The 45,781-nt window shown below is 42.2% G+C and carries 41 protein-coding genes and 1 pseudogene; 22 read left to right on the top strand and 20 right to left on the bottom strand.

Features of this window, described 5'->3' with window-relative positions:
- Positions 1-74: 74 nt before the first annotated feature.
- A complete protein-coding gene (locus tag OQZ33_RS22995) occupies positions 75-398 on the bottom strand; it encodes a hypothetical protein (protein ID WP_265801857.1) in 324 nt (107 codons plus the stop codon).
- Between the two features lie 697 nt (positions 399-1,095).
- Here OQZ33_RS22995 and OQZ33_RS22990 point away from each other — a divergent pair.
- Positions 1,096-1,857, top strand: coding sequence for a carbonic anhydrase family protein (locus OQZ33_RS22990; RefSeq protein ID WP_265801856.1), 762 nt, complete (start codon positions 1,096-1,098; stop codon positions 1,855-1,857).
- A gap of 804 nt (positions 1,858-2,661) precedes the next feature.
- Here OQZ33_RS22990 and OQZ33_RS22985 read toward each other — a convergent pair.
- Positions 2,662-3,144 carry a DUF305 domain-containing protein gene (locus tag OQZ33_RS22985; RefSeq protein WP_265801855.1) on the bottom strand — a complete coding sequence of 161 codons (483 nt, stop codon included), beginning with the start codon at positions 3,142-3,144 and terminating at the stop codon, positions 2,662-2,664.
- A 256-nt stretch (positions 3,145-3,400) separates the two neighbouring features.
- Between OQZ33_RS22985 and OQZ33_RS22980 the strand changes: the two genes are divergently transcribed.
- The 6 genes from OQZ33_RS22980 to OQZ33_RS22955 all read left to right on the top strand — a co-directional run bounded on the left by OQZ33_RS22980 (position 3,401) and on the right by OQZ33_RS22955 (position 9,440).
- The gene (locus OQZ33_RS22980) at positions 3,401-3,865 is read left to right on the top strand and encodes a hypothetical protein (protein ID WP_265801854.1); all 465 of its coding nucleotides are present in this window, start codon (positions 3,401-3,403) and stop codon (positions 3,863-3,865) included.
- 455 nt (positions 3,866-4,320) lie between these two features.
- On the top strand, positions 4,321-4,707 hold the full coding sequence (locus OQZ33_RS22975) for a LytR/AlgR family response regulator transcription factor (RefSeq protein WP_265801853.1): 387 nt from the start codon (positions 4,321-4,323) through the stop codon (positions 4,705-4,707).
- 129 nt (positions 4,708-4,836) lie between these two features.
- Positions 4,837-5,409, top strand: coding sequence for a hypothetical protein (locus OQZ33_RS22970; protein ID WP_265801852.1), 573 nt, complete (start codon positions 4,837-4,839; stop codon positions 5,407-5,409).
- A 75-nt stretch (positions 5,410-5,484) separates the two neighbouring features.
- The gene (locus OQZ33_RS22965; protein WP_265801851.1) at positions 5,485-7,233 is read left to right on the top strand and encodes an APC family permease; all 1,749 of its coding nucleotides are present in this window, start codon (positions 5,485-5,487) and stop codon (positions 7,231-7,233) included.
- Between the two features lie 10 nt (positions 7,234-7,243).
- On the top strand, positions 7,244-8,146 hold the full coding sequence (locus OQZ33_RS22960; RefSeq protein WP_265801850.1) for a mechanosensitive ion channel family protein: 903 nt from the start codon (positions 7,244-7,246) through the stop codon (positions 8,144-8,146).
- 64 nt (positions 8,147-8,210) lie between these two features.
- Complete coding sequence (locus OQZ33_RS22955) at positions 8,211-9,440, top strand: cation:proton antiporter (protein ID WP_265801849.1); 1,230 nt, start codon at positions 8,211-8,213, stop codon at positions 9,438-9,440.
- 144 nt (positions 9,441-9,584) lie between these two features.
- On the opposite strand, the gene OQZ33_RS22950 is transcribed toward OQZ33_RS22955, so the two are convergent.
- Positions 9,585-10,826 carry a DUF2254 domain-containing protein gene (locus OQZ33_RS22950; RefSeq protein WP_265801848.1) on the bottom strand — a complete coding sequence of 414 codons (1,242 nt, stop codon included), beginning with the start codon at positions 10,824-10,826 and terminating at the stop codon, positions 9,585-9,587.
- Between the two features lie 589 nt (positions 10,827-11,415).
- Between OQZ33_RS22950 and OQZ33_RS22945 the strand changes: the two genes are divergently transcribed.
- Positions 11,416-11,754 carry a cation:proton antiporter gene (locus OQZ33_RS22945; protein ID WP_265801847.1) on the top strand — a complete coding sequence of 113 codons (339 nt, stop codon included), beginning with the start codon at positions 11,416-11,418 and terminating at the stop codon, positions 11,752-11,754.
- A 38-nt stretch (positions 11,755-11,792) separates the two neighbouring features.
- Positions 11,793-12,650, top strand: a complete 858-nt coding sequence (locus OQZ33_RS22940) for a cation:proton antiporter (RefSeq protein ID WP_265801846.1) — start codon at positions 11,793-11,795, stop codon at positions 12,648-12,650.
- Positions 12,651-13,253: 603 nt separating this feature from the next.
- Here the strand turns inward: OQZ33_RS22940 and OQZ33_RS22935 are convergent.
- From OQZ33_RS22935 to OQZ33_RS22920, 4 genes are all read right to left on the bottom strand, one after another.
- Complete coding sequence (locus OQZ33_RS22935) at positions 13,254-14,690, bottom strand: TolC family protein (RefSeq protein WP_265801845.1); 1,437 nt, start codon at positions 14,688-14,690, stop codon at positions 13,254-13,256.
- A 4-nt stretch (positions 14,691-14,694) separates the two neighbouring features.
- Complete coding sequence (locus OQZ33_RS22930; protein ID WP_265801844.1) at positions 14,695-17,835, bottom strand: efflux RND transporter permease subunit; 3,141 nt, start codon at positions 17,833-17,835, stop codon at positions 14,695-14,697.
- Positions 17,836-17,905: 70 nt separating this feature from the next.
- Entirely contained in the window at positions 17,906-19,024 is a 1,119-nt protein-coding gene (locus OQZ33_RS22925) for an efflux RND transporter periplasmic adaptor subunit (protein ID WP_265801843.1), read from the bottom strand.
- 107 nt (positions 19,025-19,131) lie between these two features.
- Positions 19,132-19,524: a hypothetical protein gene (locus OQZ33_RS22920; RefSeq protein WP_265801842.1), complete on the bottom strand. Its 393-nt coding sequence runs from the start codon at positions 19,522-19,524 to the stop codon at positions 19,132-19,134.
- Between the two features lie 305 nt (positions 19,525-19,829).
- Between OQZ33_RS22920 and OQZ33_RS24400 the strand changes: the two are divergent.
- The 4 genes and pseudogenes from OQZ33_RS24400 to OQZ33_RS22900 all read left to right on the top strand — a co-directional run.
- A pseudogene (locus OQZ33_RS24400) lies at positions 19,830-19,949 on the top strand (sigma factor-like helix-turn-helix DNA-binding protein); the annotation flags it as partial.
- A gap of 191 nt (positions 19,950-20,140) precedes the next feature.
- Positions 20,141-20,710 (top strand): Crp/Fnr family transcriptional regulator, encoded by a 570-nt coding sequence (locus OQZ33_RS22910; RefSeq protein ID WP_265801841.1) that lies wholly within the window; start codon positions 20,141-20,143, stop codon positions 20,708-20,710.
- Positions 20,711-20,787: 77 nt separating this feature from the next.
- Complete coding sequence (locus OQZ33_RS22905) at positions 20,788-21,717, top strand: alpha/beta fold hydrolase (protein WP_265801840.1); 930 nt, start codon at positions 20,788-20,790, stop codon at positions 21,715-21,717.
- Between the two features lie 12 nt (positions 21,718-21,729).
- On the top strand, positions 21,730-22,623 hold the full coding sequence (locus OQZ33_RS22900; RefSeq protein ID WP_265801839.1) for an NmrA family NAD(P)-binding protein: 894 nt from the start codon (positions 21,730-21,732) through the stop codon (positions 22,621-22,623).
- Between the two features lie 373 nt (positions 22,624-22,996).
- Here the strand turns inward: OQZ33_RS22900 and OQZ33_RS22895 are convergent, their stop codons facing one another.
- A complete protein-coding gene (locus OQZ33_RS22895; RefSeq protein WP_265801838.1) occupies positions 22,997-24,328 on the bottom strand; it encodes a Gfo/Idh/MocA family protein in 1,332 nt (443 codons plus the stop codon).
- Between the two features lie 511 nt (positions 24,329-24,839).
- Here OQZ33_RS22895 and OQZ33_RS24630 point away from each other — a divergent pair.
- Complete coding sequence (locus OQZ33_RS24630) at positions 24,840-24,938, top strand: integrase core domain-containing protein (RefSeq protein WP_416338776.1); 99 nt, start codon at positions 24,840-24,842, stop codon at positions 24,936-24,938.
- 903 nt (positions 24,939-25,841) lie between these two features.
- On the opposite strand, the gene OQZ33_RS22890 is transcribed toward OQZ33_RS24630, so the two are convergent.
- Together OQZ33_RS22890 and OQZ33_RS22885 are read right to left on the bottom strand one after the other, a co-directional pair.
- Positions 25,842-26,096, bottom strand: a complete 255-nt coding sequence (locus OQZ33_RS22890) for a hypothetical protein (protein ID WP_265801837.1) — start codon at positions 26,094-26,096, stop codon at positions 25,842-25,844.
- A 135-nt stretch (positions 26,097-26,231) separates the two neighbouring features.
- Positions 26,232-26,507 (bottom strand): helix-turn-helix transcriptional regulator, encoded by a 276-nt coding sequence (locus tag OQZ33_RS22885; protein WP_265801836.1) that lies wholly within the window; start codon positions 26,505-26,507, stop codon positions 26,232-26,234.
- 278 nt (positions 26,508-26,785) lie between these two features.
- Here OQZ33_RS22885 and OQZ33_RS22880 point away from each other — a divergent pair, with 278 nt between their 5' ends.
- Positions 26,786-27,931, top strand: coding sequence for a hypothetical protein (locus OQZ33_RS22880; RefSeq protein WP_265801835.1), 1,146 nt, complete (start codon positions 26,786-26,788; stop codon positions 27,929-27,931).
- Between the two features lies 1 nt (position 27,932).
- Here the strand turns inward: OQZ33_RS22880 and OQZ33_RS22875 are convergent, their stop codons facing one another.
- Positions 27,933-28,169 carry a hypothetical protein gene (locus OQZ33_RS22875; RefSeq protein WP_265801834.1) on the bottom strand — a complete coding sequence of 79 codons (237 nt, stop codon included), beginning with the start codon at positions 28,167-28,169 and terminating at the stop codon, positions 27,933-27,935.
- A gap of 327 nt (positions 28,170-28,496) precedes the next feature.
- Between OQZ33_RS22875 and OQZ33_RS22870 the strand changes: the two genes are divergently transcribed.
- A complete protein-coding gene (locus tag OQZ33_RS22870; protein ID WP_265801833.1) occupies positions 28,497-29,078 on the top strand; it encodes a Crp/Fnr family transcriptional regulator in 582 nt (193 codons plus the stop codon).
- Between the two features lie 99 nt (positions 29,079-29,177).
- Entirely contained in the window at positions 29,178-29,627 is a 450-nt protein-coding gene (locus OQZ33_RS22865; protein WP_265801832.1) for a MauE/DoxX family redox-associated membrane protein, read from the top strand.
- A gap of 254 nt (positions 29,628-29,881) precedes the next feature.
- Here OQZ33_RS22865 and OQZ33_RS24625 read toward each other — a convergent pair whose 3' ends face one another.
- From OQZ33_RS24625 to OQZ33_RS22845, 4 genes are all read right to left on the bottom strand, one after another.
- Positions 29,882-29,950, bottom strand: a complete 69-nt coding sequence (locus tag OQZ33_RS24625) for a hypothetical protein (protein WP_416338775.1) — start codon at positions 29,948-29,950, stop codon at positions 29,882-29,884.
- Positions 29,951-30,185: 235 nt separating this feature from the next.
- Positions 30,186-31,532 (bottom strand): RagB/SusD family nutrient uptake outer membrane protein, encoded by a 1,347-nt coding sequence (locus OQZ33_RS22855; protein ID WP_265801830.1) that lies wholly within the window; start codon positions 31,530-31,532, stop codon positions 30,186-30,188.
- A gap of 11 nt (positions 31,533-31,543) precedes the next feature.
- A complete protein-coding gene (locus tag OQZ33_RS22850) occupies positions 31,544-34,747 on the bottom strand; it encodes a SusC/RagA family TonB-linked outer membrane protein (RefSeq protein ID WP_265801828.1) in 3,204 nt (1,067 codons plus the stop codon).
- An 8-nt stretch (positions 34,748-34,755) separates the two neighbouring features.
- Positions 34,756-36,213, bottom strand: a complete 1,458-nt coding sequence (locus tag OQZ33_RS22845) for a TlpA family protein disulfide reductase (RefSeq protein WP_265801827.1) — start codon at positions 36,211-36,213, stop codon at positions 34,756-34,758.
- 998 nt (positions 36,214-37,211) lie between these two features.
- Between OQZ33_RS22845 and OQZ33_RS22840 the strand changes: the two genes are divergently transcribed.
- On the top strand, positions 37,212-37,757 hold the full coding sequence (locus OQZ33_RS22840; RefSeq protein ID WP_265801826.1) for a hypothetical protein: 546 nt from the start codon (positions 37,212-37,214) through the stop codon (positions 37,755-37,757).
- Positions 37,758-38,424: 667 nt separating this feature from the next.
- Positions 38,425-39,162, top strand: a complete 738-nt coding sequence (locus tag OQZ33_RS22835) for a LytR/AlgR family response regulator transcription factor (protein WP_265801825.1) — start codon at positions 38,425-38,427, stop codon at positions 39,160-39,162.
- Here OQZ33_RS22835 and OQZ33_RS22830 read toward each other — a convergent pair.
- Positions 39,159-39,326 carry a hypothetical protein gene (locus tag OQZ33_RS22830; protein WP_265801824.1) on the bottom strand — a complete coding sequence of 56 codons (168 nt, stop codon included), beginning with the start codon at positions 39,324-39,326 and terminating at the stop codon, positions 39,159-39,161. The two genes, OQZ33_RS22835 and OQZ33_RS22830, sit on opposite strands and share 4 nt — an antisense overlap.
- 53 nt (positions 39,327-39,379) lie before the next feature.
- Here OQZ33_RS22830 and OQZ33_RS22825 point away from each other — a divergent pair, with 53 nt between their 5' ends.
- On the top strand, positions 39,380-40,525 hold the full coding sequence (locus tag OQZ33_RS22825) for a sensor histidine kinase (RefSeq protein ID WP_265801823.1): 1,146 nt from the start codon (positions 39,380-39,382) through the stop codon (positions 40,523-40,525).
- A 1,344-nt stretch (positions 40,526-41,869) separates the two neighbouring features.
- Here the strand turns inward: OQZ33_RS22825 and OQZ33_RS22820 are convergent.
- From OQZ33_RS22820 to OQZ33_RS22810, 3 genes are all read right to left on the bottom strand, one after another.
- Positions 41,870-42,826: a quinone oxidoreductase family protein gene (locus OQZ33_RS22820; protein WP_265801822.1), complete on the bottom strand. Its 957-nt coding sequence runs from the start codon at positions 42,824-42,826 to the stop codon at positions 41,870-41,872.
- 317 nt (positions 42,827-43,143) lie between these two features.
- A complete protein-coding gene (locus OQZ33_RS22815; RefSeq protein ID WP_265801821.1) occupies positions 43,144-43,506 on the bottom strand; it encodes a hypothetical protein in 363 nt (120 codons plus the stop codon).
- Complete coding sequence (locus OQZ33_RS22810; RefSeq protein WP_265801820.1) at positions 43,507-43,899, bottom strand: hypothetical protein; 393 nt, start codon at positions 43,897-43,899, stop codon at positions 43,507-43,509.
- A 492-nt stretch (positions 43,900-44,391) separates the two neighbouring features.
- On the opposite strand from OQZ33_RS22810, the gene OQZ33_RS22805 reads away from it, so the two are divergent.
- Both OQZ33_RS22805 and OQZ33_RS22800 read left to right on the top strand, forming a co-directional pair.
- The gene (locus tag OQZ33_RS22805) at positions 44,392-44,670 is read left to right on the top strand and encodes an alcohol dehydrogenase catalytic domain-containing protein (RefSeq protein ID WP_265801819.1); all 279 of its coding nucleotides are present in this window, start codon (positions 44,392-44,394) and stop codon (positions 44,668-44,670) included.
- Positions 44,624-45,400, top strand: coding sequence for a zinc-binding alcohol dehydrogenase family protein (locus OQZ33_RS22800; protein ID WP_265801818.1), 777 nt, complete (start codon positions 44,624-44,626; stop codon positions 45,398-45,400). Before OQZ33_RS22805 ends, OQZ33_RS22800 begins: the two co-directional genes overlap by 47 nt.
- Before the next feature lie 148 nt (positions 45,401-45,548).
- On the opposite strand, the gene OQZ33_RS22795 is transcribed toward OQZ33_RS22800, so the two are convergent.
- A partial coding sequence (locus OQZ33_RS22795; RefSeq protein ID WP_265801817.1) for a zinc-binding dehydrogenase occupies positions 45,549-45,781 on the bottom strand: 233 nt, incomplete at its 5' end.

Here is a 45,781-nt window from a genome sequence, read left to right as displayed (position 1 = left end):
GAATTATATCTAAGTATTTGGTTTTAAGACACTTAAATATAAGGTTTTTTCTTTTGATTGACTAATTTTTTACCTCATTTATTAATCGAACTCAGGTTATTAATATCCTGATGGTGTGTACTTCCATACGGATTACGATTTTGGAAATAGCCGATCCTGGTTTCAATGAGCAACCATAATTCTTTGAAAAAAACTTCTTCGGTAGCGTTATTGTCTTTCAGCGAATGGTTAAGGTGATAGTTATAATATTCCACATATTTTTCTTCTGGAATACTTTGAAGCTTTAGGATAAAATGATTATCAGCGTTCTTTTTCCAAGGGCCAAAAAGATTTCCGATCGTATAAGGGTGTGGGAAGAGTTCAAAGGGCTTACGTAGTTTAAAGAAATGAGCTTTCATTTTTAGGCAATTAGGTCTCCATAAAGCTATTAGATAAATTCTACCAGCAAAAATTACACCATACAAAATGATTCTACATATAGACATTGTGTTTTTCTATGTTAAAAATTGCCTCAACTCCGGAGGATGACTGAGGTACTTTAATATGAGTTTTAAATCAAACGAATAAGCAGATTACTGAATACCAAATTTAAATGATGCTAATATTTACCTAAGTCCATTATTATTCTAACAATCTCGAAGCTGATTAATAGTTTACAAATTTATTTTCCAAGAATGTATAAGATTTTACTTAACTTATAAAAATCACGAACTATCTAGAGGAAGAAACGTATTAATCCCATTTCGAAGCAAAAAACCAATCAATCCTGCGCACTGTGTACTTCCATATATATTTTAGGAGTAAAAGATTGCTTCCAGATTTATCATAATATATAGATAATGTATAATCTCATTTTCGGGTTTCGATTTCTTTCGAGATTAATTCCTTTGCATTTTAACTGTTATTATATATAACACCTCTTTATAACCGTAGGTACTGGAAAGCAACGTTCCCAACTTGAATGTGTAATAAATTTAAGTAACAAGATTAACTTATAACTTTAAAACGTACAATAATTTATAGGCTTTGCTTATTTTAGAGGAAGATCCAATGACCGCATCATGAACTAAATCTTTAAACTCTTATCTTCTTTTTATGAAAACTTTTAGAATTCCAGCAATTATTTTTATTGCAGTGTCGATAACATCCTGCCTTAGAAATCAACCAACTAACAACAGCAATCCAGTTGATCAATTGGAAACAATAGAGATCGAAAAACGAGATATTCTAGTTTCTGAACCGCTATCAAAAAAGGAACAAGCTGATTTAAAGCCAGATGAAGTTGTCAAAAGACTTATGAAAGGAAATAAGAATTTTGTCGAAGACAACCTGACTGTACGAAATACCACTGAACGGGTCAGAAAAGCTTCGATTGGTCAATATCCTAAAGCGGTAATTTTATCATGCCTAGATTCAAGAGTGCCTGTAGAGGATGTATTTCATAGTGGGATAGGCAATTTATTTGTAGCAAGGGTTGCTGGAAATATTGTTAACAATGATATTTTAGGAAGTATGGAATATGCTTGTAAAGTTTCTGGAGCAAAGGTAGTCTTCGTACTTGGACATGAATATTGTGGGGCAATAAAATCTGCTATAGATGGTGTAAAACTCGGAAACATTACTGGCTTACTCGATAAAATAAAACCGGCAGTATACAAAGCAGTCAAAAGTCATGAGTTTGGAAAAACTTCAAAGGATGCCGGCTTTGTTGAGGAAGTATGCGAAGAAAATGTGCAACAGGCGATTATTGAAATCCGGCAAGGCAGTCCCATTCTTAAAGAAATGGAAGATAGAAAGCAGATTTTAATAGTTGGTGGTGTATATAATATGAAAACCGGAAAGGTTTCAATGCTGTAACGCAAACGATAGACTCTCAACTAGCCCATTAACTAATAACTATCCAATAATTAATTAGAAATCACTATGAATGGCGTCTTTGGATAAGTAAAAGAAAATAAAGAATCATAATTTTAAATAAATTCATTGCCTTCTGAACTTTGAACAATCTTCCATCAGAAACGAAAAAGAGCTTATTGCAAGTCATTTATAAGAATAAATCTTAGAATACAATGTTAGCAGAGCAGCTACTCTTCTTTTAGTAATAAAATTCATTAAAAAGAAAATACAGGGTCAGCTATTAAATTTTGCTTAAAGGGAATCAAACGCTAAAGGCTAAACATTGGAATTATCATAGGCATTCATCGCCCGTTTTAAGAATATGATGAACTGGTGATCATTTACTAATCTTTGCAAAATGACAGAACTGTTTAAGAGTGTAAAGCCTAAAAGCTTTAACGCATGCCAAAAAATGATCAGTACTTTTTAAAGGCAAGCATATCAAAAACTAATATTGTTAATTGGCAGTTATTGTGATCACTTTTTTAGTTCCGAGACTTAAACCATGATAATTCCTGAATTTTCAGCTTTATACTGCCCTCACGACATTTACTCTCAATCTGATAGCCATGACTGGGTAGGGGGTTGGTTGCAGCAGGTAAACTGTAGAGGGCTTCTACAGCGCATAAACCAAGCGTATCGCTTCTCCGATTGATGCATAATCAATCATTGGAAGTATTTATAGTCGAATCTTACCTGTTTCCTTAGCAGCTCGCTTAAATAACAAGTGATGCCTCATTTCAAACCCTTCAATGGCATGAATAATTACTTATCTACTGGAACTTGCTCTTCGCTCTCATGTTGGAGCCTTTCAAGAATTGCTTTCATTTGTGCAATTTCTTTTTGCTGGGAGACGATAATATTTTGGGCAAGTTTTTTCGGCTCCGGATCATTTAAATCCACATTTTTGCTGGTCATAATGGCCGAAGAATGATGAGGGATCATGGCACGCATGTACTGGCTATCAGTCACCGGGATCTGTGTCCTGAGCATAACCAGGGCTACGATAAAAATAAGTATTGAACTACCCATAATCAAATAATTCCTTCGTTTTTGTGGATACATGCTCGGCATAACTAATAACATCAAAATTGCCATCGGAGCCACCATCAGCAAAGTCATGTAAGTTCTGGTCAGGCTGAGATAGATATGATCAACATCATCAACATTTAAGAACATTACTGTGTACATCAAAACAAACGATAAGGTTAAGCTCACACCTAAGGCGTTATAACTATTACTTTTCATATCTAAAATTTTGTTACCTATTAAATAACACATTACAAAGATGATTGTTTCTTAGCGAGGCTAGCTTAGTTGCTCTTCCAATATCCGACTCGATGCCTTGGCCAGATAAGCTTAAACTGCCTATATGGTTATCCTGCAGACGATAGACATGAAATTTTCTCTACTGTTGATCCTTAAAGTAGAGGATTATCTTTCAAAACCTTGCTCACCGTTATCAAAATAGAGCCAACGTTTCAGATTAATTAGTAGTGGCTTTATGTTACAAAACTTTTCCCTTAAAAATATATTTTTTGTAACTTGTCGCTTACCGGTAACAGGAATGAGAAAAAAGACAAAAGAGACAATTTTCAGGAAGAGTTTGCTGATTCTTATGCAAGCAGTATTTACCTGCGTCATTATTTTATCTTTTTCTGCTTTTAAACTTGTAATTTCTTCATCCACCGTATCGTGGAAAAAATCCGGATCTGAAAAAGCCCATCATCTGACTAAGCGCTTAACGGCTAATGAAAAGATATACTTCGCTCTTTCTAATGCGGAGCCGAGGCAAAAAAAGTACCGGAAGAAGTTTCAGATGGGAGGAGATTCCCATATTGATTTTATAGCACAGGAAACATTTATCTTCAACCTGGTAACGCAGTTCGCAGAGCTTCCAATTACCTATCATACACCTAATGTAACAAGCGCTTTAGTGCTATTCATTTACCGATTGGCTACCTTTTGATTTCTATAAATTAAGCACTTACTGTATGCACTACTTAGTGATTATCCCTGAGGTAAATCAGTTGTCGGGATTTGTCTATAGATTGATCAACAGCCTATCTTCTGGATTTTATTGACCGCAGGAAAAGCCTAAAACCTACAGCTTTTATTTTCGCCAGAATTTTGGTTTGATCATAGAATAAGAACTTAAATCCATTCTGCTATTTACTAAAAAGCGTAGATAAGATGTATTTACAATCAAAAAAAGCTAGCTGATCAATTAGATTAATAGAAGGATCCACAATGGAATAGCCTCCTATCAAAAACATTGTTGTCTGGAATTGGGCCGGAGCATATTTCTGGCCCTTTTTCTTTTTGATTTGAATAATCGATTACAATCAGATTAACCAGCAGAAACCAAACCATTTAAATCAAAAAAAAATTAATCAAAATGAAAATAAATATACTTACCTCATAATGAAATCAGCATCAGAGTATAAATGTGTAATCATTGATGATGATGACAATAGCACAGAGCTCTTAAAAGAATATCTTCAGTCAGTACCCAAACTATCCCTTCTTGAAAGCTTTTCAGATCCGACAGCGGCTGTTCGGGCAATTAAAAATAATGAACGGGTAACCTTTTTATTTCTGGATATTAACATGGAAATTTCCGGGCTTAATATCGCCAGAATCCTAAGGGATGATGTCCGCTTTATTGTATTTGTAACCGGACACCCCGAACATGCACTCAACGCTTTCTCGGTAAAAGCTGACCGATATCTGGTCAAACCGGTCAGCTTTCAAAAATTCGTAAAAACAGTTAATCAATTAGAATGTGAAATGACCAGAACAAACTGCTAACTTGTTTGTATTCATACAACCTTAGGCTTAAAAAGAGACCGATTATTTTCTGTTATTCTCCTCTGCTATAAGTTGGATTAAAAGAATCCGGAAACGTCTTGACCTTATACACATACAAAACATCAAACGATGCATAACACTAAGCCAATAAATAGTCAGCAATCAACCCAATTGGGTACGCCAGTGGTTTACCGAAAGACCTTTCTTATTACGATCCTGATTTTCTTTGCCCTTATTTCCGGTCTTTGGATCTGGAAAGCTGTAGAAAACAGGAGTATGCAATCTGAAAATGATAGGACCAACAGACTTCTGAGAAGAAAAGTTTCCATGCAAATGGATGCGAATTTAAAAGCACAGCTTATATTGTTAGCTAAACCACTCGCCTGGGCCATCCGGGATAAAATGATCTCGGGAAACCGGCAGGACATTAGTGTTTATATGAATCAGATGGTGAAAGAAAAAAACTTTGAGGAAATCTCTATTGTGGATCAACGCAATATTATTTTGCTCTCTACTGATAAAAAGGAAGAAGGAAAACCTTATTCAATTTTTTACAACAGCACTTTCTTACAAAGTGACAGTGCCAGGATTTATTCACAGCGAGGCAGGTCGCTGGTGCTTACAACGCCTATATTAGACCTGAATAGACGTCTTGGGACATTGTCAATTAGCTATCACATGCCAGCCTACACTGTCAATTAATTCATTGATCATTTACATTTCGAGACTGATAAGTAAAAGGGCAGTTTTAATCGATAATTCCTGAAACCGAAACAAATGGATAAATCACTACACAAACCCTCATTTAAGCTAAATGAGCTACAAGCAACAGCCATATGCGGCAACGACATCAGCTCTTCCTGCTTGTATGTTGCAGCACTTACCATTTCCTATGCTGGTCAATATGCATGGATTTCGCTGATCGTTGTGGGCCTTGTGCTCTATCTTTTTAGAAAAATATATGGTGAGGTGGTAGGTGCACTCCCCTTGAATGGCGGTGCTTACAATGTATTGCTCAATACCACTTCAAAATCTACCGCATCCTTTGCCGCATGCCTGACGATATTGTCCTATATGGCTACCGCTGTGATCTCGGCATACGAGGGCATGCATTATTTCCGCGATATTGTTCATGTGCTTCCTTTGATTCCAGCGACCATACTATTGCTATTGATTTTTATGATGATGGCCATCATAGGAATCGGTGAGTCCGCTGTCGTTGCGGTCATTATCTTTATCACACACATTGCTTCCCTCACATTGCTGATTCTGGCAGGGCGCTGGTTCGTCATCCATCATGGAGTAGCGATATTCGAGCAGAACTGGCAACTTCCTGTCCGGTCAGGTGGGATTATGGCAGCCCTTTTTTTTGGCTTTTCCGCTGCTATGCTCGGAATATCCGGTTTTGAAAGTTCTGCGAACTTCGTGGAAGAACAACGGCCAGGCGTTTTCCCAAAAACTTTAAGGAACATGTGGCGGGTGGTGAGCTTCTTTAATCCTGCCATTGCACTGCTGGCGCTGAGTATCATTCCCCTGGCCGGGATTGATGATCATAAGGAATCGCTTCTTTCCTTTATGGGAGAAACCGCGGGCGGCAAATGGCTGGCCTACCTGATCTCCATTGATGCGGTGTTGGTTCTCAGCGGAGCGGTTTTGACCTCATATGTTGGCGTAACAGGACTCGCTGAGCGTATCGCTCTGGACAGGATTCTGCCCAATTTTTTTCTGGTAAAAAACCGCAGAGGCGTTAATTACCGTATTGTCATCGGTTTTTTTATTTTATGTCTTTCTATACTATTAGTGACCGGGGGAAGTTTGGTGAACCTTGCCGGGGTCTATACCTTTTCCTTCCTGCTGGTCATGGCACTTTTTGGCATGGGAAATCTCATGCTGAAAATTAAACGGAACCGCCTGCCACGCCCTGAAAGGGCCACAATACTTTCCGTGATCGTTGCCATATCTTTTATTCTGGCCGCTTTCTTTGGTAACCTGCTGCTCAACGCCCATGCTTTTTACGTTTTCCTGCAATACCTGGTTCCGGCCATGCTTTTTATCATTGTGATGCTGAAAAGAGCGCAGATTATAAAGTGGACACTCTATTCAATGCGCCATCTGGACAAATCTTACAAACGGTTGGTGCTGGACAACATCCGGCCTCACCGGGCACTGATCAAAATCAATGCCCAGGAACTTGTCTTCTTCACCAGGGGGGACAACGTTGCGGTGCTGAACAGGGTGATGATTTACGTGGAGGAAAATGAGGCCACAAAAAAAATAAAGATTGTGCACATAGCAAACAGCGATAGCGATAATGCGAACCTTAAATCGGACATCCTGGTACTGGATCGGGCCTATCCCGACATTGATATTGATTTTGTGGAAATAGAGGGAGAATTCGGTCCCGAACTGATTGAACAATTATCTCAAGAGTGGAAAATCCCTAAAAATTTTATGTTTATCGGAGCGCCTGGAGATAAATTTCCCTACCATGTTTCCGAACTTGGTGGAGTTAGACTGATCATGTAAATTGAAAGATATGAATATAGAACACGCTTACAAATTAATTTTGGATAAACTCAGCATCTGGGCAAAAGAGTTTATCAGGATCCTGCCGAATATTGCCCTGGCAGCGCTTATCCTTGTGTTGGGTTTCTACCTTGCCAAACACATCCGCAATCTGTTGCGCAGGATACTGAAAAGATTTATTATAAACGAGGCACTGGACAATTTATTCAGTTCTGTGATCTACATCTTTTTGCTCGGCATCGTAGTCTTTATAGCCCTGAGCGTACTTCAGTTAGATAAAGCAGTGACCTCTATTCTTGCCGGAGCAGGAATCATTGGTCTGGCACTGGCGTTTGCATTTCAGGATATTGCCTCTAACTTTATTTCCGGCATATTTCTTTCGGTGAGGAAACCCTTGTATGTGGGAGATATTGTCAAAATAAAGGATTACATGGGAAAAGTGGAAGAAATTAATCTTCGTGATACCGTCATTAAGACCTATCAGGGACAAATGGTCATCATCCCCAACAAAGATGTTTTTCAAAACCCTATTGAAAATTATACTTTATTGGGTAAAAGGCGCTTAGATCTGAATGTAGGAGTCTCTTATGGTGAAGACCTGGAAAACGTTAAAACACTAACCATCCAGGCAGTAAAAGATATAGAAGGACTGGTCGAAGAAGAGGAAGTGACCATGTTTTATACCGATTTTGGGGATAGTTCGATTAATTATGTGATCCGGCTTTGGATAAATGTGCATGATAATGTCAATATCCTTGAAGTGCAGAGTCAATGTATCCTCAGGATCAAAAAAGTATATGATGAACATAATATTATGATCCCCTTTCCAATCCGAACACTTGACTTTGGAATCAAGGGAGGTGTGTCATTAAGCGAGGTGCGAGAAAGACATAGCAATGAATCGAAGTCATGATATTGGTTAGAAGCGTATCTTCAATGTCTAGAGCTAATGTTTATCTAAAAGTTTATAAACGAAAATGAGCCAATATCTTTTACTGATGCTGATTGCGGGACTTGCGAGCATCGGGATGGCATTTATTCCCAGCCTTACCCGCAAAGTGAGGATGTCCTACTCTATCGTTTATGTTGCTATAGGAGCACTCTTATACCTGATATGGCCGAAAATCCTTCCCTCACCCTTGCCGCAAAAAGACAATGCGCTGGTGGTTCACCTCACCGAGCTTATTGTCATCATTTCGCTGATGGGTACTGGAATTAAGATCGATCGAAGTTTTTCTTTCAGGAAATGGTCTACTCCACTCCGGCTGATCTTAATTGCTATGGTCTTATCGATCGTGATATCGGCATTGCTTGGATATTTTGTATTGGGGATGAGTGTTGCTGCTGCATTGCTATTGGCTGCAGTATTGGCGCCAACAGATCCGGTCCTCGCTGCTGATGTACAGGTTGGACCGCCAAACGAGCGTGGTAAGTCCGAAACCCGATTCGCACTCACTTCAGAAGCGGGACTCAACGATGGCCTGGCATTCCCATTTACCTGGCTGGCGATTGTTGTTTCATCTGAAGGCATCAGTACGGCTTCAATATGGCACTGGGGTTGGTTTTACCTTGTTTACAAGATTGCGGCAGGACTGATTATTGGGTGGCTTTGTGGCAAACTGGTGGGCTATCTCGTGTTCTCCATATCGGAAAAATACCGTTTATTAAAACCTACTGATGGGTTTCTGGCCATTTCGCTGACGCTTGTTACCTACGCAACAGCTGAAACACTTCATGCGTATGGATTTATTGCGGTTTTTATCGCCGGGTTAACCTTGAGGCATTATGAAAAGACCCATGATTACCATCGGCAGCTTCACGCTTTTACCGATCAGATGGAAAGGATGTTACTTGCTGTGCTCCTGATTTTTTTTGGCGGGGCACTGGTCGGTGGTATACTAGCTCCATTGACCTTTAGAATGGTGATGGTCTCGCTTGCATTTGTGATGCTGGTACGCCCTGTCACCGCCTATTTGTCCCTGTTGGGAAATCCAACCCCCCTGAAAGAAAAGCTCGCCATTAGTTTTTTCGGAATCCGCGGAATGGGATCTATATATTATCTGGCGTTTGCATTTGGTGAAGTCAAATTCGATCAGCAGGAAGAGCTCTGGGCAATCGTCGCCTTCACGATTCTGATTTCTATTGTGCTCCATGGCCTGAGTGCAACCCCTGTAATGGGAAAACTCAGCAGCAATCGGGATGAATAAAATCATATCCGATTTAGACCCCATTTTATGTACTCTTTTTTTTAAAACAAAATGGATCATGGTACACAGCAGCCTAAAAAATGTTTAAAGTGCTTCATTAACCTTTTGTAGTTTATTTTCCTTAAAAGTTCAGCTGTTACGCAGCTAGACACCTTGGTGCATTGGTGAGCGATTTACGGTATCAAGCATCTTTTCAAAAGCGGGTATATTCGTTTGCCCACAAAGCTGAAGCATGATATGGTGAAATTCCATGTTGACCAACCGGTCCTGCTTACCATAATCCCAGATGGGATAAACACATTCAGTGAAGATATCATCAACACTTCTTACCCTCACAATTATCCTCAGGCGTTTCTCATCGTCATAAATTTCTTCTTCGGGATGATTTTCGCTCCGGTATTTCAAAAGATGCCCCAGTGCCTGAAGGCTCAGAACGGCCGTGCCAGGATCATTTATTCCAGGGCTAAGTGCTTTAACCGCTACTTCCATGAGTTGCCTGAAACCATAATAATAATTAACATCGATATCTTGCCCCCCATGGATATTGACCATGCCCATGATTTCTTTCTGTAAATCGTCAGAAACGTTATCTTTATTCAGGATCGTCAATAGCGGTGTATCCTTGATCACCAGCGTCCCAACCGGCCATTCCATTCTGATAAGCAGATCTTCCCGTTTACAGAGCGAGCGCATCGGCTTTTCCATAAACCCCTGGTAGATGCCAGACTTCTGAGCATTTAATGATAGAGATATACCCTGCTCATGCGAAGATTGAGAAAAGTTCTGCAATACGCATTTTCTCTCCATACTTATCTGTGTATCCGTAAATATTTTATGGATAATCGTCTCATACTTCACCGACTGGGTAACATAATGAAGGAAGTAAATAAAAAGAAAGATATCAACTACCGTAAATGCGATCAACAGATAAGTACTGATGGCCGGAACATAGACCCCTGAATCAATATCCCTGATCGTACTGAGCAGGAACAGCGCAAATACAATCGTACCGATGTAAAAGCCCAGCACGATCTGCTGAAAGCGGTTTCCGATAAGCTTTTCCAGAATTCTGTTACTCATCTGTGAAGCTGCTTGGTTCAAAAGGATCATGACCATACTGAAGCTAAACACAGTCAGGGAAATGATTCCACCGGTTATGGTCGATATAATACTGCGGGCAGTACTCGCATCCTTTAGGGTCAGCCAGTGAGCCCCAGCCTTAATTGCTTTTCCAGTATCGGAGTAATCAAACTGAACAGTAAACAGCGATAGCAACAAAAACACCATTGCTACAATTGCAGGAATGAAGGCGATGCTTTTTACTGTTTTTACATATAATATGCCAATAGACTTAAGTGTATTTTGTGCAAGCAGTTTTAATTTCATTTCTCTCTCTTATATCATTAATTTCTTCAACTCGATCTTGTTGACATTTTGAAAATCTAATAGTGATAAGTACTAAAATCTTCTCATCAATGTGGAAACATCGTCTGGTTGATAAACCGGCCAGAATTTCTAGAAACCTTCGCAACGATATTTCGTCTTAAGCTGAACATTCTTCCTATCAACAACCATCTCAGGTCTTATTTGTTAGTTTAATTCATCGGGAAGTTACAGCTGAATGGACAGCATCGATTCAAAGCCGAAAGAAAATCCAGCGGCTAGCATGATTTGAAAGGTAAATGATCAAAAATTGCTTCATTGAACTATTTTTAAGCTGAACCCGATCGCCACCCGAAGCGTGATCGACTAAACATCGTTACCTCCAAAGACCTCTGTTTGGAAGCACCGATAAGCAGTTCAAAACTTGCGGGTACGGGAATAAGTGTGTCTGAATTAACATCACAATACAAATTCACATTAGCAAAAGGCTTTAATTGATTATATTCGGGCTATTCAATCAGCACGTTCTCTGAAAAGACCATTTACGCAGAAGTGGTATAGAATAAAAAAAGTCAAATTAACTAAATCTAGAATGAATACCCAGGAGATTATAGCCATCACGATTGTACTAGCCGCCATATTTGCATATATTAACCACCGCTTTATCAAATGGCCACCCACCATTGGCATCATGGCGCTCTCATTAATCTCCTCTATCCTATTGGTGACGATTGGGAATTCAAAATCATTGCTATCAGAGAAAGCAATCTCATTAGCAACATCCCTGGATTTTCAGGATGTACTGATGAATTTTATGCTAAGCTTTCTACTCTTTGCCGGAGCGATCCATATCGATGCAAGCAAGTTAAGAGCCGAACGCTTGCCGGTACTGGTATTGGCTACTGTGGGAATACTGATATCAACTTTGTAGTTGGAGTTTTGGTTTGGCTGTTGTTTGGCTGGTTTAAGATGCCAATCCCGCTGATTCATTGCCTGCTTTTCGGAGCACTTATTTCTCCCACCGACCCGATCGCGGTGCTTGGCATCCTAAAAAAAGCAAATATTCCGGCAAGCCTGGAGCTTAAAATTTCCGGAGAATCCCTATTCAATGACGGGGTTGCGATAGTTATATTTGTAAGCCTGGCTGAAATTGCCAGGTCAAGCAGTGGCGACGTTTCAATTATATCTATTGGTAAATTGTTCCTGATCGAAGCACTGGGCGGCATTGCTTTTGGTCTCTTGCTGGGTTATATCGGATACTGGGCCTTAAGAAGTATTGATGATTATAAGGTGGAGGTATTAATAACACTTGCTATTGTTTCCGGCGGATACTTTTTAGCGGGCAGACTTCATCTATCAGGTCCACTGGCCATGGTTATTGCGGGAATTTTTACGGGAAACAAATCCAAACGAGAGGGCATGTCCGATCTTACCAGAGACTATCTGGGCAAATTCTGGGAGATGGTTGATGAAATCCTCAACGCCGTACTGTTCCTATTTATTGGGGTAGAAATGCTTATCATCAAGATCAATCCGACAGTATTCTACATCGGAATAATCAGTATAGGGATCGTACTATTTGCCAGATGGGTCTCGGTTTACTTGCCGGTTTCACTAATGCGTTTCACTGTCAGGTTTGAGAAACATGCAGTGAAGATTATGACCTGGGGAGGTCTTCGCGGAGGCATTTCAGTAGCGCTTGCCCTTTCCTTAAGTTCGGGAATGCACAGGGAACAATTTGTCCTCATCACCTATATTATTGTCGTATTCTCCATTTTAGTTCAAGGACTCACCATTGGAAAACTGGCGAAAAAATTAGGATTTTGATTTCAGCATCGTAACAGTAGAATTCCTTGATTGAACTGTAAGCTTAAATGCTAAACCCTTAGGGCAGATTGGTAGATTATTTAAAGTATACACTTCTGTGCTTTCATAGCACATGATGAAAGAAGTGAATCTTGATGATGATCAAGATTTGTTAGAAGCGATAACATTGATAGTTAAGCACTAATGATTCCAATGATGATTAAAATATATCTAATTAAATATTATCGAATCTAAATTTTACCCTCTATTATTGAATTTAAGACTGCAGTTTGGGGACGTCGCTAAAACTAATCAAAAGTTTGATTGTTCATTTGAATAAAGGGAAAGTTTGAATAGTTAAGTTATTGCGCAATAAAACTTAATCAAAAGATTTGAGACAGTATTTTGCCAAAAATCTCAATACCATCAATAAGGCTAAAAATTACTGGATTCAAATTCATCAACGTAAGCTACATACCACTTTTGTCCGGTTGGAAACGAAGCAAGTCGCGGTTTGTATTTGAAATCATCAATGCATCAAATCCAAAATAGCCACCACCTTTTATTATCGTAACTATCTGATTTAATAGGCAGTGCTTCGCGACTTGCTTCTTTTAGCCAGCCTTATCCACCCAATGACCGGTATAAGCCGATCAAGGCAGCATAAGAGGCCTGTTTGAGATCTACCTGCTCCATTTCAGCATTTAACACACTGCCTTGCGCAACAATGACTTCGAGGTAACTGGCATAACCTGCCAGGTATAGATCATTTGCGGTGGAAACCGCATTCTTTAGTTCTGCGACTTCCGTCGTTTTGTAATCATATGCCTGCTTATAATTCTGCAGTGCAGAAAGCTGCATGGTTACTTCCTGGTATCCATTAATTAAGCTTTGCTGATACTGGTAAAATGCAGTCAGCTGAGTAGCATTAGCAACCAGATTGGCATTTTTCAAACTTGCCCGATTTAAAATCGGAGCCGTTAAGCCGCCCAAAAAACCTGCAGCCAGTGAGCCCGGCGAAAACAACAATGGCAGTTTAAAAGCATTATAGCCTGCATAAGCATCCAGCGTCAGGGTTGGCAAAAAAGCTTTTCTTGCTGCAGAAACATCAGCTTTAGCAGCTTTCAATTCTTCTTCTGCCTGCTGCACATCCGGACGGTTTAATATGATGGCTGACGGCAAACCGGCGTAAACCTGTTTTGGAAGCGGTAAGTTTATGGCTGAAGTATCGCGATGAATTTCTTTGGGATAACGGCCAAGCAATAAATTCAGTTGGTTTTCAACCCGGGTAATAGCCTGCCTGATCTCAAACTGTTTTCCCTGCGTAGCGGTACGCTGCGCCTTGAACTGACTTACCGCTAATGCAGTAGCCCTGCCTCCGGTCATTTGTGCTTCTACTACTTCAAGCCCTTTATTCTGCAATTTGATATTTTCCTTTAAAATTTTCAACCGTTTATCCAGAGCTATCAGTTCATAGTACAAGGACGCCACCTGACAGGTTAATTGGGTTTGATACCATCTCAGTCCTTTCGTACTGGAAAGATAGCGGTGGTAGGCGGCCTCTTTTCTTTTAGAAAGCTTACCCCAAACATCGATTTCCCAAGAGCTTCTGAATCCTGTGAAGTAATCAGGAGTCGGGCTGGGAATCTTCTGGTCGGCGTTGATATTTTCCGAGAAGTTGGTGTCATAATTTCCCACACCATTCATCGTGTATTTTCCAAACTGATCTAAACCTCCGGAAATACTTGCACGAAGTGTAGGCAAAAGTGCAGCCTTGCTCAAACGGAGATTTGCACCGGCAATCAGTACCCGCTGAATGCCTGATTTCATATCCAGGTTTTCTTTCAAAGCCGTAGAGATCAGGGTATCCAGCTCACTTTGGGTAAATATCGATTTCCATCCCAGTGCTTCTTCCGGGGCAGCAGCGACTGTGTTAAATTTTTCCGGCATTTTCACGGTTTCCGGCAGGGCAACCCGTTTTACAGTATTGCATGCCGCCAATAAGATTAGGACTGCAGGAAAAATATATTTTTGTATCGTTTTAAATTGATTTCTTTTCATAACATTAATGATTTTCGGAGGGAACAACTGCTTTGTCCTGCTCACGTTTTTTTGGCGCCAGTAAGGCATATAAACCAGGGATGATCAAAACGCCGAACAGCGTTCCGATAAGCATACCCCCTACCGCCGTCATACCAATAGATCTGTTCCCGATAGCACCGGCACCAGAAGCGATACACAAGGGAATTAAACCGGCAACAAAAGCAAAAGAAGTCATCAATATAGGGCGTAATCTTGACACCGCACCTACCCTTGCCGCTTCGATCACGGTCGCTCCTTCTTTTCTTTTCTGTTCGGCAAACTCTATGATCAGGATCGCATTTTTACCTAAAAGGCCGATCAACATCACCAGCGCTACCTGAGCATAGATGTTATTTTCCAATCCAGCCAGTTTTAGCGTAAAGAATGCGCCGGCAATTCCAGCGGGTAAAGATAAAAGCACTGGCAGCGGAAGCAGGAAACTTTCATACTGCGCAGCTAACAGCAAATACACAAATATCAAACAGATGATAAAAATATAGACGGCCTGATTTCCGGATAAAATCTGTTCGCGTGTCATCCCCGACCATTCTATGGTATAGCCCCTTGGCAGTTTTTCTTTTGCCGTGGCTTCTACCCGGGCAATGGCCTCGCTGCTGCTGTGACCCGCAGCGGCCTCACCGGTGATCATTGCAGAAGAATACATGTTATAGCGGTTGATCTGCTCCGGCCCGTAAACTCTTTGCAGGGAGATGAAAGTGGAATACGGCACCATTTCTCCCCGATCATTTTTTACATAAAGCTTCAGCAGATCTTCTGGTTTACCTCGGTACTGCGGATAAGCCTGCACCATCACTTTATACATTTGTCCGAAACGAATAAAATTGGTAGCATAATAACTTCCAATGAGCGTTTGTAAAGTGTTCATGGCATTGTCGATGGTCACCCCTTTCTGAGCCGCCATATCCTGATCCACATTGATTAAATATTGGGGAAAATTCGGATCGAAACTGGTGAAAGCACCTGAGATACTTTCGCTCTCATTGAGTTCCTTCAAAAACGCCTGGGTTACTTCTGCCGTCCGGCCAATATCTTCTCCTTTGTTCTTATCAATCAAACGCAGTTCAAATCCACTTGCATTCCCAAAACCAGGAACTGTAGGAGGAGAAAAAAACTCAATCGATGCATCTGAAATGTGGCGGGTTTTCGCCTTCAACTCTGCAATCAGTTCATCCACGCTCTCTTTCCGCTTGTCCCAGGGAGAAAGATTGATCATGCCCATGCCGTAAGAAGCGCCTGTGATTTCACTCATCAGACTGTAACCAGCCAAAGTACTTACGTTTTCTACAGCACCAAGTGATTGGGTAACCTGTTGAACCTGATCCAACACCTTCTCCGTCCGCTCTACAGTGGATCCCGGAGGAGTAGTAACATTGATATAAATCATTCCCTGATCTTCTGTAGGAATAAATCCCGATGGCAGGATGCTGATCCCTAACCAGGTAGCGAATATAAAAAACACCAGTAAGATCAGAGTTACCGGTTTCCTACCAGTGATGCGGCCGATCAGAGTTCCGAATTTGCGTTCCGTTTGATCATAACCTTTATTAAATACAGTGAAAAATCTTTGCAACAAGCTTTTTTTCTTCTCTTGTTCAGGATTATGTTTTAACATCAAAGCACATAGCGCCGGGGTAAGGGTTAGGGCATTTATACCAGAGATGACAATGGATATGGCAAGCGTTAAAGAAAACTGCCTGTAAAATACGCCCACTGGCCCAGAAAGAAACGCAACGGGAATAAATACTGCCGACATCACCAGGGTAATGGCCACGATGGCTCCACTAATTTCCTTCATCGCAGCGATTGTGGCATCCATTGGCGAGAGATGCGCTTCAGACATCTTTACATGAACGGCCTCGACCACTACAATTGCATTATCGACCACAATTCCGATGGCCAGCACCAGAGCGAAAAGCGTTAGAATATTGATTGAAAAGCCCATGATCTGTAAAAACGCCAGGGTGCTGATCAAAGCAACCGGAACGGCCAGAGCGGGTATTAACGTGCTTCGAAAATCCTGCAGAAATATAAACACCACAATAAATACCAAAATGAAAGCTTCGATGAGCGTCCGCAAAACTTCATGAATACTGGCGTCCAGGAAACGTGAAACATCATAAGCATAGTTATATTGCATTCCCGGCGGAAAACTGGTTTCCTTTAATTCCGCCATTTTGGCTTTGATGTTATCTATCACTTCGCTCGCATTTGATCCGGGGCGCTGCTTGATCATGATCGAAGCTGATGGGTTTCCGTCGGTTTTGGAAACCATATCATAACTCACCGTTCCAAATTCCAGGTCTGCCACATCTTTCAAACGGATCAGCGCACCGTTACGGTCTGCCTTAATCACCATTCTTTCATAGGCCTCCTTGCTATTAAACTTACCTCCGTACTTCAGCACATATTGTTTCACTTCACGTCCCGTACCCGAATTTTCCCCTGCAACGCCCGGAGCAGCTTCAATATTTTGCTTGCGCATCATGCCGACAATATCATCAACCGATAAATTGTAAGACCTCATTCGGTCAGGCTTGAGCCAAACCCGCATCGAATAATCACGGGCGCCCATAATTTCCACGAAACCTACCCCATCAATACGTTTGAGTTCCTGCAATACATTGATATCGGCAAAGTTATAAATGAACTCTTCGTTCATTTCTTTGTCGGTACTGGTTACGTTTAAGTACAGCAGCATGCTGTTGACCTCTTTTTCCGTGGTAACCCCCGCTTTGATTACCTCTTCGGGCAACTCATCCAAAACGGTAGTTACCCGGTTCTGGACGTTCACCGCGGCCTGATCGGGATCCGTACCCACATTAAAAAAAACCTGAACCAGCGTTACCCCGTTGTTACTGCTCACCGAGTTCATATAAGTCATGCCGGGAACGCCGTTTATTGCCCGCTCCAAAGGTGTGGCTACTGCTTTTGCACAAACCTCGGCATTGGCGCCATTATAACTCGCAGTTACTACCACAGAGGGTGGAACAATATCCGGAAACTGTGTGATGGGGAGCTTAAAAAGGGCAAGTACACCCAGTAAAATTAAAACTAATGAGATGACCAGTGAAAGCACAGGTCGTCTGATAAATGTTTCTACCATTTGTTTTTATATTGAAATGCATGGCCATGCGCAAAGCACAGGCGGCATTGACCAAGAAAAATAAGATTAATTACTTGCTGGCTAAAAGTTTTTTCATGGATGTGTAAACCGGTTTGATCACCCTTCCATCGCGAAGTTCCTGAACGCCTTCATAAACAATGACTTCTCCCGGCTTCAAACCTGCGCCCACAACATAATAACCAGATAAGCTGAGTTTTGGAACAAAACTTCTCATCTTAACGCTATTGTTTTTATCGAGCACAAACACATAGCTCTTATCCTGTATTTCAAATACAGATTTTTGAGGAACCAGCAGACTGCCTGTCAACCGGGAGTTTAAGCGGATTTTACCTGATACGCCATGTTTAAGCATTTGGTTTGGATTATCGAACATGGTCCGGAAAGCGATAGATCCGGTATTATCAGAGAAAGCATTTTCGTGGGTCTGTATTTTACCTTTTACCGGGTAAAGGCTTCCATCTGATAGAATTAGTGTAGTTTCCTTATTTTGGTCGAACCGGCCTTTGCCGTTGCGTACGAACTGCAGATATTCATTTTCCGAAACATCAAAATAAGCATACATCTGTCTGGTGTCAGAAACTGTCGTGAGCAATGCCCCTTCTTCCACCAAACTCCCTGCTTTAAGTGGTAGTCGGTCTATCGTGCCTGAAAATGGAGCCTTGACCCTCGCATAAGTCAGTTTTTGATTGGCATCATCAATCATTGCTTTGGCAGTTTTGATCCTCGATTCTGCTTCGGACAATTTGGCTTCACCCAATGATAATTCTGATGGGGATATGACCTTTTTATCCACCAAAGTTTTGATTCGCTCCAATTCCACCTCGGCGATACTGGCCGCTGAGAGTGCACTTGCCAAATTTGCCTTAGCCCTGTTCAATACAATGGCATATTCTCGGTCGTTCAACTGGAACAGCAACTGACCTTGCTTTACCTGCTGACCTTCGTCTACCAGCACCCGGTCAATGAATCCATGCATCCGCGAACGCACTTCCACATTTTTAACCGCCTGCATATCGGCAACATAATCGTTTGTTAACGAGGTGTCCTGTATTTCCAGTTTAAGTACAGGGATTTCAACTATATCTTTTGTTTTATTATCGGTATTGCCATTCCTGCATGCTCCGAAAGCCAATGCAAGCAAAGGAATTACCATCGATCTTATTTTCATTGTTGATTGTTATTTCTAAAAAAAGAAGCACAGCAAAGCAGCTTCAGTTAAAATTATTTAAAGCGCATATTACCTATTGGATAGGCGAAAAAAAGAAATGGCACTCTTTAGAAATAAGTTAAGCGGTAAAGAAACCCATGCTGGGCAAAAGAAATTTGTGGCTGCTGATAGCCAATTATTAAATTAGGAACCGTATAATTCCGGGTGATCCGTTTTGCGAAAGCTTGTAAATCAAGGCCGGAGTCATTCAGGTGTTTATATTTTTTACGGTATTTGCTCGCCTTGGATTTAACAAAGCTAAAAGGATGTTTTACTTGCTGGCTATCCAGTCCTACGAATTCCGTAACCTGTTCCCCAATATCTTCCAGATGAGACCCAACCTCCTGCCCAATACTCGGAAATGATGAATTTAAAAGTGCGAAAAGTACCAGCACCAACGTGAAAACGGTGCAACGCAAAGCCTGTACTGTACGGGTTATAGACGTGTGGTTTCTTGACATTTTAAAAAAGGGATCTCGGCAAAGATAAAAAAAGCGGTAAAAAACAATACAGGATTCATGTAACAGAATTGAAACTTAATGATTGTTAATTATTAAAGAAGATTAAAATTGTATTTTGAATACTATCACGCTACTTTAAACTAAAATATTAGTTTGTTGCTTAACTTGGTTATCTTTACTATCAATTCTGGATAAGCCGGAGTAAATTGACCCCGTCTCACCAGTAAAACATTGGTTGCCGTTTTTGATTATCTTCAATTATTTAAATTGGCGAGAACGGGTCGAATTTATCGGTATGTCTAGGTAGGTATGTTGAAGGTTACAAATATCATGAAATTGCAGAAGAAGTTGGAATCCCTATTGAAACTGTCAAAACCAGAATCCACGAAGCCCGCAAACATCTTTCAAGGATGCTAAAGATGTAAAAAGTGAAGATCAGCTAGTCAAAATATTAGGGCCACTTTATATGGGTCATCAGTCTTTAAAATGTATTTTATTTCCAATCCTGTTGATCAAGTCTGCAATGCACTATAATAAGCTGAGATGCAAAGTCGTATCATTTAAAATCACAATCTTGATAAGAGTTTTGAGCTTTGTAGTAAGTTTGCAACTATAGATGGAAATTAAAAACTTTAGTAAATTCATTGGCGAAACGGTTTATCTTGAGCCCCAAGAATTAGATTTGGTCATTTCTAAATGCAGACTGAAAGTTATTCCTAAAGGTAAGTTGGTTTTAAAAGCTGGACAGATCGCTAATCAATACTATTACATTGTTAAAGGTGGCCTGAGGTTTTATTATGAAGTCAATGACAGGGAAACCACTACCTGGGTATGCTTTCAAAATGAATTCTTTACCGAGATTTCCAGTCTCCATCCACAAAAGCCGACCCGGTTTAATATACAGGCCATTGAAGAAACAGAGCTAATTGTCCTTGATAAAAAGGATATGGATTTCCTTTATGCCTATATCCCAGGTTGGGAGGAATTTGGCCGGAAAATCTGGGAAGCAACAGCTGCAAGGATGATCGATCAGCTATTAAATTTCCAAACGCTATCTGCCGAAGAAAGATACCTCAGATTTTTATCAACTCCCGAAATGCTCCAGAGAATACCAATAAACCAGCTTGCTTCGATACTGGGAATCACCCCTAACGCCTTGAGCAGGATCAGGAACAAGATCAGGTAAGCGAATTTTCTACCATCTGGTAGTTTTGCCAATATGGTCTGATGTTAACTTTGATCACACAAAACAAAGGATACAACATGAGCGATCATTCAAAAGAACAACAGAATTTATATTCAGACGGGGAACTTATCAAACAGTTCCCGGGTTTTGCCAACCATTATGTTAAGGTCAATGGAATTGAACTTCATTATGTAGAGGGTGGAATCGGAGATCCACTGATATGCCTGCCCGGCTGGCCACAAACCTGGTATTCTTACCGTCAGGTGGCAATAGAACTATCAAAGAAACATCGGCTGATCATCGTAGACATCAGAAGTATGGGTAGTTCAGAAAAACCTGGTTCAGGATTCGACAAAAAAAACATGGCCGAAGATATCCTGGAATTAATTAAAAAACTTGCTCTTGAGAAGGTTAATATCATTTGCCACGATATTGGTGGCATGATAGCGATGAGTTTGGCATTCAATAATCCCCAGCATATAGAAAAGCTGATCGTGGCCGATGGACTGCATCCAAGCCAAGAGATGCTGCAAATGCCTTTGATACCGGCCGCAGGTACTTTCGGGGACAAAATGGATACCAATATGCCTTATGCCTGGTGGATGGCATTTAATCAGGTTAAAGAACTCCCTGAAAAGATTCTTCAGGGCCGTTTTAGATACCTGATTGATTGGCTGTTCAATTACGTAATGATCGATCCTACGAAAATGAGCGAGCAGGAAAGATCAATTTATGCCGATGCTTATAATGACAAAGAAAGCATAAGGGCAGCAAACGCCTGGTATCAAAGCTTTGCTCAGGATATTGAGGATGCCAAAACTTACCAACCACTTTCGATGCCCGTACTTGGAATCGGAAGTAATGTGAGCTATCAGTATATGAAAATGGCTATGCCTTACCTATGTCAGAACAGTTCCATGGTGAATCTCACAGAGAGCGGTCACTATATGTTCGAGGAATGCCCTGAAAAGGTTGTTGACTCAATAAACAAGTTCCTTAAAAATTAAACGAAGTAAATCATGAAGAAAATAATTTTAGTAGCCGGCGCCACAGGAAATCTGGGTTCAATGATCTCTCTGGCACTAGTGAAGCGTGGTGCAGTAGTTAAAGCACTGGTACGGAAGGATAGCGATGTTACCAAATCATCGATTTTAAAAGATGCAGGAGTAGAGATCATTTCTGTAGATTATGATGATATTGAACATTTGAGAAAAGCGTGCGAAGGCGTTGACTGCGTGATCTCAACACTGGCAGGACTAACCGAGGTGATTTTAGACACGCAAAAAAGGTTATTAGATGCAGCATTGAGTGCTGGAGTGAAACGATTTATACCATCAGATTTCTGCACGGATTATAACGCATTGATTCCAGGAGAAAACCGGAATTTTGACCTTAGAAGAGCGTTCAAAGAATATATCGACAAAACCAAAATAGCTACCACCTCTATTTTTAATGGCGCCTTTGCTGATATTCTCCAATATAACACACCCATACTGAATCTTAAAAATAAAACCATTGGGTATTGGGGCGACAAAGCGGATTGGAAACTAGACTTTACAACAGTGAAAAATACTGCTGCCTTCACTTCTGAGGTAGCCCTACAGGAGCATACTCCACGTGATTTACACATTGCCAGTTTTCAAATCAGTCCAAACCTATTATCGGAACAAATTAAGTTGATTACAGGACAAACGTACATTGTTCAGAAACTTGGTGAAATGGATCAATTTTCAGATTCGATCAAGCTGCAACGGGCAAGCAATCCTTCGGGAGAGATGGAATTATATTCAAAATGGCAGCAGTCGCAATACCTTTATTCAATGTATTCCACGCAACATTCGGGAATAGATAACAATAGGTATGAAAATTTAGAATGGACCTCTGCCTCAGAATTGCTTCAATCTTTCCTATAATAATAATGAACCTAAGCGTACTTATCTTAAGACTGTTGTCTTTGGATAAGTACGTTAGGTATGTTGGATTCGGTATTATGAATTGGTTTTCAAAAGGTTTTTTGCGGAGTCATAGAATGATCTATGTTGCCGATCCTTAATCGAACCATATTCGATAAAAGAATTTGGTTCTCTTGTAGATGAAAATCTCCCTAACAATGATTCTGCAAGATTTTTAGAACACCCAAATTTTACTTTTTCTTAAGATTCTCAACCTCTTCTTACAACTGATTTCTCAAAGAGATACTATCTAGAAAAGCTAAAAAGCCTGAAAGGTATTCTAAGAATTCTACATTCCCTGTACTTGAGGAAACAACTTTAATAGTTAGTCGGATCAAACCTTGGGTAAGCTGTAACCGTTGTGATACTGGGCCAGCAGGTATTTATCGTTGACCTGTTTATCTGAAAACTGGTGTTTGGCATTGTCCCATGATAATTTTTGTCCGCTTCTGAAGGCAAGATTTCCCATTTGAGCGACGGTAGCTACATGCGCAGCATCCTGTATAGCGCAGTTCAGTTCCTCTTTTTTTCTGGATCTGACCACACTAAAGAAATTGACCATATGATTGTCTAGTCCATTATCAGATGATTTAACAAAGGGCTTGCTTACTTTATTGCCACTTACCTTTTCCTCAATAACTTCCCAGCCTTGCCTGTTGAGGATTAGTGTGCCGTTGTTACCTATATAGGCGATTCCATGGTTACGGCTATAAGAGCCATTATCAATGCCCATGGCTGAGTCCCATACCATGTTGAACTTGTCAAACTCATATAAGGTGGTCAGCGTATCAGGCGTTTCTTCATACAGATCAGGATAAGCAAAGCGGCCACCTAATGCAGATATGGTTTTTGGTACAGGAGAATTCATACCCAGCAAGCCATAATCCAATAAATGCACTCCCCAGTCGGTCATTAACCCACCGGCATAATCCCAGAACCAGCGAAAATTGAAGTGATATCTGCTGGCATTGAATGCTCTTTTATTCGCCGGCCCAAGCCACATGGCATAATCAACGCCTGCAGGAGGTAATGTATCCGGTACTACCGGAGCAGGTTTCATCCAGCCCTGGTAACACCATACTTTCACCGTTCTGATATTTCCCAGCTGGCCGCTCTGTACAAAATCAACAGCATCTTTAAAATGTTGCTGACTGCGCTGCCATTGACCTGCCTGTACAACCTTATTGTATTTTTCCTGCGCTTTGACCATGGTACTGCATTCAACAATAGAGTTGCCTACCGGCTTTTCCACATACACATCTTTACCTGACTGTACTGCATGAATCATCATCAGGGCATGCCAGTGATCGGGTGTCCCAATAATTACAGCATCAACATCCTTATTATCGAGCAGCGCACGATAATCTTTATATCTTTTTACTTTTGCGGCGTCAACATTCATCGACTTTAATTCGGCCATCCTTTCATCAAGCACATTGACGTCACTGTCACACAGCGCGATCAGGTTTACGCCTGGTACTTTGAGGGCCGCTTTGAGGTCAGACCATCCCATGCCTTTGATTCCTATAACACCAATATTGATTTGGTCGTTTGCACCAATAGTCTTATTAAAAAGGGCATAGGCAGGATTGTCTAAAGCAGAAAGCATGGCAGTGGTTCCCACTGCGGTTGCAGCGTAGTTGAGGAATTTTCTACGGTTTAGCATTTATATTTGGTTTAGGGTTCATACTGAAAGTAAATTACAAAATTATTAGTAGAGCGTCCAAGATATATCGTTAAAATCAATAAAATGTTACCCATTTTTAAAGCTAAAATTATGACTTCACTTGCTATCGCACCCCTATTGTCTTTCCCTAGTTATAAAAAAAGGTTGACCGTTTTCCAGAAAAACTGATCAATCCATTTAATGTCGTCATAATAATTAAGTATATTAGCGTAATCAAGGGAATGATCAATTAAACATAGCCTTTCCATTTGTCAAAAATTGACTTTTTTGCTCCGCCTCCAGTCCACGTTAACTCCACCTTTAATTTGCCTTTGCTTCGTGTATGATAGCATATCGTTTGATGAGCCTATTGGAGATTCACTTCATTCTTGGCAAAAAGTGAAGGTACTGGTAGGATCCTGTGCATTACTATCTTTCAGTCAAAAACAACTCCGAAAAGATGAATAAAACTTAAAAGTTTAAGATTATATTAATAAATTGACTAGTTTTTATCCAGCCAGGAGAGCCAACACAGATCGCATATATTGAAAGATTGAATGGAAGCATCAGAAGAGAATTATTAAATGCCTACATATTACTCCCTGGATGATGTAAGGGAGAAAGTGGAGGAATAGATGGTGGATTACAATGACCATCGACCACACCAAGCATTGAACTTCAAATCTCCGGTAGATTTCTTGCAGGAAATTTGAGGACAATATATGTTTTTGGAGTGAAGAACATTATTGCGAATATGAAAAATCAAGAGATTAAAGTAACGACTTTGCTAAAAACAATGCCCCATTTGAAATATCGGCAGGTTCATGGCAATTGAAAACTACACCTAATGCCAATCCTAAAAAAGATTAAAATCCAGTAGTTCAAGCAAGCCACTAATCGCGTTTTATACTTAACAGGGCTTTGATTCTCCATTTTTCGGGAATGGCTTGACCAATACATTTAGGTGATTTTAATATTTTAGTTGGAATCATCAACTTCTATATGTTCAATACATCTTTCATGGTTTAAAAAGAATAGGAGTTTTAATCTTCCTAAAAAGTTGCATATTTTTTTGGTAATATCCTCAAAATTCTCATCTGGCGCGATTAATTAATACCATGTGACTGATTACCGATAACGTTATTCCATTATTACAATCGATGAAGATGGTTCGGGAGATGTTCGATTTTACCCTATTGATCATTCGTGAGCCTTGGCCGAAAGGGAGACCGTGATGGGTAACAGCCATCCGGATGTTTTTGCGTATCCTGCTTTTTATCCTTAAAAATTTATTTAGATGTTTCGCTTAGCCGAAGAGCTAAGCCGATTGCAGTATGCCTTCGAACGACTCCGAACAGTATACCGAAGAAGTGGTTCTACTATGAATAATTGGAATTCGCCTTTCTCCTGATCCAATCAATTTACGCATATAAGTATTTATTTTTTTTATTAACAGCTATCTGCTAAGCACGATTGAAGAAACCAATACATATTTTATTCCCTAATAATTGAATTACTTCACATTGTATTTCTTTCTCCACTCAACCAAGTATAATAAACGCTTTAGAATATCTTCACACGCACTTTTTTCATCAATAAATTCTTTCCTATCTAGTGATCTCCCATGTTCATCGTACTCAAAAGTAATCCAATTTTTTCCTGAACGAGAAAGGATTGTCCTCATCGGCAATAAAGTTCCGTCCAGTGAATAATCTTTAGTATCAATATTTAGAAGATTTAGATTTTCTTTAAGTGTCTTGCTATCCATAAGTCAATATGTTGTTTAAAACAAATGATTTAAAATTTCAAGGTATAAAAACTTCAGTAAGAAATTCTAAGATAGATTGTATTTATTAATGCTGCATCCAATTAAACCCCAAATCTTGCAACCGCCGACAGCTACTTATTTCCTCCCCCGCCTTTTACTCTCCTTTAACTCATCCATCAATTCACTCCTGTAGAAGCGGTCTCCACCGGGAAACTTATGAGGATGCAATTGTCGATTTTTTACTTTCCTTTTATACGTACTCTCACTGATTCCCAAATAATCCATCACCTCCTGCCTGGTCAAAAGTTCATCTTCAGGCAGGCTCAAAGCGCCATAGTTTTTGGTATAAATCAGTTGAATGATCTGGTAAATTTTCTCCAATACCTCAAGCAGCTTGTCTATCTTACCCATGTCTTATATGCCTTAAATTAAAACCCAGAATACCTATGCAAATTTTAAGGATAAAAAAATCCGGGTCAAGTGGCTAACAGGTGGCGAGAAATAACCACCCCATCCCATAGCCCTTCCACATAAAAAAAAACGCTGAATATCCTGTTGAATCCGAAATATATCTCAGGCTTCACCAAGGTCAGTACCAGCCCTGCATCACTCAAAGCCCGTTTGATGTAAAATTCAGTCCTTTCACAGAACCTTTCACTAACTTCAGCAACCACGCAACCCCTAAACCGATGGATTACCAGCTCGATCCGATCTATGCACTTTACCAGACTGCTGAAAAGTTGAATGGAGACGTTACCAAACAAGGCCAGCACATTCTGGAAGAACTTGAGGGGGAATGCAGCCGGGTGCTCACCCTGATGCTGCATTCAAAAATGGCTGATGATGCGACAAGGTCAATGATCCGGCGCCATCAATATTCCCTGACCATCCTCGAGAATAGCATACATAAAAGCCTGGCAAAGCCGAGCACTGCTACTCAACCTAAAGCGCAACAAATTTCCGCGGTACTAAAGGAGTTTACTATCCAAATTGTGGAACTCGGCGCTTCCATCAGAAAATACTTCCCCACCCATTTCGACACCACGCATCCGGCAGGATTGACAGAGCTTGAAATAAATGCCGATCAGCTTAACAAAAAGTTAAATGAAACCGAATTCAACATGCGTCAAAATCCCGATAAGGGCCTGCTTGATTTGCTTAAGTTGACCCTATCTTATTCGCACCTTTCAAAATCAAACGCCACTCACTTCCAGCTTGGCTATCTGCATGCACTAACGGATCAATTGCTTGAACGGAGCAAAAAAAATGAAGAATACGATGAGCAAGATTACATTACCTTGCTTATCTCAAATGAGTTCAACTGCCCGGCATTCTTCCATTACTGCTGCATAGCGATCATCCGGGAGCGGGATAAATTCGAAAATATCGCTTTAAGCTATCAGGAACTACTTTGGCGAAAAAAAAGCATTCAGCAGATCCAGCCTTATACCTATCAACCCTTCCACCCCTCCCTTCCCGGTATTAAATCCTCGTTACTGGACTTTATCCGCGCGGAGATGGGCTACATGAAGAACCTTCAAAAAATAGCCGGAGAATTAAACGCACAGGGTACACTACAGGACAATTTCAAAACCTCCCTATCGGTAAAAGAGCTGGCCTTTTTCATCCACTTGCAGGTAGAATGCGGGATCATTTTAGAGAACAGGCCTAAAAAAGTGCACGAATATGCAGTAGGGCACTATAGTACTAGGGAGACAGAAAAAATATCAGAAAAGAGCTTTAAAAACGCCTATTATACAAACTCCAGGGAAGAAATTGCGAAAGTGACCGCCAAACTCGCTGAAATGCTGGCCAGGGCCGAGCAGAAATCCTGACTTAGCTTAAAATCAAATGTAGCAGGCCCTGACGGTCAAGCACACTGACCAATTCCAGAAACCATCTTTGGGAATAATCCTCATGGTTTGAAAGCTCCACCAGATCGGTACGCACGACCTCAGCTAAAGTAGCGAAGCCCATCAGTTTACTGCGCAGCATGAATACCTCTGTAACCGGTAGCGTATTGATAGGCGTATTCAAAAACCCCATTTTTAAATCTTGCGGATCATCTTCCATAAAAAAGCACAGGTTAACCTATCGCCCGCTTCAGAGGTACCGCAAAGACCCACAACACAAGGCAGAAAGGAACCCATGCGTAGCGTAGGCAACCCATCTATTCTTCCTGTGTTGTTCGGAATTTTGCGGTTTTCTGAAGCAGTCAAATGGCAATTGCTACAATATTTTGGTTATATTTTGTTCTATTATTTACATCATAGCGCAAATACAGCCCTTTTCCTAATCTTTTTCGGATTAAAAAAGATAAAGCTTAAGCGGTTGCAAGGGGTTGCCGATCTTGCCACTTGACAAGATAAAAAAAGACGCTTTCTTTGACTTAAAAAGAATATGGACAAGGAAAAATACCTAAAAGCACTGGGCAAAGAAACCGCTTTATCAGCAGGCCTGGCCGCCTACATCAGCTACGTACTCACAAAAGAGGCGTTCTCCGCCAAACAGACACTGCCCCTCGACCAGATCAGCATCAACCCCACAACCATGCTCTTAAAAGGCAGCGCCAGGCTATATCTGGAAACAGCAGACCGGGAAGAATACACCCTTTTCTTTTACCAGCACCAAGATTTCCTATCCATTGAACCCGGTATGAAACTACCTGCCCACTCCACCCTATCAATCGAATTCCTCGAAGACTGCGAACTCTGCCAGGTCCCTGACAAACACATCCCCAATCTTTACAAGCTTTTCCCAGAATTCCCCCAGATCCAGAACCAACACAACCAAACCCTGAAACAACATCTTTTCAATCACCAGATCAGCCTTTGTGTTTTGAATGGAGCCGAACGCTACAACCGTTTCCTAAGTGAATACAAACAGATCGCCATGGTCTGCGAACAAAAAAAGATCGCCAGTTTCTTAGGTATCGACCCCAAAACATTAAGCAGGCTTCGCGGAAGACCAAACAGAAAGTAACAATACTCACCCAGAATATACCTAATAACCAACATTAGGTGCTTAATCGGTAGCAGGAACCATCCAGAATGAGCGGAACTTTAACTAAAATTTCCAGCTATGAAACCGACCACTTTCCAAAAGCCGCACCTGATCAGCCTCGCCTACGCCCTGCTCATCCTGCTCTGGAGCTATACCGGCCTATCTAAACTGATCGACCATGCCGCATTTGAAAAACAGGTCACCACACTCCTCACCGAGAAATACCCAGAATCCATCAGCATTGGCATACCCGTGCTGGAAATCCTGACCGCCTTCAGTTTGGTCTGGAACAGCACACGAATGCTGGGCCTATACCTGTCCGTATTACTAATGACCGCTTTCACCGCCTACGTTGCGCTTGTCATCGCGGGCCATTTTGGCCCCGCTCCATGCACTTGCGGCGGGATCATCTCCGCCCTTAGCTGGAAAGCGCACCTTATCCTTAACATCACAATCCTGTCTTTAGTGCTCTACCTATTATTTCATCAAAAACAGAAAGGAGGCAGCCGTGACACCATGAGCAACTAACCGGCCTGACCTGGGACAAGGTCCCTTAAGCCAGTCATAAAACAAAACAGCAGCCCGCCCATCCATGCTGCTCAACCACGCCGGAGCAAAGGGCGTCACCTCCGGTAGCCGTTAACAAAAATTTTTCAGCTGCTTTTTCGCGCAACAAAGCAGCCAACACCATGTTAAAAAAAATCAATATTGGCCTTGTAGCCCTAATATTAGGGTTCGGCTTAACCATTACCACCAGTGCGTTTAAAACAGTAAACCACAGATCAAAAGTTGATAAACAGTGGAATTTCCGTGGGAACTCGGTTAGCGAAGCAAATGATCAAACCAAGTATTCCCTGACTTTGCCATCCCCAACCGAATGCGGATCCGATACTGATTTACCCTGCTATATCATCACTCCGGAAAGCGTGGATACAGAAGCAAAACTGCACACCTACTTTATGACCAACTATGGTAATAATGCCGCTTTAATCGACGGTGCTGCCCCAGAACGCAGGGACGCGCAATAAACAAAGCGTAACCAAAATTGGTCACAGCAGGCAAGCGTTGCCTGCTGTGACTTCTTCATTACCGCTCATTCTGCGGAATTCCCGACAACTGAATGATATCTTCCGGGATCGGAAGCGCATATCTCGGATCATTCGGCAAAAGTGAAACCGTCTGCCCGTTGAAGCTCCGCGAAACCAGGATGTTAGCCCCTTCCGCATTCAGTCGCTTTAAATCCATCCACCTCAACCCCCTCATCACCAGCTCCTTTCGCCGCTCGTCCAGGACCACCTTCAATGCGGATTTAGCATCCGTGATCGCAACTGGACTGTACGTACCGGTCTTGAACCTGCTCACCAGCAACTTATCCAACACTGCCAAACCCCGCTGTACCTGACCCGTCCTGACCAGGCATTCGGCCCATACCAGGTACATTTCATCAGTAGCGATGCCAAAAAACAGCAAAGGTTGGTGATAGGTACCCTTAAAGAAATAATTTCCGTTGGTCTGCGTAAAATACAAAGTCTTCCTTAAGTCATTAGGCTGATAGGCATCCATAATCTGGGGATTGATCCTGGCCCTGGAGCTCACCACCGGACCACCCGGCGCCGCGTAAGTGTCAAAAATAACCTCACTATTAAAAAGCGAAAAGGAATATCGGTCCGCTGGGTTTAGCTTATTGAAATCAATTAACTGATCACTGAGCTGGATACAAGAGTCTGCATACAAACCCGCCTCCATATACCTGCCCGTATACAACATCGCCCTGGCGAGCAGGCCATAAGCCGCCGCCCTGGAGGGCCGGTAAGGATGTATGGATTTAACAGGCAAAAGTGGCACAGCCATCTTCAGCCCCTCAATCGCCTGATCATAACCCTCCTTCAAACTCGCCCTTACCGTAGCCTCATTAAAATTCAGGCTCGGCCTTAAAGGCACACCCGGATCCTGCCCCGAAGAGAGCAAGTAAGATTTTCCCCAGACCGCCATCGCCTGCATATAAAACTTAGCGCGAAAGACCAAAGCCTGACCCATCACATTATTGAAAGCCGCATCCCGTTTGAGCGGGGAAGATTCCAGCCCGCTGATCACACTGCCGCAATGATAGACCGCCCTATAAGTCGTGGACCAGTCATTGTTCGCCGGAGCAAACAAATAATCCTTTTGCCAGCTGTACATCCGGCGCTGGGCCTCGCTGGACCCCGCCAGGTCCGCATCCGAGGTGGAGTAATCATCCGCGCTGACCTCCAGCGAGATCGGCTCGGAACTGTTCAGTACTGTGAAATTATCCATCAGCGCCTGGAAATCCGTTATCGTACCGGGAACAGCCAGTTTTTGATCGGATTTTTCCTCCAGAAGTTTATTGCAGCCCGTTGCCATTATAACATAGGCCACTAACAAGGGCAAAAACGATATATGTATTCTTTTCATAACAGTAAGCATTAAAGTGAAGTCCTCAGTCCAAATGAAAATAGCTTGCCCGGAGGAAGGTTGAAGCCACTGGTGATATATTCCGGATCGATACCCTTTTTATTCGCCCTGTAGATAATCCCCAGGTTACCCACATTGGCAAAAAGGTTCAGCGTTTTAATTTTGAGCCTGCCGAGCATCCTTTTTTCAAAAGCATAGTCCAGGTTGATGTACTGGATGCGGACGTGGTCCCCTTTTTCGATCAGCACCTCGGCATACTTATAAAAAGCATCCCTGGCCGAAGGATTGGGAAATACAAGGGAAGGCACGTTGGTAAGCAGCTCATCGCCCGGCGAGCGCCAGCGCTGCTGGAAATCCGCATGCCCGTTCCAGGAATCAAAAAGGTTCGTATAATCAATACTCTTGCGCCTGAAATAATAATCAAACTTGAAACCCATGCTAACAGAAAGCGTCAGCCCTGCGTAGCTGAAATTGTTCACCAGGTTACCAAAATACTTTGGCAGCGCCGATCCATGGTACCTCAAATCCCCGACCTGGGTCGCAGGTCCGATCAAAGCATTATAATCCCGGCTCGCCACCCCGTTGACAAAACCCATCGGATCGCCCGTCAGCGGGTCCAGGCCGGCCCACTTATAAGAAAAAACAGCATAAACCGGAAGCCCTTCGATCCCCGAAACACTCGCCCCAGACTGTAGAAAACTACTCGCCAGCGTATTGGGCACATAATATTTCACCACCCGGTCCTTATTGGCCGAAAAATTCAAAGTGGTCTGCCAGTTAAACCCACCCGAAAGGTTGTTGCTATTCAACTGGATATCCATCCCGTCCCCTTTGATCTTCGCCACATTCTTTATGATCGCCGATCCTACCCCGGTGGTATAATCGATGGGGAACATGCCAAACAAATCATCGGCCTGCTTGGAATAATATTCCACACTCCCTGAAAGCCTCCCTTTCCACAGATTGAAATCCACACCCGCATTGAACATCCCTACCTTCTCCCAGCGCAGGTCAGGATTGCTATATTTATCAAAAACCGCATATGGCGATTGCGTAAAGGCCGAAATCCCCGGATAACGGATCGTACTCACCCCCACCATACCGGGGTCAACATTTCCGCTCATCCCATAAGTCGCCCTCAGCTTCAGAAAATCAACAAAGTCAACTTTAAAAAACGGCATCCTGGTGACATCCCAGGCTATCCCCGCGGACCACAATGGCCGCCACCGGTTATTGGTCGAAATCCCGAACACATTTGATGCATCCGTCCTCGCACTCGCCGAAACCGTATAGGCATCCCGGAAAGTGTAGGCCAGGTTGGCGAACTGGGAAATAAAGTTATTACGCTTCAGATCAAAGCTCGTCCCGTTCTGGATATAGCTGCTCCCCCCCGTCACAAAATTAGGGTAGAGGCGGGCAAAATCCACCAGCCCGGCATTCAGCTTATCCGTATCCAGGCCATATACCCTGGAAGAATTGCCATTCGTTACCGCCCTTCTCCATTCAAAACCCACAAGTGCCGAAACCCGGTGCTCCTTCCAGCTTCCGGAATATTCCAGCTGCCCCCTGTACTGCTCGGATTTAAGCCTACTTTCCCTGCTGTCCAGGATCGCCCCAACCGGCACAGGATAAACCACTGCGCCTGAAGCCGGCACCTGGGTAAAGGAATTGATATAATCCCGGGTATAATACGCCTGCTGGCCCTGCAGCAGCTCTGAAGAAGTCCGCTGTTCCTCGATGCTGTATTTTAAACTCGTCTTGAGCCCAAAGGGCAGCCTGTAGCTCAAATCAAAGTTCGCGTTCAGGTCTTTCAGTCCCGAAGAGTTATCCGTATGCAAATAATCCAGCAAGGGATAATATGACCAGTCCAATAGGCGGGCCGTCTCCGGAGAGGACAAATACGTCTCCCGGTATTGCTTGGTGATTGGCAGCGGATTGCCCGCCCCGTCAGCAAACCTGGCATAAGGATAAAGCCCAGAATAACTCACGATCTCCCCGATCCCCTGCCTACCTCTTTTTACCCGGGCGTCTGAATAAGTGAATATGCTGCTGAACTGCAGGTTCTTCATGATATTGAACGTATTAGAAAACCGCAGCGTGGAACGCCTATCAGTGAGTCCAAGGTTATCCGTATTGCGGTTAAAGCCCGCCGAAACAGACCAGCTGTTGCGATCCCCGCTCCCCGAAAGGCGAAGCGAATACTGCTGGTTCAGCCCCTTGTCATACACATAGCGGTCAAAATCATCATACGCATCAAACGAGGAAAACGTTGCCCTGGAATCCGCCAGCTGCTGAACGGAAAGCTTACCCTCTGATTGCAGTAACAGCAGTTCCACAAAAGGCGTCAGTGGCTGCTTATAGAAGGAATTCACCGCGCTGGTATAATACCCCTTCCCAAACAAAAACTCCTCCACCCCTAAAAAATCAGCTGAGCCCATCCGCTGCTCATAACCCAGGTCAGGCTTGTCCAGTACGCTCACCGTAGTACTGAAATCAATCGCCAGCGGCGCATTGAACCTGGACCTCTTAGTGGTGATTACAATCACCCCGTTACCTGCCCTGGCACCCCAGATCGAGGCCGCCGAAGCATCCTTCAGCACCGTAATGCTTTCTACATCATCCGGATTGATATTACCTAAGTCACCTGAATAAGCGAAATCATCCAGAATAATCAGCGGCTCCTTCGGCCCCCTGATCGTACTTAGCCCCCTGATAGATATTCTGCCCTCGGTGCCCGTCGCCCGATCCACATTCAGCCCATTCCCAATCGCCTCCAACCGGTCCAGCACATTCCTGCCCACCTGCTGGCTGAGCTGCACAGTGGTCACCTTCGAAAAAGACCCCGTAGAACGCGTCCGGTCCAAGAGCTGATAACCCGTATTCACCGTCACATCCTCCAACTGGTTTTCCACCGCGTCCAGCCCAATGAGCAGCGAACCCTTCATAGGCACCAAAAAATCCAGCACTCCAGTAGCAAAGCCCACCGAAGATACTGAAGCCCGGTATCGCCCGTCAGGCAAAGCCGCCGAAAAATAACCGTCAGAGCCCGTCGTCACCACCTTCCTGAACCCGCCGGAAGAAGTGATCACCACAGACCCATACGCGATCACAGCAGAATCCTTATTATTGATGATCCTGCCAGAAACCACCTGCTGGGCCTTTGCGCTCAAAGCCAAACACCAGGCCAGCGCCATAAACATATATATCCTTTTCATTTCCTTCATTAATCTAAATTCACCATCTGGTCCCTGATCACCCCATAATTTAATTCCGAATACCCTTCAGTGAGCCTCATCCCGAAGCCCGATAACTGCCTGTTCAAACCCTCCAAAAATCCACCCCCTGAATCCTCCGCAGGACCAGGCCACGAAAGTTCCAATGAAACCAACACATCCGAAAAAGTCCCATACACCACAGTCCCCGAAACCAAACCCTTTTCCTTCAGCAAATAAACTAGCTCCCTCATCCTCACCTTTTCAAACCGTACCCTCCTCCTCTCCGCACCGCCATCAGCAGCGGACATAACTCCAACATGGCTCTCAGCAGCACCGCCCCTCACCTTCCCCGCAACCTTCACCCGGGGCAGTTTCGTACTGTCCACCACCCCCAGCGAAAGCGTCTTCACCCTTCTCTTTTCCAAGGCAAACCGGAAAGGTGAAAAAGTATTCAGGTCCGCCAACATCAGCGAATCAAGCCTTGAGATCAGCGGCCCGGAGACCGAAAACTCATAATTAAAAAAAGTATCCTGCAACAAACACCTATCCCTCCCTTCATACACCAGCCTGTCCGAACCGTGGAAATCCTTAGTTTCAATCAGAAACTCAGCAAACAATTTCTTATAGATATACCAGAAAGGCAGGTTGGTAATCGCCAAACCAGAATTCAGCCCGGTAACCTTATCCTTCCGCAACAAAAACCCACTCGGAAGCCCCGCAACTTTGCCCTTAGTCAGCAGACTATATTTCATCAGCCCAGCAGCAGATAAATCAGGAGAACTGAAAAGCGGGAGCTCACGGTCAATATCCAGCACATTCCGGATCCCCGATACCCCATCCCCACCAGAAAGCACCAATGAAATATTATCTTCTGTCAGCTCATCCCCACCCGTCACCGCCATCACCTTTCCACTCCCATCAATCCACACATAATGCGGGATCAGCCGCTTAAAAAAAAGCCTGTTCAGCAGCGTATCCGAATTGACATACCGGAAAACCTCTCCATTCTCCGCAAGCCGCCGGGAAAGTAACCGCTCCGCTTTCAACGGATCTTCATTGTTCACCAGCACAAACGAAACCTCCTCACCAAAACGCTCCTGTAACTTCTTCGCCTTGGGAAATCCCGCGATACAGCCCCCGCACCAAGTCGCCCAGAAATCAAGAATAATCAGCCGCCCCTTCAGCTCCCGCAGCCTTAACACCGCCGGTTCAAAACCCTTCCCCTTCAACACGCCATCGCCACCACCACCGCCACCCACCCTTAGCGACCTGAAAGGCACATCCCACAAATCATCAGGAATCCTCTGGCCGACAACCAACTCATCGGCCGAACGAGGAACCTGCGCTGAGGCCATATTTGCGTAAAAGGCCAGAACCAGCGAAAAAAAAGTAAATATCTTCATTGATCTACCATGAAATAAAAGGCATAGCTCTCCCCTTACGATAGAAATCGTTGTTTGTTTCATAAAAAGTTTGGTTTAGTTGATTAAAGGAAAAAAAGAAAAACACCAAAAAAAAGAATGCAGGAAGGCAAAACTAAATCAATCATTAAAGAACCTATTTTTTCAAAAAAAGACCCCCTGCACCCCCAACTGCTCAAACCGGATTCTTGGGCTTCAAAGCAAAAAGCCGATCAAAAGGATAACACGCAAATTTGCCCATGCCATTAGATGTTAAAAATTAGACAGAAATAGAAAAAATTAAAACAGAAAAAAACCAGGAAAAAAGAGAAAAAATAAAGCAAAAACCAGCCTTACCACATGAAAAAACATGCAGATACAGTAAACCGTATTGGTAATTAGAAAAAGTTGCTTAACTTGGCAAATGCGATAACCATAGTAATGAACCAGGACTAAAAAGCCATAAAGGCTGGTCCCGGGCAAAATATAACCAAGCGAATCTGAAGCGTGCTCTCAACCACACAACAGCCTCACCTTTCTTCGGCTATTTTTTGTCCCGGAATTTCTTAGTCCATCATTATGAAGGGGAACAAATAATGTTCTTTAAAAAGAATTTGAGGGAATAAACAGAAACCACTTCGTGGAAATGAATCACTTTGATTGTGCTTAATTTTTTCGTTTTCATAAACGGTCGTTTTTATGTAAAACGATGCAGGCTCAATAAAAGCAAATGGGAAACCTTATTGAAAAGAAACCAATAGGGCGAAACTCAATGCTTTCGAGTGAGGTACCGCTAAGAACCACACAAACCGAGGTTTGTGTTCCACAAAAGACTAACATGAGCTCCGCCCTATTGAATATAAGATATCACGAAGATAGCAAAACTCAATAGTATTGGCGAACTCACGATCAGCTCATGTGGAAATTTAGCGGTTTTCACTCATGAGAGACATCGTTAAAGCCAGGTTGCCCCAACTCTATTTGTCGCTATAAATAACTGATAACAAATATAGTAATAATAATATAATTAAAGAATTATTTCTATTAATTATTGATAAAATGATATGGATGTTGCTTTCGAGTATGCTCAACAATTGGAACGTTACATGAAACGTTTCGGCCTGCATGATGTAGATATAGCGCATCTAGCCAAAACGAATAGTAAGGCTATATCGGGCATCTTAAAAGGGCAGAAAGGAGCCGTTTTAAAAACTCTAGAAGGAATCTCAAATATATTTGGCTTAAGATATTTCGAGTTTGGTAATCCAGATTATCCTCTTCCCTCTTCTGAAACTATTCCGGAAAATACTAAGCAAAGAATAGCATACCGCAAAAAAAAAGGTTTGCATAGAGAAAAGACTTATAGCCATAACGCTGTCAATGAACAAATAAAAGCGATTTTGAAGACCTACAAAATTGGTAGTGAATTTTTAGCAGAAGAAATTGCCAATAACATCCTAAGCAAATTTGGTGAAACTTATTCTGTAAGTGAGATTGTTGACAGATTCAAAAAAACTTTCAAAAGCAACATTGAGAAAACACATAATAAGGATAATGCAAGAGAAGGTCGTGGCCCCAAGCCAAGCTACTACAGACTGGTAAAAAAATGAACTGTCTATTATTAAAAAGCACTTTTTTTTTGCACAATCTTTTTCTAATAATGCTGACATCAAACTCTATTTTTTTAATTTTACATCTTAACATTCGAAGCATAACACGATGAAGAGTTTTAAGGAGCTTAGTATTCATGACCAGAAAAACGATAAGAAAAATTTAATACGTTTTTTGGATTTCTTGGAAACAACCACTAAAGGCTCCTCGAAGATTACCTCGGCATCTTTCCAGACCTGGATCGTGTAAGGAGTTAACAGAAGCGTACAAAACGAAGTTTAGAAACACCATAGAACCGTTGATCACCATCGCAGCCAACAATGGATTCACCTATATGTTTTAAGCAAAGTTGCCAACCATTTAAGTTATCAATTACCGGGTATCAAAGCGAACCTTACTTCCCACCTTGATATTACATTAGCCGCTAACCATTCCTTTGATCAACCAACCTTAACCGATTGATGATTAAGTTCCTATCCGCTTTAAAGGACACTTTCCATCCCTTTACGCCGATATAAACTTAACTACTCCTTCATCCCCTTCACAACAAAACTGAAAAATCAGGCCCATAGAACGCGGACACTAGCTAACGTAATCATTTAGTGACATTTATGTATTCCTTTTAAGAATAAAAAATATTAAATTGCACTAACCAACCTATTTTTTATGAAAAAAACCTACAATTGCGTCATTGTTGACGACGATCGGTCGGCTATTGCCATCCTCACCGACCACATCGGGGAATTCCCGAACCTGCAAGTACACAAAACCTTTACCAAACCCCTTCACGCCCTGAGCGAACTCAGCCAGGCCCAAGACATCGACCTGATCTTCCTCGACATTGACATGCCAGGGCTCTCCGGCATCCAGCTTGCCGAAAACCTCCAGACCCAATCACCCAACATCATTTTCACCACAGCACATGACGGATACGCCCTTAAAGCCTTCGACGTACGGGCACGCGATTTCCTGCTCAAGCCCATCGAACTCGAAACTTTTGCCAAAGTAGTCAACAGGGTATTAAAAGAATGTTTTGTGGAGAAAATCAGAAAATCCGGTTATGAAGACCTGGCATTTTTCAGACCCGGGGAGCGCGGAAGAATTGATAAAATAGATTTATCCAGTATCACCCACATCAGGGCAGCGGGTAACTATGTAGACGTTTTCACCGAAAGCGAGCGACATAACAGCTACATGACCATCAGCGAACTGACCGACATGCTCTGCGTGAATGATCAGTTTTTCAGGGTACATAAATCCTATCTGATAAACGGTTCCTACGTAACGCGTATTGTAGGGAACGTCGTTTATCTTGGGAAGCATCCCATTCCGATGAGCAAACCCTATGACAGCAGATTCCGGGATTTGATTGCCCAAAAAATCTGGGTCTCCAGGAGAATCTAGCTCTTTTTCGGAGACGGCTGAGCGCCAGGGTTCACCCCGGTACCGGTAACAATAATGGTGATACTGGTTTCGGTCGGGTCAGTACTCATCCCTTTTTTCTGGTCTCTGGAGCGGTAAACAAATACTGTTTTTTTGCTCAATCTTTGGTGGCTGTTGTGTTTCATATGGGAAACTTAGCCCCCTAAAAAACCATTCAAGAACTTATTACGCAAGGCTTATGCTGACTTACGCAAGAACAATATCCAACTTAAAGAATAATCTCAAAAATGTCACTTTTCATGCCGGATGCTGGAGCATTTATATGACCTATGAGTCCCTGTCCATCGCATTTGCGACAGGCACATTCAGTAAAATTATCTTTTACCTTCTGCATTACGCGGTCAACATCCTGCTCTTTTATGCACACGCCAAGATTGTTCTTCCAGCAGCACTCAAGCACAGAAAACACCTACTGTGGAAACTGCCCTTGTTTATAGTCCTTGAAATCGCGGTATTCATCGCCTGTAAATACTGTTCAGATCTGGCCATCTCCTATATCCTCCCCGAAATGCAAAGCGGAAAAGTATTGTTAGATGAGCGGTTTATCTATGGAGGCATCTGGCGCAGCATTTATTTTATCTTCCTCTCCTCCGGTTATTATTCCCTTATCAATTATCTAAAAGAGCGCGATAGGAGAGAATTATCGGAAAAGAACATCCTTATCGGGCAGCTAAAAGCCAAACAAACACAGATAGAACTGCACCATACCAAAAATGCATTTCTCCGTGCCCAGATCAACCCGCATTTCCTTTTCAACACCATTAGTTTCATCTACAGCAAGATCCATAAAAGCGATCCCACAGCTGGCAAAGCACTCGCGCTGCTATCCAGGATCATAAGATATGCCCTGCGCAGCGGCAACGAACCATCACTGGTCAAAATCTCAGATGAGATGGAGCAGATCAAAAACCTCATTGCCTTATGGGAAATGCGCCAGGAGGGCGGGCCAACAGTATTCCTTTTAAAAATAGAACCGCAGCTCGAACAGCAAAAGTTCATACCACTGGTCTTACTCACGCTGGCAGAAAACATGTTCAAGCATGGAAACCTCAGTCACCCGGACTATCCCGCAACGCTGAATATCCAAAGAGACGAGACCTGCCTCTACATTCAAACCCGTAACCTGGTCAGCACAGGACTGAATGACAGCGGAGACCATACCGGACTGCAAAACATCAGGAAGCGCTTGCTGCTGAGCTACGGACCACAGGCCCAAATCCAGCATTATGCACTTGGAAATCAATATATCGTGAAGATAAGAACACCACTTGAGCCTCTACCCGCAGAGAATGCGTTCCCAAACCAAAATATCGGTCCACAATAAATGAAATAAAAAATCAACTATATTCTGATTATGACAAGGCTACGAAACAACCTCTCAACATGCTATTTAACTATTGGCCTAATTAGTTTTCGCTCGGGAATATAGCTGTATGAATTAAAAAAACGCACCAAGCCATCGAAGGCAATTTTTACTTTGTCAACAATACGACCGGCCAAATGAGATTTCGTGCCGTATTTGAAAAATATAATTTTCACTGAATGCACGCAGTACCTTAAAGCAAGCGCTATGATTGCTATCTTTCACAAAATCGATGACTAGACCGAGCCTTTCCTCGCTTAAGCCACCCCTTTTGAGGAAAGGATTGGTTAGGGAAAGCGTCAAAATTAATCTACCGCCATTTAAGAAATACTATTATTGTTCAGCTTGCGTGTGCTTATAATGTTTAAAATAATCCAATAGACTAACCCATTGAATACTAAAAACAAAATTAGTTTCATGAAGTAGCCTAAAATTAACGGATAAAGTAAGAATGAAAAATCAAAAGCCATATAATCTCTATGGAGGCTCGTAATTATTATCGTTAACCTTTCTACCTCAAGTATCCATAACAAAAGAAATCCTATAATTAATCTTAAGTACCTTTTTTGCCTAAATGCTTTAATCCAAAGTGTTTGAGTAACTAGAAATGGGATCAGAAGTTGAAACCAAAATGTAAAGGCATAGGAACCAAACATCTCATTTCCACTAGTAAACATGTAACTATCCGTACCAAAATAACCTTCCAAGAACCAAATAATAAAAGTCATTGTATATAGAATTCCTGCGATCCTTGTTATCCAAGTAACCACAATGTCCATTTCTTTAAACAATCGCTGTATAAAAAAGAAATAGCACACACTCCAAAATCCAAAGCCAAATAACTGGATAATTGAGAGCTTTTCAATAAAAGTTAATAGCATGATTATTATTCTTTATATATTAATTTAGATTTCAATTATAATAAAAAAGAGCCATAAACTTTTATGATCCATATCTATTGGATCCCTTTCTAAATAGTATACACCAACCATACCATAAGCAAATGCAGTAAGAGCCATGGCCACGTTAATTGGGTTTCTCCATTGAGCCTTAACCTCTGCACAAACAAATGATCGATAACTTCAACAAATTCACTCTGGAGGATTGCTTTCCTCAGGAACTTATCTGTCTTATCAATCAATTCTTTATCCGTATTTATTTTTATTAATTTTATAGTACAAAATTAGCACGGATGTCGATTTGAAAACCAACCCAAACTGCTTAAGTGATATCCAAATGTGTGGCCATAACCGACTTTAAGCACAGCCAGGGAATTCTATCTGTTTTCATCATACGCAGCGCCTGTTAAGGCACCATTATGATTCTTCCAAATTTACCCGACTTTTCCGCTTCCCGGTGTGCACTTTCGGCATCAGCAAGTTTGAAAACCTTATGGATCGGAACTTTGATTTTACCCTCAGCAACTAATCGAAGGGATTTTTCCAGCAAATCCGCAACAAACTTTTCCTGCATCACCGCACCAAGCAAACATCCGATCACAGTAAGCCTGTGTGAAAGGATATAAAGCGGATCAATATAATTTCCGGTACCGGCACGTCCGGCGATCAATACCACTTTGCCACCATTTTTTACTGCCTTGATTCCGTCGATCAAAACCGCTAAGCCTACCGTATCTATAAAAACATCTACCCCACTTTTATCTATATTGCTGACCTGGTCATGAATCGCCGTTTCACCACTTACAATTGTCTTCCAAACGCCTAATTGTTTTAATGAATCCAGTGTATCAGCACTTCTCCCTGTGGCAATCGTTTCAATTCCCTGATGAGTCAAAAGCTGAACAACCGCATTGCCTACCCCACCCGTCGCACCACTTACTAAAACACGCTGCCCTGATTTTATATTACTCAAATGAATGGCCAGCGCAGCAGTTCCAACCCCAATGAATGAAGCAATGGCCAGCTGTGCGTCCATTCCCTCCGGGATCAGATAAGTTGCGGAAGCATCCACAGCCCGCAGTGCTGCATGTGACCCTGACCAGCTAAAAGTGATTACTTTTTGCCCCAATTTAAAACTGCTCACATTGGCTCCAAGACCAATGATCTCCCCGGCTGCCGCATAACCCACAATATAGTTTTCAGTTGGAGGCGAGGAAAGTAGGCGATTGGTCAGGTCCCCGCCTTCAATGCTGATGGCCTCAACTTTAATAAGTACCTGGTTTTGATCCGCAATCGGATCCGCCACGTCGATATAGGCAAACACTTCCGGCCCACCATTCTTCGAATATACTGCTGCTTTCATTTTTTTTATTTTTTTAAATATGCACCCTACCTTAATATTCTGGAAATATCCATCCAAAGGATTATAAAAGAGAACAAAATTTCCAGCCAGTCTGCGTTTTTTAATTTCACATTTTACAATAAATACAGAATTTTAGCTTAGTTAAGTTTTTCTATTTCTACATCCGACATAATTGATCACATTGAGAAATATTTAAAGACATCTTATCATCAATTAGTGCTCTGAACTTTAAAAAAGTTGAACACTTTCCAAATAAACGCTAATTGATTTCGATTCCTGAAACTTTAACATTCTTTTCCATAATATTTAAGATTTAATTATGGTGCGCAAAAAGGTTCAGGTTTTGTGCCAAAGCGAAAGGAGGAACGCATAGATGGATTCAAAATGGAAAGGCCACAGGAGGGTTTATGCCGGGAATTCCTTTGCGTGCCGCAGCTGAACCTTAAATTCGTGGCAGAATTGGATTGATCAACTCTCCTAACCCTATCCAGCCAAGCCCTCCTGAAAACCATCACCATCGCCAGTATCCCAAAGCCATTTCCTACCCAGGGCGTAACGGCTATCCCATAATGACTGATGAACCAACCACCAGTTGCCGTACCGAGCGAAATCCCAAGATTTCCAAATGAAGTCTGCAGACTGTTCGCAAATTCCTTAGCATTCTGCGCCGCAGATATCATTTACCCACGCCAATCAAAAAAATGTCCATACATCACGCCCCAAAAGCCGACCACCGGCGCAATACTAAAAAATGAACCACTAAAATACTGGAATGCAAACGGCACCAGAAAAGGACTTGCAAGAAAAAACAGCATCGCGCTGAACATATGTTTTCTTAATAAACGGCCCACCAGAAAGTTAGAAATCACCCCCATCACACCAAACAACAGTAGCATGTAGCTGATCTGTGGAGCAGCTAAGCCCATCGCTTTGGAAAGATAATCCGCGAAATAACTATAAGAACAAAACCAGGCCGGGATCAAAAATAAGTTCAGTCCAGTTCCCGCAAGAAATCTTGGCCTCCGGAGTATACTCAACTGGCTTTTAAAAGACTTTACTTCCGTGTTCAGCATTGCAGGCAGTCCTTTACAAATGATTATTAAAGTCAACAAAATCACTACAGCCTGAATCATGTAACTGAACTGCCAGGCATAAATACTGGCTATAAAGGTAGTAAAGGGAATTAGTGTCACCTGCGCCAGCGCGAAACCACCTATGATTCTAAACGCAAATGTTAATACTTAAATTTTGGATATGCCTATTGTTATTAATACCTATTGCAGCCGCGATCCGATAGGTAGCCACATGTGGAAAAAGGTTCGATTCTATGATATTGCGTACAATATGGAAGCCTGTCCAGGATACCACTTAGAGTTACTTTGCGGCAGTGACACTAAAGATAAAAAATCAGGTTATATATTAAAACTTTTGAATATGAGGCAACTATTATCTTTACTGAGGCGACAAGCCATTAATTTAGTAGCTGGATTAACTTGTTGCAATAAACCTATACAAATCAATCACTTTTCAGCAGTTAACACTTATCAGTATCTAAGAATATTTCAATGAAAGCAATAGGATTTAGAAAATCATTACCAATTAGCGAAGAAGAAAGCTTTATCTCCTTCGAAACAGAAAAACCTGAAGCCAAAGGCAGAAACCTGCTGGTTAAAATCATCGCAATCAGCGTCAATCCGGTAGATTATAAAGTCCGGCAGAGCAGCGCAAAAGATAAGGTACTTGAGCAAACCAAAATAATTGGCTGGGATGCGGTAGGTATTGTTGAAGACACTGGAAGTGAGGTTACTTTATTCGAAAAGGGAGACCACGTATTATGCAGGTGATATCACCAAAAGCGGCAGTAATGCAGAATATCAGCTGGTGGATGAGCGCATTGTGGGGAGAAAACCCCGGAACCTTTCCTGGGCAGAAGCCGCCGCCATGCCCCTAACCCTTCTCACGGTCTGGGAGCTATTTTTTGACCGGATCCGGATCAATGAAAGTGACAGCGGCAGATCATTGCTTATCATCGGTGGCGCGGGCGGTGTTGGATCTATTGCCATTCAAATCGCGAAGCGGATAGACGGATTAACCGTCATCGCTACCGCCTCCCGTACAGAAAGTGCAGAATGGTGTAAGCAACAGGGCGCAGATTTTGTAGTGAATCATCAGAACCTTGTTGAGGAAGTTCAACAGGCCGGTTTTCGACAGGTAGATTTTATAGTTGACTTCGTAAACGTCAATATGTATTGGGATGCCATGGTCACCCTTGTCAAGCCACAAGGTCAGATCGGATCGATCAGCGACCCGGTTGAAAGTGTAAATTTAAGGGCGTTAAAAGGAAAAAGCGTCAGCTTTCACTGGGAGCTGATGTTTACCAGATCAATGTTTCAGACAGAAGACATGAGCCGTCAGCACCACATTCTGAAACAAGCTGCGGCCCTTTTTGAAAGTGGAACAATCACCTCTACAATCAATCAGTGCCTATCTGAATTTAGCACAGAGAATCTGAAACGGGCCCACGGGTTGCTGGAAAGTGGTAAGTCCATCGGTAAAATAGTCATAGAATATTAATGCGTCCAGCCGGATACTTTTGAAATTGCAACCTGAGTCATTTGGGCCGCTATCCTGTCTGGAATCCCGATTAGCTTCTCTTAACAGTTGAGCTGATTTGGATTCCAATATATACGAATAAGGCTCTGGGTATGAATCGCGTATTCGACTATTCATGCACCAGAACAATTTTCCCGATATGTTCGCTGGACTCCATCAGTTCATGCGCCTGGATAACATCCTCAAAACTAAAAGTTTTGTAAATAAGCGGTTTCAGTTGACCAGTGTCCAATAATGGCCACACCTGCTCCTCAATTTCTTTTGCCAGCTGTTTTTTGAATGTATATTCCCTTCCCCGGAGCGTACTTCCGGTAATGGTCAACCGCTTTTTCATCATTTCGG

The organism is Pedobacter sp. MC2016-05 (assembly GCF_026239735.1).
In the GTDB taxonomy this organism is placed as follows: Bacteria; Bacteroidota; Bacteroidia; order Sphingobacteriales; family Sphingobacteriaceae; genus Pedobacter.
The sequence above is the reverse complement of the archived record's forward strand: the minus strand, read 5'-3'. Positions and strand labels throughout refer to the sequence as shown.

Coding starts and splice junctions, on each gene's coding strand:
- OQZ33_RS22945 (WP_265801847.1), top strand. CDS start 11,416: ATGAATACCCAGGAGATTATAGCCATCACGATTGTACTAGCCGCCATA.
- OQZ33_RS22825 (WP_265801823.1), top strand. CDS start 39,380: ATGCTGACTTACGCAAGAACAATATCCAACTTAAAGAATAATCTCAAA.
- OQZ33_RS22810 (WP_265801820.1), bottom strand. CDS start 43,899: ATGCTGAACACGGAAGTAAAGTCTTTTAAAAGCCAGTTGAGTATACTC.
- OQZ33_RS22830 (WP_265801824.1), bottom strand. CDS start 39,326: ATGAAACACAACAGCCACCAAAGATTGAGCAAAAAAACAGTATTTGTT.
- OQZ33_RS22990 (WP_265801856.1), top strand. CDS start 1,096: ATGAAAACTTTTAGAATTCCAGCAATTATTTTTATTGCAGTGTCGATA.
- OQZ33_RS22865 (WP_265801832.1), top strand. CDS start 29,178: ATGAAACCGACCACTTTCCAAAAGCCGCACCTGATCAGCCTCGCCTAC.
- OQZ33_RS22880 (WP_265801835.1), top strand. CDS start 26,786: ATGGATTACCAGCTCGATCCGATCTATGCACTTTACCAGACTGCTGAA.
- OQZ33_RS22890 (WP_265801837.1), bottom strand. CDS start 26,096: ATGGATAGCAAGACACTTAAAGAAAATCTAAATCTTCTAAATATTGAT.
- OQZ33_RS22960 (WP_265801850.1), top strand. CDS start 7,244: ATGAATATAGAACACGCTTACAAATTAATTTTGGATAAACTCAGCATC.
- OQZ33_RS22845 (WP_265801827.1), bottom strand. CDS start 36,213: ATGAAACAAACAACGATTTCTATCGTAAGGGGAGAGCTATGCCTTTTA.
- OQZ33_RS22885 (WP_265801836.1), bottom strand. CDS start 26,507: ATGGGTAAGATAGACAAGCTGCTTGAGGTATTGGAGAAAATTTACCAG.
- OQZ33_RS22970 (WP_265801852.1), top strand. CDS start 4,837: ATGCATAACACTAAGCCAATAAATAGTCAGCAATCAACCCAATTGGGT.
- OQZ33_RS22985 (WP_265801855.1), bottom strand. CDS start 3,144: ATGAAAAGTAATAGTTATAACGCCTTAGGTGTGAGCTTAACCTTATCG.
- OQZ33_RS22905 (WP_265801840.1), top strand. CDS start 20,788: ATGAGCGATCATTCAAAAGAACAACAGAATTTATATTCAGACGGGGAA.
- OQZ33_RS22920 (WP_265801842.1), bottom strand. CDS start 19,524: ATGTCAAGAAACCACACGTCTATAACCCGTACAGTACAGGCTTTGCGT.
- OQZ33_RS22835 (WP_265801825.1), top strand. CDS start 38,425: ATGAAAAAAACCTACAATTGCGTCATTGTTGACGACGATCGGTCGGCT.
- OQZ33_RS22940 (WP_265801846.1), top strand. CDS start 11,793: ATGCCAATCCCGCTGATTCATTGCCTGCTTTTCGGAGCACTTATTTCT.
- OQZ33_RS22855 (WP_265801830.1), bottom strand. CDS start 31,532: ATGAAAAGAATACATATATCGTTTTTGCCCTTGTTAGTGGCCTATGTT.
- OQZ33_RS22925 (WP_265801843.1), bottom strand. CDS start 19,024: ATGAAAATAAGATCGATGGTAATTCCTTTGCTTGCATTGGCTTTCGGA.
- OQZ33_RS22975 (WP_265801853.1), top strand. CDS start 4,321: ATGAAATCAGCATCAGAGTATAAATGTGTAATCATTGATGATGATGAC.
- OQZ33_RS22870 (WP_265801833.1), top strand. CDS start 28,497: ATGGACAAGGAAAAATACCTAAAAGCACTGGGCAAAGAAACCGCTTTA.
- OQZ33_RS22980 (WP_265801854.1), top strand. CDS start 3,401: ATGTTACAAAACTTTTCCCTTAAAAATATATTTTTTGTAACTTGTCGC.
- OQZ33_RS22955 (WP_265801849.1), top strand. CDS start 8,211: ATGAGCCAATATCTTTTACTGATGCTGATTGCGGGACTTGCGAGCATC.
- OQZ33_RS22875 (WP_265801834.1), bottom strand. CDS start 28,169: ATGGAAGATGATCCGCAAGATTTAAAAATGGGGTTTTTGAATACGCCT.
- OQZ33_RS22840 (WP_265801826.1), top strand. CDS start 37,212: ATGGATGTTGCTTTCGAGTATGCTCAACAATTGGAACGTTACATGAAA.
- OQZ33_RS22965 (WP_265801851.1), top strand. CDS start 5,485: ATGGATAAATCACTACACAAACCCTCATTTAAGCTAAATGAGCTACAA.
- OQZ33_RS22895 (WP_265801838.1), bottom strand. CDS start 24,328: ATGCTAAACCGTAGAAAATTCCTCAACTACGCTGCAACCGCAGTGGGA.
- OQZ33_RS22995 (WP_265801857.1), bottom strand. CDS start 398: ATGAAAGCTCATTTCTTTAAACTACGTAAGCCCTTTGAACTCTTCCCA.
- OQZ33_RS22850 (WP_265801828.1), bottom strand. CDS start 34,747: ATGAAAAGGATATATATGTTTATGGCGCTGGCCTGGTGTTTGGCTTTG.
- OQZ33_RS22820 (WP_265801822.1), bottom strand. CDS start 42,826: ATGAAAGCAGCAGTATATTCGAAGAATGGTGGGCCGGAAGTGTTTGCC.
- OQZ33_RS22950 (WP_265801848.1), bottom strand. CDS start 10,826: ATGAAATTAAAACTGCTTGCACAAAATACACTTAAGTCTATTGGCATA.
- OQZ33_RS22805 (WP_265801819.1), top strand. CDS start 44,392: ATGAAAGCAATAGGATTTAGAAAATCATTACCAATTAGCGAAGAAGAA.
- OQZ33_RS22815 (WP_265801821.1), bottom strand. CDS start 43,506: ATGATATCTGCGGCGCAGAATGCTAAGGAATTTGCGAACAGTCTGCAG.
- OQZ33_RS22900 (WP_265801839.1), top strand. CDS start 21,730: ATGAAGAAAATAATTTTAGTAGCCGGCGCCACAGGAAATCTGGGTTCA.
- OQZ33_RS22930 (WP_265801844.1), bottom strand. CDS start 17,835: ATGGTAGAAACATTTATCAGACGACCTGTGCTTTCACTGGTCATCTCA.
- OQZ33_RS22935 (WP_265801845.1), bottom strand. CDS start 14,690: ATGAAAAGAAATCAATTTAAAACGATACAAAAATATATTTTTCCTGCA.
- OQZ33_RS22910 (WP_265801841.1), top strand. CDS start 20,141: ATGGAAATTAAAAACTTTAGTAAATTCATTGGCGAAACGGTTTATCTT.